At 67.1% G+C, this 56,297-nt stretch carries 51 protein-coding genes and 2 tRNA genes (2 of these 53 running past the window's edge); 23 read left to right on the top strand and 30 right to left on the bottom strand.

The genetic code is table 11. The features are described 5' to 3' along the window. On the bottom strand, positions 1–102 hold the beginning of the coding sequence (locus tag U1703_RS05300) for a winged helix-turn-helix transcriptional regulator (RefSeq protein WP_332784873.1). The gene continues 318 nt to the left of window position 1, outside the view; only the first 102 of its 420 coding nucleotides appear in the window; its start codon is at positions 100–102; its stop codon lies beyond the left edge, outside the window. A gap of 92 nt (positions 103–194) precedes the next feature. Between U1703_RS05300 and U1703_RS05295 the strand changes: the two genes are divergently transcribed. Continuing rightward, entirely contained in the window at positions 195–803 is a 609-nt protein-coding gene (locus tag U1703_RS05295) for an NAD(P)-dependent oxidoreductase (protein WP_332784872.1), read from the top strand. 141 nt (positions 804–944) lie between these two features. Continuing rightward, a tRNA-Lys gene (locus U1703_RS05290) sits at positions 945–1,020 on the top strand. Positions 1,021–1,023: 3 nt separating this feature from the next. Here U1703_RS05290 and U1703_RS05285 read toward each other — a convergent pair. The 3 genes from U1703_RS05285 to U1703_RS05275 form a co-directional block, all read right to left on the bottom strand. Continuing rightward, positions 1,024–1,479: a hypothetical protein gene (locus U1703_RS05285; protein WP_332784871.1), complete on the bottom strand. Its 456-nt coding sequence runs from the start codon at positions 1,477–1,479 to the stop codon at positions 1,024–1,026. Between the two features lie 38 nt (positions 1,480–1,517). Further along, positions 1,518–3,080, bottom strand: coding sequence for a S10 family peptidase (locus tag U1703_RS05280; protein WP_332784930.1), 1,563 nt, complete (start codon positions 3,078–3,080; stop codon positions 1,518–1,520). 362 nt (positions 3,081–3,442) lie between these two features. After that, positions 3,443–6,028, bottom strand: a complete 2,586-nt coding sequence (locus tag U1703_RS05275; protein WP_332784870.1) for a M1 family metallopeptidase — start codon at positions 6,026–6,028, stop codon at positions 3,443–3,445. 134 nt (positions 6,029–6,162) lie between these two features. Here U1703_RS05275 and U1703_RS05270 point away from each other — a divergent pair, with 134 nt between their 5' ends. Next, complete coding sequence (locus U1703_RS05270; protein ID WP_332784869.1) at positions 6,163–7,137, top strand: NAD(P)H-dependent flavin oxidoreductase; 975 nt, start codon at positions 6,163–6,165, stop codon at positions 7,135–7,137. A gap of 4 nt (positions 7,138–7,141) precedes the next feature. On the opposite strand, the gene U1703_RS05265 is transcribed toward U1703_RS05270, so the two are convergent. Both U1703_RS05265 and U1703_RS05260 read right to left on the bottom strand, forming a co-directional pair. Next, positions 7,142–7,603, bottom strand: coding sequence for a DUF1465 family protein (locus U1703_RS05265; RefSeq protein WP_320452279.1), 462 nt, complete (start codon positions 7,601–7,603; stop codon positions 7,142–7,144). Positions 7,604–7,700: 97 nt separating this feature from the next. After that, positions 7,701–7,898, bottom strand: coding sequence for a YdcH family protein (locus U1703_RS05260; RefSeq protein WP_320452278.1), 198 nt, complete (start codon positions 7,896–7,898; stop codon positions 7,701–7,703). A 203-nt stretch (positions 7,899–8,101) separates the two neighbouring features. Between U1703_RS05260 and U1703_RS05255 the strand changes: the two genes are divergently transcribed. Next, on the top strand, positions 8,102–8,257 hold the full coding sequence (locus U1703_RS05255) for a DUF465 domain-containing protein (protein ID WP_294272988.1): 156 nt from the start codon (positions 8,102–8,104) through the stop codon (positions 8,255–8,257). A gap of 148 nt (positions 8,258–8,405) precedes the next feature. Here U1703_RS05255 and U1703_RS05250 read toward each other — a convergent pair whose 3' ends face one another. Both U1703_RS05250 and dksA read right to left on the bottom strand, forming a co-directional pair. Next, a complete protein-coding gene (locus tag U1703_RS05250; RefSeq protein WP_320452277.1) occupies positions 8,406–8,807 on the bottom strand; it encodes a PilZ domain-containing protein in 402 nt (133 codons plus the stop codon). Between the two features lie 166 nt (positions 8,808–8,973). Beyond that, positions 8,974–9,435 carry an RNA polymerase-binding protein DksA gene (dksA, locus tag U1703_RS05245; protein ID WP_320452276.1) on the bottom strand — a complete coding sequence of 154 codons (462 nt, stop codon included), beginning with the start codon at positions 9,433–9,435 and terminating at the stop codon, positions 8,974–8,976. 455 nt (positions 9,436–9,890) lie between these two features. On the opposite strand from dksA, the gene U1703_RS05240 reads away from it, so the two are divergent. Then, the gene (locus U1703_RS05240; protein WP_332784868.1) at positions 9,891–10,841 is read left to right on the top strand and encodes a PEP-CTERM sorting domain-containing protein; all 951 of its coding nucleotides are present in this window, start codon (positions 9,891–9,893) and stop codon (positions 10,839–10,841) included. 26 nt (positions 10,842–10,867) lie between these two features. Here U1703_RS05240 and U1703_RS05235 read toward each other — a convergent pair whose 3' ends face one another. Beyond that, positions 10,868–11,299: a host attachment family protein gene (locus U1703_RS05235; protein WP_332784867.1), complete on the bottom strand. Its 432-nt coding sequence runs from the start codon at positions 11,297–11,299 to the stop codon at positions 10,868–10,870. An 89-nt stretch (positions 11,300–11,388) separates the two neighbouring features. Between U1703_RS05235 and serS the strand changes: the two genes are divergently transcribed. From serS to tyrS, 5 genes are all read left to right on the top strand, one after another. Then, positions 11,389–12,666, top strand: coding sequence for a serine--tRNA ligase (serS, locus tag U1703_RS05230; RefSeq protein ID WP_332784866.1), 1,278 nt, complete (start codon positions 11,389–11,391; stop codon positions 12,664–12,666). Next, positions 12,666–13,430 carry a 5'/3'-nucleotidase SurE gene (gene surE / locus U1703_RS05225; protein ID WP_332784865.1) on the top strand — a complete coding sequence of 255 codons (765 nt, stop codon included), beginning with the start codon at positions 12,666–12,668 and terminating at the stop codon, positions 13,428–13,430. Before serS ends, surE begins: the two co-directional genes overlap by 1 nt. Positions 13,431–13,452: 22 nt before the next feature. After that, positions 13,453–14,730: a peptidoglycan DD-metalloendopeptidase family protein gene (locus tag U1703_RS05220; RefSeq protein WP_332784864.1), complete on the top strand. Its 1,278-nt coding sequence runs from the start codon at positions 13,453–13,455 to the stop codon at positions 14,728–14,730. Between the two features lie 111 nt (positions 14,731–14,841). Continuing rightward, positions 14,842–15,258 (top strand): hypothetical protein, encoded by a 417-nt coding sequence (locus U1703_RS05215; protein ID WP_320452270.1) that lies wholly within the window; start codon positions 14,842–14,844, stop codon positions 15,256–15,258. A 109-nt stretch (positions 15,259–15,367) separates the two neighbouring features. Continuing rightward, complete coding sequence (gene tyrS, locus U1703_RS05210; protein ID WP_332784863.1) at positions 15,368–16,594, top strand: tyrosine--tRNA ligase; 1,227 nt, start codon at positions 15,368–15,370, stop codon at positions 16,592–16,594. Between the two features lie 229 nt (positions 16,595–16,823). Here tyrS and U1703_RS05205 read toward each other — a convergent pair whose 3' ends face one another. After that, on the bottom strand, positions 16,824–17,264 hold the full coding sequence (locus U1703_RS05205; RefSeq protein WP_332784862.1) for a DMT family transporter: 441 nt from the start codon (positions 17,262–17,264) through the stop codon (positions 16,824–16,826). 30 nt (positions 17,265–17,294) lie between these two features. After that, on the bottom strand, positions 17,295–19,349 hold the full coding sequence (recG, locus tag U1703_RS05200; RefSeq protein WP_332784861.1) for an ATP-dependent DNA helicase RecG: 2,055 nt from the start codon (positions 19,347–19,349) through the stop codon (positions 17,295–17,297). Positions 19,350–19,428: 79 nt separating this feature from the next. Here recG and U1703_RS05195 point away from each other — a divergent pair, with 79 nt between their 5' ends. Beyond that, on the top strand, positions 19,429–19,695 hold the full coding sequence (locus U1703_RS05195; protein WP_320452266.1) for an FAD assembly factor SdhE: 267 nt from the start codon (positions 19,429–19,431) through the stop codon (positions 19,693–19,695). 52 nt (positions 19,696–19,747) lie between these two features. Then, positions 19,748–23,215 (top strand): transcription-repair coupling factor, encoded by a 3,468-nt coding sequence (gene mfd, locus U1703_RS05190; RefSeq protein WP_332784860.1) that lies wholly within the window; start codon positions 19,748–19,750, stop codon positions 23,213–23,215. 43 nt (positions 23,216–23,258) lie between these two features. On the opposite strand, the gene U1703_RS05185 is transcribed toward mfd, so the two are convergent. Both U1703_RS05185 and U1703_RS05180 read right to left on the bottom strand, forming a co-directional pair. Continuing rightward, the gene (locus U1703_RS05185; RefSeq protein WP_332784859.1) at positions 23,259–23,687 is read right to left on the bottom strand and encodes a YybH family protein; all 429 of its coding nucleotides are present in this window, start codon (positions 23,685–23,687) and stop codon (positions 23,259–23,261) included. Continuing rightward, positions 23,675–25,303 carry an EAL domain-containing protein gene (locus U1703_RS05180; protein WP_332784858.1) on the bottom strand — a complete coding sequence of 543 codons (1,629 nt, stop codon included), beginning with the start codon at positions 25,301–25,303 and terminating at the stop codon, positions 23,675–23,677. Before U1703_RS05180 ends, U1703_RS05185 begins: the two co-directional genes overlap by 13 nt. A gap of 164 nt (positions 25,304–25,467) precedes the next feature. Here U1703_RS05180 and moaA point away from each other — a divergent pair, with 164 nt between their 5' ends. The 3 genes from moaA to U1703_RS05165 all read left to right on the top strand — a co-directional run bounded on the left by moaA (position 25,468) and on the right by U1703_RS05165 (position 27,526). Continuing rightward, entirely contained in the window at positions 25,468–26,481 is a 1,014-nt protein-coding gene (moaA, locus tag U1703_RS05175) for a GTP 3',8-cyclase MoaA (RefSeq protein WP_332784857.1), read from the top strand. Beyond that, the gene (locus U1703_RS05170; RefSeq protein ID WP_320452261.1) at positions 26,478–27,257 is read left to right on the top strand and encodes an NAD kinase; all 780 of its coding nucleotides are present in this window, start codon (positions 26,478–26,480) and stop codon (positions 27,255–27,257) included. The genes moaA and U1703_RS05170 overlap by 4 nt, the downstream gene beginning before the upstream one ends. Before the next feature lie 194 nt (positions 27,258–27,451). Beyond that, positions 27,452–27,526, top strand: a tRNA-Asn gene (locus U1703_RS05165). Positions 27,527–27,566: 40 nt separating this feature from the next. Here U1703_RS05165 and U1703_RS05160 read toward each other — a convergent pair. The 3 genes from U1703_RS05160 to U1703_RS05150 all read right to left on the bottom strand — a co-directional run bounded on the left by U1703_RS05160 (position 27,567) and on the right by U1703_RS05150 (position 29,572). Then, a complete protein-coding gene (locus U1703_RS05160) occupies positions 27,567–28,715 on the bottom strand; it encodes a glutathionylspermidine synthase family protein (RefSeq protein ID WP_332784856.1) in 1,149 nt (382 codons plus the stop codon). Further along, positions 28,712–29,086 carry a hypothetical protein gene (locus U1703_RS05155; protein ID WP_320452259.1) on the bottom strand — a complete coding sequence of 125 codons (375 nt, stop codon included), beginning with the start codon at positions 29,084–29,086 and terminating at the stop codon, positions 28,712–28,714. Before U1703_RS05155 ends, U1703_RS05160 begins: the two co-directional genes overlap by 4 nt. 117 nt (positions 29,087–29,203) lie before the next feature. Beyond that, positions 29,204–29,572 (bottom strand): glycine zipper 2TM domain-containing protein, encoded by a 369-nt coding sequence (locus U1703_RS05150; RefSeq protein ID WP_320452258.1) that lies wholly within the window; start codon positions 29,570–29,572, stop codon positions 29,204–29,206. 123 nt (positions 29,573–29,695) lie between these two features. Between U1703_RS05150 and U1703_RS05145 the strand changes: the two genes are divergently transcribed. Both U1703_RS05145 and U1703_RS05140 read left to right on the top strand, forming a co-directional pair. Beyond that, positions 29,696–30,115, top strand: coding sequence for a secondary thiamine-phosphate synthase enzyme YjbQ (locus tag U1703_RS05145; protein WP_320452257.1), 420 nt, complete (start codon positions 29,696–29,698; stop codon positions 30,113–30,115). Positions 30,116–30,224: 109 nt separating this feature from the next. Next, entirely contained in the window at positions 30,225–30,812 is a 588-nt protein-coding gene (locus U1703_RS05140; protein ID WP_320452256.1) for a CC0125/CC1285 family lipoprotein, read from the top strand. Positions 30,813–31,157: 345 nt separating this feature from the next. Here the strand turns inward: U1703_RS05140 and secA are convergent, their stop codons facing one another. The 3 genes from secA to U1703_RS05125 all read right to left on the bottom strand — a co-directional run bounded on the left by secA (position 31,158) and on the right by U1703_RS05125 (position 34,824). After that, positions 31,158–33,902 carry a preprotein translocase subunit SecA gene (gene secA, locus U1703_RS05135; RefSeq protein WP_332784855.1) on the bottom strand — a complete coding sequence of 915 codons (2,745 nt, stop codon included), beginning with the start codon at positions 33,900–33,902 and terminating at the stop codon, positions 31,158–31,160. 108 nt (positions 33,903–34,010) lie between these two features. Beyond that, the gene (locus tag U1703_RS05130; protein WP_332784854.1) at positions 34,011–34,271 is read right to left on the bottom strand and encodes a hypothetical protein; all 261 of its coding nucleotides are present in this window, start codon (positions 34,269–34,271) and stop codon (positions 34,011–34,013) included. A 115-nt stretch (positions 34,272–34,386) separates the two neighbouring features. Beyond that, positions 34,387–34,824: an energy transducer TonB gene (locus U1703_RS05125; protein ID WP_332784853.1), complete on the bottom strand. Its 438-nt coding sequence runs from the start codon at positions 34,822–34,824 to the stop codon at positions 34,387–34,389. A 143-nt stretch (positions 34,825–34,967) separates the two neighbouring features. Between U1703_RS05125 and argJ the strand changes: the two genes are divergently transcribed. Further along, positions 34,968–36,194 (top strand): bifunctional glutamate N-acetyltransferase/amino-acid acetyltransferase ArgJ, encoded by a 1,227-nt coding sequence (gene argJ / locus U1703_RS05120; RefSeq protein WP_332784852.1) that lies wholly within the window; start codon positions 34,968–34,970, stop codon positions 36,192–36,194. 5 nt (positions 36,195–36,199) lie between these two features. Further along, the gene (locus U1703_RS05115; protein ID WP_332784851.1) at positions 36,200–36,811 is read left to right on the top strand and encodes a glutathione S-transferase family protein; all 612 of its coding nucleotides are present in this window, start codon (positions 36,200–36,202) and stop codon (positions 36,809–36,811) included. A gap of 132 nt (positions 36,812–36,943) precedes the next feature. On the opposite strand, the gene trxA is transcribed toward U1703_RS05115, so the two are convergent. From trxA to U1703_RS05070, 9 genes are all read right to left on the bottom strand, one after another. Beyond that, on the bottom strand, positions 36,944–37,264 hold the full coding sequence (trxA, locus tag U1703_RS05110) for a thioredoxin (RefSeq protein ID WP_007404159.1): 321 nt from the start codon (positions 37,262–37,264) through the stop codon (positions 36,944–36,946). A 52-nt stretch (positions 37,265–37,316) separates the two neighbouring features. Then, complete coding sequence (gene addA, locus U1703_RS05105; RefSeq protein ID WP_332784850.1) at positions 37,317–40,772, bottom strand: double-strand break repair helicase AddA; 3,456 nt, start codon at positions 40,770–40,772, stop codon at positions 37,317–37,319. 138 nt (positions 40,773–40,910) lie between these two features. After that, positions 40,911–43,865, bottom strand: coding sequence for a PD-(D/E)XK nuclease family protein (locus U1703_RS05100; protein ID WP_332784849.1), 2,955 nt, complete (start codon positions 43,863–43,865; stop codon positions 40,911–40,913). Further along, on the bottom strand, positions 43,858–44,613 hold the full coding sequence (locus U1703_RS05095) for a nucleotidyltransferase family protein (protein WP_332784848.1): 756 nt from the start codon (positions 44,611–44,613) through the stop codon (positions 43,858–43,860). Before U1703_RS05095 ends, U1703_RS05100 begins: the two co-directional genes overlap by 8 nt. Further along, positions 44,610–45,593 (bottom strand): aminoglycoside phosphotransferase family protein, encoded by a 984-nt coding sequence (locus tag U1703_RS05090; RefSeq protein WP_332784929.1) that lies wholly within the window; start codon positions 45,591–45,593, stop codon positions 44,610–44,612. Before U1703_RS05090 ends, U1703_RS05095 begins: the two co-directional genes overlap by 4 nt. After that, positions 45,590–46,036 carry a tRNA (adenosine(37)-N6)-threonylcarbamoyltransferase complex ATPase subunit type 1 TsaE gene (tsaE, locus tag U1703_RS05085; RefSeq protein WP_332784847.1) on the bottom strand — a complete coding sequence of 149 codons (447 nt, stop codon included), beginning with the start codon at positions 46,034–46,036 and terminating at the stop codon, positions 45,590–45,592. Before tsaE ends, U1703_RS05090 begins: the two co-directional genes overlap by 4 nt. Further along, positions 46,033–48,417 (bottom strand): PAS domain-containing sensor histidine kinase, encoded by a 2,385-nt coding sequence (locus U1703_RS05080; protein WP_332784846.1) that lies wholly within the window; start codon positions 48,415–48,417, stop codon positions 46,033–46,035. The genes tsaE and U1703_RS05080 overlap by 4 nt, the downstream gene beginning before the upstream one ends. Positions 48,418–48,576: 159 nt before the next feature. Then, a complete protein-coding gene (gene ahcY, locus U1703_RS05075; RefSeq protein WP_320452244.1) occupies positions 48,577–49,995 on the bottom strand; it encodes an adenosylhomocysteinase in 1,419 nt (472 codons plus the stop codon). A gap of 161 nt (positions 49,996–50,156) precedes the next feature. Next, positions 50,157–50,720, bottom strand: a complete 564-nt coding sequence (locus tag U1703_RS05070) for a YqgE/AlgH family protein (RefSeq protein WP_332784845.1) — start codon at positions 50,718–50,720, stop codon at positions 50,157–50,159. Between the two features lie 119 nt (positions 50,721–50,839). Between U1703_RS05070 and U1703_RS05065 the strand changes: the two genes are divergently transcribed. The 4 genes from U1703_RS05065 (at position 50,840) to U1703_RS05050 (ending at position 53,804) form a co-directional block, all read left to right on the top strand. After that, positions 50,840–51,319: a peroxiredoxin gene (locus U1703_RS05065; protein ID WP_320452242.1), complete on the top strand. Its 480-nt coding sequence runs from the start codon at positions 50,840–50,842 to the stop codon at positions 51,317–51,319. Positions 51,320–51,419: 100 nt separating this feature from the next. Continuing rightward, positions 51,420–51,638 carry a hypothetical protein gene (locus U1703_RS05060; protein ID WP_320452241.1) on the top strand — a complete coding sequence of 73 codons (219 nt, stop codon included), beginning with the start codon at positions 51,420–51,422 and terminating at the stop codon, positions 51,636–51,638. Positions 51,639–51,823: 185 nt separating this feature from the next. Then, a complete protein-coding gene (locus U1703_RS05055; protein ID WP_320452240.1) occupies positions 51,824–53,260 on the top strand; it encodes an AMP nucleosidase in 1,437 nt (478 codons plus the stop codon). A 73-nt stretch (positions 53,261–53,333) separates the two neighbouring features. Continuing rightward, the gene (locus tag U1703_RS05050; protein WP_332784844.1) at positions 53,334–53,804 is read left to right on the top strand and encodes a hypothetical protein; all 471 of its coding nucleotides are present in this window, start codon (positions 53,334–53,336) and stop codon (positions 53,802–53,804) included. 386 nt (positions 53,805–54,190) lie between these two features. Here U1703_RS05050 and U1703_RS05045 read toward each other — a convergent pair whose 3' ends face one another. Both U1703_RS05045 and U1703_RS05040 read right to left on the bottom strand, forming a co-directional pair. After that, positions 54,191–56,029, bottom strand: coding sequence for a M2 family metallopeptidase (locus U1703_RS05045; RefSeq protein ID WP_332784843.1), 1,839 nt, complete (start codon positions 56,027–56,029; stop codon positions 54,191–54,193). Positions 56,030–56,105: 76 nt separating this feature from the next. Next, positions 56,106–56,297 carry the 3' portion of an alpha/beta fold hydrolase gene (locus U1703_RS05040; RefSeq protein WP_332784842.1) on the bottom strand. The gene runs 588 nt beyond the window's last position, so 192 of the gene's 780 nt are visible here — the last part of the coding sequence; the start codon falls outside the window, past its right edge; it ends in the stop codon at positions 56,106–56,108.

Genomic DNA, 56,297 nt, shown 5'->3' with positions numbered 1-56,297 from the left:
CAGCGCGGCGAGGACGAGCAAACTCCACTGGTCGCCGATCCGGTCCAGCACCTCGCGGATAGGGCACCCGCCCTCCCCGGTCAGCGTCATGGTCACGCCCATGTGACCTGGTCCCTCGAAGATGACGTCTTGTGGTGCGGCGGCGCTCTGCATAGCTCCACGGTCTACAAAGTGGACTGTGGAAAGGAAAGACCATGAAGATCGCGCTTATCGGTGCCTCCGGCAATGCGGGCTCGCGCATCCTGAAGGAACTCTCGGATCGCGGCCATGTAGTGACCGGGATCGCCCGCAACACGGACCGGATCGCGACCCTGCCCGGTGTGACCGCCGTGGCAGGCGACGTGGACCAGCCGGATGCGCTGGCCGACACGCTACGCGGACATGACGTGGTCGTCAGCTCGGTCCATTTCGCGCCGACCGATGCGGCCAAGCTGATCGACACCGTCCGCGCCTCGGACGTGAAGCGCTATCTGGTCGTGGGCGGCGCGGGCAGCCTGGAGATCGCCCCCGGCCAGCGCCTGATCGACCAGCCGGACTTCCCGGAAGCCTATAAGGTCGAGGCCGCGGCGGGGGCGACGTTCCTCGACCACCTGCGCGCCGTCGATGATCTGGATTGGACCTTCCTGTCGCCCTCCGCGATGTTCGTGCCGGGCCAGCGGACCGGCCGGTTCCGGCTGGGCACCGACCAGCTATTGTCGAACGACCAAGGCAGCAGCATCTCGTTCGAGGATTATGCCATCGCACTCGCCGACGAGATCGAACAGCCGCGCCACATCCGCCAGCGCTTCACCGTCGGCTATTGAGCCGCTTTGCGGTCGGGATCGTCCATCCGATCCCGGCCGCAAGAAAAATGTCAAAAACCCCCTTGGCAGGTCGGACATGCTCGGCTAACAGCGCCCCACCAGACGGGGACTTGGCTCCCCGCCATGCCGCAAACCGGCATCGGACGCATAGCTCAGTTGGTAGAGCAGCTGACTCTTAATCAGCGGGTCCTTGGTTCGAGCCCAAGTGCGTCCACCATCCTTATATATTCATATCTGATGAAGGCTTCGGCTCAGCAGAGCTGTTGCTTATCGGCATGTTTTCGATCCGACCATTATCCCGGATCATGAAATGGCCGAGGCCATATCCGATGGCCCCCGTCGTCGTCCGGACCTCATACGGAACGCCACGCCGCAAGGGTCGGGCCGGGATCACTGGCCAGTCGGGTTCGTGGCGACCTTTGAATCTTTCACCAAACGTAACGGGAAAGTCGTTCGCGCAATCGTCTTGGTAATCGACGCTGTCTCGCCAGACGATGACCTTGTCCCGGACGGAATACACCTCGATCAGGCGTACGCATGAAGGGGTCTCTGGACTGTTTGGGTCTACGACGAACATGATGCCACGGCGGCCTGCGACCGCTTCGACGCCATAGCCATATGAGCAGCCGCCTAGGGTGGTGGACAGCAGGGTAACGACGAACGTATATCGACGCATCCGGCCCTGCCCCCCCCTTTTTTATGACAAAGGGGCCCTCACCGCGCCCCCTGCCCCGAAGGCGGCACCGGCGGCGTCGCGGACTTTGCATCACTCACCGCCTCGTCATACCAGCGCGACAAATCCGCCTTCATGCTCCGCAGCGCATCGGGGTTCAGGTAGGTCATGTGACCCGCCGGGTAATAGGTGAAACGCAGATTGGCCTGCTGCGCGGGCTCCAGCATCATATGGCCCAAGTCGTTCTCGGTGCCGAAGAACGGCGTGGCCATGTCGTAATAGCCGTTCATCGACAGCACCTTCAGATACGGGTTCGCCCGCATCGCGGCGCCCAGGTCGATCGCGGTGTTGGGGTTGTTCTGCGACCCGTCGGGCGACTTGTGCTTCCAGTTCCAGGTCCAGCCCGCCGCATCGCGTGCCGACAGGCGATAGGGCAACTCGGTCTTATAGCCGAGCGTCGATTGCAGATAATCCTGGAAGGACGCGATATACGCCCCTGAAATCGCATCCGAAGAGGCATCCGTCTCAGGCCGTTCTCCGGCCGCGTCGGTGTCGATGCCCAGATAGCGCGAATCGAACCGCCCCACCGTCCGCGCCGATCCGCGCAGCAATTCCTTCTGGAATCGCGGCAGGTCGATGCGCAGATTGGCGCGCTTGATATAGTCGGGCGAGATGCCGATCAGGCGGCTCATCTGCTCGGCGATCTGGTCGCGTTCCTGGGGCGAGATGCTCTGCCCCTTGGCCAGCGCCGACATATAGGGTCCGACCGCGAAGGCCCGCGCCTGCGCCACGACGGTCGCGACATCAGCAGGGCGATCGACCAGGCGGTTGTGATACCAGGCGGTCGCCGCATAGCTGGGCAGGTAATTGAGATAGACCTGATCCAGCCCCGGCTGGCGATAGCCATAGTTCATGATCGAGCTGAGCAGCACCACGCCGTTCAACGCCATGCCCTTTTCCTGCAACTGATACGCCAGCGCGCCCGAGCGGAGCGTGCCATAGCTTTCGCCGAGCAGGAATTTGGGGCTCATCCAGCGGCCATATTTGGTGACGTAACGCTGGATCGCGCCGGCAAAGACGTCGACATCCTCGTCCACGCCGTAGAATTGCGCGGGCTTCATGTCGCCCAGCGGCCGGGAATAGCCGGTGCCGATCGCATCCAGGAAGACGAGGTCGGTCTTGTCAAGCAGCGAGTCCGGGTTCGGCCCCACGTCATAGGGTGCAGGCCGGACGAATTCCGGGCTCGTCGTGCGGATACGGATCGGCGCGAACGACCCCATGCGCAGCCAGAAGGACGGCGATCCCGGCCCGCCATTGTACAGGAACGTCACCGGCCGCTTGGTGCCCGGCTTCGTCCCGTCGAGCGTATAGGCGGTGTAGAACATCGAGGCGGTCGGCTTGCCCTCGATATCGCGCACGGTCAGCGTGCCGGCGGAGGCGATATAGGGATAGGACCGGCCGCCCAACGTCACGCTGTCGCGGTGGCGGACCTCGGTCTCGTCCAGCGGCGCACGCGCCCAAGCGGCCTCGGCCTCGGCCTTGGCGGCTTCGTGATGCGGGGCCTTTTTCTCCCCCTCCTCCTGCGCGGCGAGCGGCGTGGTCATGGCGGTGGCGGCGAGGAGAAGAGCGAGGCTGTTGCGGATCACGAAGGGCCCTCAATTCGATGACAAGAGCGCCATGGTTCCGCTTTTCGACCCTGGAGGCAAGGGGTTGCGGGATTGCGGGGTGATTATCGCCGTTCCCGGTTCCGCCTGGGCGAGATCGGAAATTATACGCATGACTTTATTCCGGTCCGTTCCCCGGCGAAGGCCGGGGCCCAGTTGCCATTTGGATGCGAGGGCGCAAAAACCATGTGTGGGAGGCCATCGCCATCGATCGCCTCCCACGCGCCGTCGCTATTCTTTCTCGACGTTGCCCGGACTTAGGCCGGAAGCGGCGGGAAAACATTCTCCCGCCGCTCCGTACCTCAGCGTGCCAGCCACGCCTGGACGGCGGGCTTCAGCCGGTCGGCAACCGCCTTGCGCACCGCGATCTGCGCGATGGAGCGCTTGGCCCCGCCGCGCGAGCTTTCGGGCAGGTTGGCGGCGGCCCAACGTTCGATCTTGCCGGGCATCGCCGGATCGTTCGACCCTGCGCCCAGGCCGACGATGAAGGTCGAGCGGTTGCTCTCCTCCAGGAAGCTGTCGACCAGCGCCTTGTTCGCGACCGCCCAGTCGAACGCCATGTCGGGATGCGCACCCGCGATCGAGCGGAGCAGCGATGCGCGCTGCGGCGGGGTGAAGGTGCTGTCCTTCAACACGCTTAGCGCCCGGCGCGCCGCAGCTTCGTCCTCGGCATAGCCGAGCAGCGAGACATAGCGGTTCTTCACCACCGGGTTACGCTCGGCCTTGGCAAGTTCGTACAGGCGATCCCACTCGTCCGCCGTCGCGCGGGTGGCATAGGTCGACAGGATCGGCTGGCGGATCGCCGCCGGGATGGCGTTGGGGTTCTTGTCCAGCGCCGAGACATAGCCGCGCGCACGCGCCGCGACCATCGCGTCGCCACTGGTGCCCAGCCGCCCGATCAACGTCTCGCGCAGGTTGGACACCGGCGCTTCCTCGCCCGGCTTGGCCTCGAACCCGACGCGCGCCAGGACCGGCGACAGGATCGCGGCGATCCGGGCGCGCAGCGGCTTTTCGAGCGGGGTGCCCTCATACAGGCCATCGAGCCGCGAGAGCTCGCCGGTCACCGTCTGCCATTCCAGCGGATCGGCCTCGGGCGATACCTTGGCCATCAGGTCGAACCAGCGGCTGAGATTCTGGTATCCGCCCGCCGCCAGCGCGTAATCGTCGCCCAGCGTGCCCAGGCGATCCTCCAGCGACAGCTTCGTATAGTCGCGCACGATCGCGGCATGGCCCGCATCGTCGTACATGACGCGGGTATAGGAGCCCTTGCCCTGGTTCAGGACCAGCGTGCCGCAGCCGCCGACCGTGACCGGTGCCGGGGTCGTGCCGGTGACGATCGCGCTCGTCTGTCCGCCGCCGATCGTGGCGACGCGGATCGGCACATGCCAGGTTTGAGGGGCCTTCGACGCCTCGTCCAGCCCGAAGCGCCCCTGCGACAGCATCGCCACCGTCTTGCCGCCCTCGCACCGCGTGCCCGACAGGGTGATCAGCGGCACGCCCGCCTGCAGGGTGAAGTCATGCGCGATGGTCGCGACATTGGTGCCCGACGCCTTGGACAATTCCTCCCAAAGCTGGTCGGTAACCGTGTTCTGGTACTTATACTTCGCCATATAGGCGCGGATGCCGTTGCGGAAGGGATCGGCACCCAGCGTCGATTCCAGCATCCCGATGACCGCCTGGCCCTTCAGATAGGTGATGCTGTCGAACGCCTCGCCGATCTGGTCGACCGTCTCGACTTTGCGGATGATCGGGTGGGTCGCGGCGGTGGCGTCGATGCCCATGGCCGACTCGCGCTCGCCCGCGACACTGGCGGCGGCGGCCTTCCAGCTGGGGTTCAGGTCGTTGGAGGCCTTGCCCTCCATCCATGACGCGAAACCCTCGTTCAGCCACAGGTCGTCCCACCAGCGCATGGTGACGAGGTCGCCGAACCACTGATGCGCCATTTCATGCGCGACGACGGTGTGGATGCGCTGGCGGTTGCTCTCGGTCATGACCTTGGGGTCGAAGAGCAGCTCGTTCTCGAAATAGAAGATCGCGCCCCAATTCTCCATCGCGCCGAAGAACTGGCTGGAGCCTGGCCCGGCGATCATGTCCATCTTGGGCAGCGGATAGGGCGTGCCGAAATAGTTATTGTAGTAGGACAGAAGCTTGGAAGCCGAGGCGAGCGCATAGTCGCCCTGGTCGACCACGCCCTTGCGGCTGACCACGCCGATCTCGACCCCGTTGGCGTTGACCGTCTTGCGGTCCAGATCGCCCGAACCGAAATACAACAGATAGCTCGACATGACCGGCGTTTCGCCGAAGCGATACAGCTGCGTGCCGTCGGCTTGGGGGGTGACCGAGGCGGCGGGCATGTTGCTGATCGCGCGCTGGCCCTTGGGCGCGGTGGCGGACAGGCGGAACCTGGCCTTGAAGGCGGGCTCGTCCCACATCGGCGCGAAGCGGCGGGCATCGGGCGCCTCGAACTGGGTCGCGAGCATCCGCGCCTGGCTGCCGTCCGCATTGCTATAGTCGATCGCGAACAGGCCGTTGGCCGAGCGGTTGATCGTGCCGGTCCAGGCGAACCCGACCTTGTGCCGTCCCACGCTGGCCGCCTGGGGCAGCGTCAGGGTCAGCGTCTGTGCCGTCTTGTCGAGCGCAAAGGGCACCGGCTTTCCGTCGAAGGTCGCACGCGTGACGGTCAGTTCGGCGGCGTTCAGCACGATCGTCGCGGTGGCCTGCTTTACATCGACATCGACGGTTTCCTCACCCGCGAAGGTCAGCGCCTTCGCATCGGGGCGCACGGTGATGTCGTACAGGACCGGTGCAACGGTCTGCGGCAGCTGGCCCGCCGCCAGCGCCGGGGTGGAAACGGTCAGGGCCAACAGGACCGATAGGGCGGACTTCATCGCAATCAGGGCCTTTCAATTGGGAATGAAAAATCTCTACGCCCTGTCCAGCCCAAAGCAAATGACGGTCATGTAATAATATTGCACGGGCGTTGCCCGCTGGACACGCTTTACCTTTACGTTATCGTCAAGCCATGAGCCTGCCCCCTGCCCTGAGTCGCCCACCCTTCGACCGTCTCACGCTGCCGGTCATCGGATCGCCGCTGTTCATCATCTCCAACCCGGATCTGGTCATCGCCCAGTGCAAGGCCGGGATCGTCGGCTCGTTCCCCGCCCTGAATGCCCGACCGGCCAGCCTGCTCGACGAGTGGCTGCACCGGATCACCGAGGAACTGGCGGCGCATGATCGCGCCCATCCCGATCGCCCGGCGGCGCCCTTTGCGGTGAACCAGATCGTCCACCGCTCCAACGACCGGCTGGAGGCGGACCTGGCGGTCTGCGCCAAGTGGAAGGTGCCGATTATCATCACCTCGCTGGGCGCGCGCGAGGATCTGAATGCGGGTGTCCATGCCTGGGGCGGGATCACCCTGCATGACGTGATCGACGACCGGTTCGCGCGAAAGGCGGTCGAAAAGGGCGCGGACGGGCTGATCGCGGTGGCGACCGGTGCGGGCGGCCATGCCGGACGTCTGTCCCCCTTCGCGCTGGTCCAGGAGATCCGCAGCTGGTTCGACGGTCCGCTGGCCCTGGCGGGCGCGATCGCGACCGGCGACGCGATCCTGGCGGCGCAGGCGATGGGCGCCGACTTCGCCTATATCGGCTCGCCCTTCATCGCCACGGCCGAGGCCCATGCGGCGGAAGCCTATAAGCAGGCGGTCGTCGACGGTCGGGCCAGCGACATCATCTATTCCAGCCTGTTCACCGGGGTGCATGGCAATTACCTGCGCGCTTCGATCGTCGCGGCGGGACTGGACCCGGACAATCTGCCCGACGGGGACGTCGCGACGATGAACTTCGGCGGCGGTCAAGCGGCCAAGGCGTGGCGCGACATCTGGGGTGCGGGCCAGGGTATCGGCGCGGTCGACCGGATCGTCCCCGCGGCCGAGCGTATCGCTGAACTGGCGCGGCAATATGCCGATGCCCGGGCCAGGCTGTCGCTGCCCCGCTAAAGGCTCAGAACGCCTGGCCCAGCCGGGCGTGCAGCATCTGCACCGGGCTGACGACCGGCACATGCTGATCGGCCAGCAGGTCCAGCCGCTCGGTCCGGCGATGCAGGTCCAGGCTGGCGCGGGTAAGCGTGCGGGCATGCGGCGGCAGTTCGGCCACCAGCCCCTCGTCGGATTCGGGCGAGGAGCCCAGCCGCCGGACCGGATCGCGTGCGTCGGTCCAGCGCATCTCGCCCGCTTCCACCGCGCGCTGGGTCAGGACCCAGGCGATGACATGCATCAGCCGGGTCGTCACCTTCAGCGATTCGCAGGAAAAGGCAACGCGCGCGACCGGGTCCAGCATTTCGCGCTCCTGCCGCCCGACCCCGTCGAAATAACCACGGGCCGCCTCCGCCAACGCCATCGCGTCAACATACAGGCCATCGATCAGCTTGGACTGGAACGGAGAGTCGGACAGGGCGCGGAGCATAGCGCTATGGCTCGCATGAGGGCGAAGGCCGCCACAAGAGGCTGCATCGCACCGCCCTGTCCCGATACGAACCGCCCGGCACGGATCGCTTCGGGAATCAGGCGATGATGTCCGGGATCAGCCGGTCTTCCCACTCCGCCAGTTCGTCGCGCAGGCGCAACTTGCGCTTTTTCAGGCGTGCGATCTGCAACTGGTCGGGGGTGTTGGATTGCAGCAGTGCGGCGATCGCATCGTCCAGATCGCGATGCTCGATGCGCAACAGGTCGATCCGCGCGCGCGCCAGCGTGATGTCCATCCTGCTCCCCCAACCGGGTCGGTGCCGGGAAATCCGACGCCGCGAGCCCCCTCTAGCAAGCTCGCACGCACGCGGCGATAGGCGGCATCGCGTCGTCGCGCCAAATCGCTCGACCGGTCGATTCTGACTAAGATCAGGGGGGACAGATACCCGATTTGGTGATTTACTCACTCTCCCAAAGCAACACAGGAGGTTGAAGCCCTATGCATACGGCGCATCAAACGGCCCTGGAGACCAAGCATGCCACGCTCGACCGGCGGATCAGCGCCGAATCACAGCGTCCCGTGCCCGACGCCCTGATCCTGGCGGATCTCAAGAAGCAGAAGCTCAAGCTCAAGGAAGAACTGCAAGGCCTGTAGCCTTGGTCGGCCGCGCGGGTCATCCGGCCCGCCGCGGCCCTTATCGCGGCCGCCCTGTCATCGAACAGGGCCGCCGCTTTCGCATGATCGTTGCCGATGCCGCTCAGGCGCCTGCCGTCACTGCGACACTGCCTCACAGCAATGCGTATCAGCCGAACGGGCGCGTCTTCGGGACCGTCGCGGCCTTGGCATATTCCGGGGTCGAGGTGCCGCCGCCGACCGGCTTGCGGACCAGCTTGGGGTCGATCTGGCGATCGAACGCCACGCCGACACGGCCCTGGGTGCACCAGGCGATCCGCCCGGTGATCGCGCCGACACCGCGCAGGTCGAGCGCAACCGACGATCCGATTTCGGCCGACACCGGCAGTTCGGCCATCAGGCCACCTTCCGAGATATTACGAACGCGGACTTCGCGCGGCGCGGCTTCGCCGTCCAGGGTCATTTGCGCCATCAGCAACAGGCTGTCGCGCTGGCCGGTCCGGTCGCCCTGGGCCTGCCCCTGTGCCGCCGTCGCGGACCCGGTGTCCGGGGTGCGGTTCGTCGCGTCCATATCGCTTGTTCCGTATTCGACCGTTATTGCGCCGCCGCGAACCTAGCCGTGGCGGCGTTTCAAACTGATTAAGACCGGCTTGGCAACAGCCCATTCCTGGCCTTCGGACAAGCCCTTTGCGCTTATCCGAAGCGGTCGGCCGGTGGACGCTTCGCCGGACGGCGCGTCAGTCGTCGCGTGAGACCTTTTCGTTGCGCTCGTGACGCTCCTGCGCCTCGACCGTCATCGTCGCGATCGGCCGCGCTTCCAGCCGCCCCAGGCTGATCGGCTCGCCGGTCACTTCGCAATAGCCATATTCGCCCTCGTCGATCCGACGCAGCGCGGCGTCGATCTTCGAGATCAGCTTACGCTGGCGATCACGTGTGCGCAGCTCGATCGACCAGTCGGTCTCGCTCGAGGCCCGGTCGGTCAGATCGGGTTCCCGCAGCGAATCGACCTGGAGCTGCGACAGGGTTCCCTGCGCCTCCCGCTGGATCGATTCCTTCCATTCGATCAGCTTGCGTCGAAAATAAGCCTGCTGCTTCAGGCTCATGAACGGCTCGTCAGCACTCGGACGATAATTTTCGTCGAGATCATTGGCCACATCCGGCCCAGTGGAATCCGTCACGCGATTAAACACCGTCGCCATACCACTCTCCCAAAGGGCCCGTCGGTGCGACGTTCGGCACCGTTGTGTACGGGACCGCCCCCTGATGGTTGAGAGGGCCTATAGTCCGTGCCACCTTCTGCCGCAAGCGACAGGCATTTCGTCGTTTCAGTCATTTCTATAATAATGTTGCGATGTGAACAGGATGTGGACGAATGGCGTACGATGACCGGTATCAACACACCCGATCATCGAATTAGGTGATTCGCCATGCTTGCCAACAGGTTCGCCGGATTGTTCCCGGCCCGCGCGATCCCGGCGAATCCCAAAGCCGGACGTCATTGTGAACTCAAGACTTGGAGCTTAAGCCTTTCTTGGTCACTATGATGACATAGGCGTTTCCCAAACCGCCGCGTGCGCCTCCCTGTGCGTAAGTTCGCACGCATACCGCGCCCCAGAAGCGGTCGATGGGAAGCGTACCGTTTGAGGATGTGAGAATGTCGGTTCGAATGGCCCTGGCGAAGCTGACGGCATGTGCCGCAGGCGGCGCCGTGATCGGCGGGGGCGCTGTCCACATGGTGGACAATGCCAAGCGCCCGGCCGTGGTCAAGCAGACGAAGGTGAAGAAGCGGATCGTCCGCCGCACGCCGCCGCGCCCCGTGCGCCGCTATGCCGTTCGCACCACGACGACCACGACCACGCCGCCGCCGACCATCGTGACGGTCACCACCAACGAACCGCCGGTTCCCATCCCCCTGCCCCCCAGCGGCCCGGCGGCGACGTCGAACGGCGGCTATATCCCGGCCGTGATCGGCGGCTGGGGCGGTGGCCTGAACGGGGGTTGGGGCGGCGGCTGGGGTGGAGGCTTTGGCGGCGGCTTCGGCTTCGGCGGCGGGTCGAACGGCAACATCGTCATTTCGTCGACCAGCACCGGCGGCTCGAGTTCGACCTCTTCCGCCTCGGGCGGCTCGGCCAGCGGGGGCAGCAGCGCCTCGACCAGCGGCGGCGGGTCGTCCACCTCCTCGAGCGGCAACGTCTCCAGCACCTCGTCCAGCGGCAATGTGTCGTCCACGTCCACATCGTCGGGCAATGTGTCCTCGACCTCGTCCGGCAACGTCTCCTCGACCTCGTCGGGGAACGTGTCCTCGACGTCCTCGGGCGGTGGCAGTTCTTCGAGCGCGTCGTCGGCATCGTCCGCTTCCAGCGCGTCGAGTGCCTCGTCGAGCGGCTATGCGTCGAGCAGCAACGGCTGGTCGTCCAACGGTTCGTCCGCCTCCAGCGCGTCGTCGGCGTCGAGTACGTCTTCGGCTTCCAGTGCGTCGTCGTCCGGCGGTGGCGATAAACCCCCGCCGACTCCGGTCCCGGCACCGCCGATGGTGCTGCTGTTCGGCAGTGCCGCGGCGGCACTGGTCATCCGGCGGCGACTGGCCAAGCCCAAAACGGCCTGAGCCAGCCCCCGCCGAAAGGGGTGCGTTTACGCCTTTTGCAGCGCGGCCTCGATCTCGGGCACCGGATGCCCGGTCAGGTCCTTGGCCAGTTCGCCGACCAGCCGGTCCTCGACCGACTTGTGATAATGCTTGCGCAGCTCGCCCAGCGTCTTGGGCGGGGCGACGACGATCAGCGCCTCGAACTCGTTGGCGAGTGCGCGACGCTTGAGCATGTCGGCGGTTTCGGCGGCGAAGCGATCTTCCTCCTGCTGGTGGAAATCGACCTCGCCCATCGTGCCGCCGGTGGTCGAGGAGGCCTGGCCCGCCCGATCGGTCTTTTGGTCGCGATCGGCGGGATTGGGATGCTCCACCGCCTGCTCGACGATCAGATTGGGATATTCGGCATCCCCATCGTTCCGAAAGAACAGGCTCTTGCGGCCATCGACGACCAGCACGAAGCTGTTATGCGGCACCTGCATCGCGTTTCTCCTTCTATATGCCCCGAGATAACGCGGACGCTTCGCCACGGGTTGCGTGTCGGCGGAGCGAACGCCATAGCCTCGCCCCCATGCACGACATTCGCCTGATCCGGGACGACCCCGCCGCCTTCGACGCCGCCCTCGCCAAGCGGGGCGCCGAACCCCAGGCCGAGACGCTGATCGCGATCGACGAACGCCGCCGCGCGATCATCGCCGAGGCGCAAGCGGCCCAGACCCGCCGCAACGACCTGTCCAAGCAGATTGGTCAGGCCAAGGCGTCGAAGGACGATGCGCGCGCACAAAGCCTGATGGACGAAGTCGCCGCACTGAAGGCGAAGCTCCCCGAACTGGAGGAGCAGGAGCGCGTGGTCGAGGCCGAGTTGAACACCGCGCTGGCCGCCATTCCCAACCTGCCCGCCGCCGACGTGCCGCAGGGCGCGGACGAGGACGACAATGCGCTGGTCCACCAGAAGGGCGAGCCCGCGACCTTCGCGTTCGAGGCGCGCGAGCATGACGCGATCGCGCCCGCGCTGGGCATGGATTTCGAGACGGGCGTCGCCCTGTCGGGTGCCCGCTTCACCCTGTTGCGCGGCCCCATGGCGCGGCTGTCGCGTGCGCTCGGCCAGTTCATGCTCGACCGGATGACCGAGGAAAACGGGTTCGAGCTGGTCCAGCCGCCGCTGCTGGTCCGCGACGAAGCCGCCTTCGGCACCGGACAGTTGCCCAAGTTCGCCGAGGATCTGTTCCGCACCACCGATGGTCGCTGGCTGATCCCCACGGCGGAAGTCTCGCTGACCAATATCGTGCGCGAGGCGATTTTGAGCGAGGCGGAGCTGCCGCTGCGCTTCACCGCGCTGACGCCCTGTTTCCGCTCGGAAGCGGGCGCGGCGGGACGCGACACGCGTGGGCTGATCCGCCAGCACCAGTTCGACAAGGTCGAGATGGTGTCGATCACCACCCCGGACCAGTCGGATGCCGAACATGAGCGGATGACGACCTGCGCCGAGGGCGTGCTGGACGCGCTGAACCTGCCCTATCGCCGGATGCTGCTGTGCACCGGCGACATGGGTTTCTCGGCCGCGCGCACCTATGACCTGGAGGTTTGGCTGCCCGGACAGGCGCGGTATCGCGAGATTTCGTCCTGCTCGACCTGCACCGATTTCCAGGCGCGGCGCATGATGGCGCGCTATCGCCCGACCGAGGGCAAGGGGACGCGCTTCGTCCATACCCTGAACGGCTCGGGGCTGGCGGTCGGTCGCACCCTGGTCGCGGTGATCGAGAATTACCAGCAGGCCGACGGCTCGGTAGTCGTGCCGGAGGTGCTGCGTCCCTATCTCGGCGGGCAGGCGGTGCTGGAGCCGCGCTGATGCGCATCCTGCTCACCAATGACGATGGCTATCACGCACCGGGGCTCGACGCCCTGGAGCGGATCGCCGCAACGCTGTCGGACGATGTCTGGATCGTCGCGCCTGCCGAGGACCAATCGGGGACCAGCCGCTCGCTGACCCTGACCCGGCCGATGCGGCTGCGCCAATTCGGGGAGCGGCGCTTTGCCGTCACCGGCACGCCGACCGATTCGGTGCTGATGGCGCTCGGCGAGGTGATGAAGGATGCCAAGCCCGATCTGATCCTGTCGGGCGTCAATCGCGGCGCGAATCTGGGCGAGGACGTGTTCTATTCCGGGACGGTGTCGGCCGCGATGGAGGGGGCATTGGCGGGCATTCGCTCGATCGCGCTGAGCCAGCGCTATCCGACGCAAGGGGTCGGCGACCGTGTCTCCTTCGCAACAGCCGAGGCCTGGGGCGAGCGTGTGTTGCGCCCGTTGCTGGCCCGCGACTTCGCACCCCGCACCCTCGTCAATATCAACTTCCCGCCGGTGGCGCCCGAGGGAGTGAAGGGTATCCGCGTCGCCCGTCAGGGTCTGCGCGACTATGGCCGTGCGAAGCTCGAGCGGAGAAGCGATCCGCGTGGCTATGACTATTACTGGCTGGCGCTCGGGCGGTTGCCGCATCAGCCGGGCGACGACACCGATCTGGATGCGGTGGCCGACGATCACATCGCGGTCACGCCGCTGCATCTCGACCTGACGCACGCGCCGTCGCTTGCTATGCTTAACGAAGCATATCGCTGAGGTAAGCCGGGGGAATAAGGGCGTGGGGCGGACTGTAACGACGATCGGTGGCATCATCGGGGCCGGGCTGCTGCTGTCCGCGTGCATCCCGAACATGGAGCCGCCGACGCGTGCGGCCGAACCCGCCGCGCCGCCGCCCGCTCCCCAGCCCGTGCCCGTGGCGGATCGTCCTACGACGCGGGCAATCCCGCCGGTAACGCCCCCGCGTGCCGGCGCTCCTCGCTCCAACGCCGCTCGTCCGCCTGTTCGCCGATCGGTGCCGGTCGCCACTGGCCAGAGCATCAGGCGCCCGACACCGCCACGCGCCGTCATGCGCCAACCGGTGGCTGAGGCCGTCGCGCAGGCACCAGCGCTGCGCCAGCCCGTCTCGACCCTGCCCGCGCCGCGCCCCTCCTGGGAGTTGCGCCCGGTCACGCCCGACGCGCGGGCGATTCCCGACACTACCTATATCGTCCGCCCCGGCGACACGCTGCGCGCCGTGGCGGACCGGACCGGCTCGGGGTCGGAAGCGATCGCGCGTGCCAATGGCCTGTCCGCGCCGTTCGTCATCCGCACCGGGCAGAGGCTGACCATTCCCGGCGGCCGCTATCATCTGGTCCGGTCGGGCGAGAGCGGCATCGCCATCGCGCGCGCCTATGGCATCGAATGGTCGCGCATCGTCGAGGCCAATGGCCTGACCGAGCCGTTCGTGCTGCGTGCGGGCCAGCGTATCATCATCCCCGACACCGCCGTCGCCAGCGCGTCCGGCGCACCAATGACCAGCGCGGCCGAGCGCGCGGCCGCCTTCAAGCTGGACGTCGACGACATCCTGACCGGTGGCGAGCCCGCGCTCGCCTCGAACCAGGCCCCGGCCAGGCCCAGCGCGACCCCGCGTCGCGTCCTGCCGCCGACCGCCGTGGTGGCGGCCCCGACCCGGCTCAGCTCGGGCTTTGCCTGGCCTGTCGACGGGCGTGTGGTCAAACGCTTCGGTGCCGGGTCGAGCGGCGAGCGCAATGACGGCATCAAGATCGCGGTGCCGATCGGCACGCCGATCAAGGCGACCGCGGACGGCGTCGTCGCCTATGTCGGCGACGGCATCGCCGCGCTCGGCGGCCTGGTCATCGTCAAGCATGGCGATGGCTGGACCAGCGTCTATGGCCATGCCTCCAAGCTGATGGTCCAGCGCGGGCAAAGCGTGAAGCGCGGCCAGATGCTGGCGCTGTCGGGACAGACCGGCTTTGCCGACCGGCCCGAACTCCACTTCGAACTGCGCCGCGGCCGCGCGCCGGTCGACCCGCTCAGCCGCCTGCCTTCGCGCTGATCGCCCCGCCCGAACCTGAACATTGCCTAACGGCGGGTTCAGGATTCGGAACGCCACGACCTGTCATAGGTTGAAAACAGACTTGGGGCCTTCGCCCCTGGGAGTTGGCGTATGAAGAAGATGTTTCGCGCTCTGGCCATGATCGGCCTTTCGGTGGCCGGTGTGGTCACCACGACCGCCCTGCCCGTATCCTCCGCCCAGGCCCAGTCCTGGCGCGACGACGGCCCTCGGGGCGACCGTGATCGCCGCGACTGGCGAGGTGACCGCAGGGACGACCGCCGCGACTGGCGCGACGACCGCCGTGGTCGTGGCGATCGGCGCGACTGGCGTGACGATCGGGGCCGGCGCGGCAATGACTGGCGTGAGCGTCGCGAGGCACGGGTCGGTCGCGAACTCGACCGCGCCCGCCGCACGCCGGGCTATGTCGATCCCCGGTCGCAGGGCGACTATACCAACTATAACGGCCGGGGTTCGGGCTATCGCCCCTGCACCTATGTCGAGCGGGGCGGGCGTACCGTCTGCCGGTAAGCCGCTACGTTTCTGACCGATGCGAAGGGGCGCGGACCGAAGGGTTCGCGCCCCTTTGCCGTCGGCGGAGGGTGACGAACGCGGATCGGCGGTGTAACGAGCCGCCATCATGGCATATACCTCCGATCTGCTTCGCACCCTGGATGAACGGGGTTACGTCCACCAGATGACCGACGGCGCCGCGCTGGACCGGCTGGCGCTGGCGGGTGTGGTGCCCGGCTATATCGGCTTCGACCCGACCGCGCCGTCGCTGCACGTGGGCAGCCTGGTGCAGATCATGCTCCTGCGCCGGATGCAGCAGACCGGGCACAAGCCGATCGTCCTGATGGGCGGCGGCACCGGCAAGATCGGCGATCCCAGCTTCAAGGACGAGGCGCGCAAGCTGCTCGGCGAGGACGGGATCAAGACCAATGTCGCCTCGATCAAGCGCATCTTCGAGCGATTCCTGACCTTCGGCGACGGGCCCAGCGACGCGGTGATGGTCGACAATGCCGACTGGCTCGACAAGCTGGAATACATCCCCTTCCTGCGCGAGGTGGGGCAGCATTTTTCGGTCAACCGGATGCTGTCGTTCGACTCGGTGAAGTTGCGCCTCGACCGCGAACAGTCGCTGAGCTTCCTCGAATTCAATTATATGATCCTCCAGGCGTACGACTTCCGCGAACTGGCGCAGCGTCATGGCTGCCGCCTGCAGATGGGCGGGTCGGACCAGTGGGGCAATATCGTCAACGGCATCGAACTCGCCCGCCGCATGGACGGGACCGACGTGTTCGGCGTGACCACCCCGCTGATCACCACGGCGGACGGCGGCAAGATGGGCAAGACCATGTCCGGCGCGGTCTGGCTGCATGAAGACCAGTTGCCGCATTTCGATTACTGGCAATTCTGGCGCAACACCGACGACCGCGATGTCGGTCGCTTCCTGCGTCTGTTCACCGACCTGCCGCTGGACGAGATCGCGCGTCTGGAGGTGCTGGAGGGCGCGGAGATCAACGAGGCCAAGAAGATTCTCGCCAACGAAGCCACCGCCATGTGCCGTGGCCGCGCGGCGGCGGACGAAGCGGCGGAAACGGCGCGACGGACCTTCGAGGAAGGGGCTGCGGGCGCGGCACTGCCCAGCTTTGCGGTTCACGGCGGGTCAGTGACGATCGTCGATGCGCTGATCGGGCTGGGCTTCGCCAAGTCCAAGGGCGAAGCACGGCGGCTGATCGCGGGCGGCGGCGCGCGTGTGGACGGAGAGAAGGTGGCGGACGAGACTGCCGTCATCGCCGTCGGGGCCGAGCCGGTGAAACTGTCGTCGGGCAAGAAGAATCACGGGTTGCTAACGGCGGGGTGATTCCTGTGGCCTTCGACTCCGCTCAGGCAGAACCGAGTTTGGGGTCATGGTCCTCTTCCTAGGGCCCGTTCCTCGGCGAAGGCCGGGGTCCAGTTTCTACCAAGTCGAAGAAGCGCGGTAACGCTGCGTGGGAGGCGACTTACTTCCACCAACTTATGGCGCGCCACAAACCGCCAGTAACTGGACCCCGGCCTTCGCTGGGGAGCAGGCTGGTCGACAGGCCAAGCCCCTACCCCCGCCGCACCACCACCGCGCCCGCGATGACCAACGCAACGCCGATGACCTTGCCCATCGTCACGGGCTCGACGCGCACCCCGAACAGTCCGAAATGATCGACGAGCAGCGCCGCCACCAACTGGCTGGCGATCGCCGCCGTCAACGCCACCGACACCCCCAGGCGCGGCGCGGCATAGGCGAGCACCGCCACGAACCCAGCGCCGTAGAACCCGCCCAGCCAGGCCCAGCCCGGCGCACTCTTCAAAGCCGCCGGGCTGGTGCGGTCGAACGCGGCCCAGGCGATCGCCAGTGCAAGCGTCCCGATCATGAAGGACGTCAGCGCGGCCGACACCACCGACCCCGACGCCTTGGCAAGCGCTGCATTGGTCGGCGGCTGGATCGCCAGGCCGATACCGGCGATCAGGACGAGAATGAGGGGAAACACGGCAGCCATCTACACCCAACGCTATCCAAACCGCTTCGTTCAGCCCGAGCGCAGCAGCGCCACACCCGCATCCCGCTCGAACAGATACAGCGCCGTCCGCGCCGCCTGTCCGCGCGGTGCCTCCAACCCGCCATCGCGGTCGATCAGCAGCCGGGCATCGTCCTGCGCGCATTGCATCAGGTCGGCCATGTTTTCGGGCGTCGCCAGCCGGAACGCCATCTCGCCCGACTGTCGCGTGCCGAGCAACTCGCCCGCCCCGCGCAGCCGCAGATCCTCCTCGGCGATACGGAAGCCGTCATTGGTCTCGCGCATCAACGCCAACCGTGCCCGCGACGTCTCCGACAGGTGCGACCCGCGCAACAGCAGACAGCGCGACAGCCCCCCGCCCCGCCCGACGCGCCCACGTAACTGATGGAGCTGCGCCAGCCCGAAGCGGTCGGCATGTTCGATCATGATCAGCGTGGCATTGGGCACGTCCACCCCCACCTCGATCACCGTCGTCGCGACCAGCACGCCCAGCCGCCCGCCCGAAAACGCCTCCATCACGGCGTCCTTCTCGGCAGGCTTCATCTTGCCATGGACGAGCCCCACCCGATCCCCGAACCGCGCGCGCAGGGTCTCGGCGCGCATCTCGGCCGCGGCGAGGTCGGACTTCTCGCTCTCCTCGACCAGCGGGCACACCCAATAAGCCTGCCCGCCGTCGGACAAATGGCGGCCCAGCGCGTTGACCACTTCGTCCAGCCGGTCCTCGGACACCACGCGCGTCTCGATCGGCTGGCGGCCCGGCGGCATCTCGTCCAACCGGCTGACGTCCATCTCGCCGTAATTGGCCAGCGTCAGCGTGCGCGGGATCGGCGTCGCGGTCATCGCCAGCAGGTGCGGCGGGGCCTTGCCCTTGGCCGACAGCATCATCCGCTGCGCCACACCAAAGCGATGCTGCTCGTCCACCACCACCAGAGCGAGGTCGCGGTACGTCACCGTGTCCTGGAAGATGGCGTGGGTGCCGACCAGAATATCGATCTCCCCCGCCGCCAGCGCCATCAACGTGGCCTCGCGCGCCTTGCCCTTGTCGCGGCCGGTCAACACCGCGATCTCGACCGGCAATCCGGCAAGGACCTTGCGCAACGTCTCGTAATGCTGGCGCGCGAGGATTTCGGTCGGCGCCAGCATCGCCGCCTGCGCCCCCGCCTCGACTGCGATCAGCATCGCCATCGCCGCGACCAGCGTTTTCCCTGCGCCGACATCGCCCTGGAGCAGTCGCAGCATCGGCGCATCCTGCGCCAGGTCGCCCTCAATCTCGCGCACCGTCCGGCTCTGCGCGCCGGTCAGCGTATAGGGCAGCTTGAGCATATCGCGCAGCCGCCCGTCGCCGTTCAGCGCCCGCCCGCGCCGCTTGCGGGTATCCGCGCGAACCAGCGTCATCGCAAGCTGGTTGGCGAACACCTCGTCATAGCCCAGTCGCTCGCGCGCCTTCGTATCCGCCGGATCGGCATGGATACGGGCGAGCGCTTCGCGCCAGTCGGGCCAGCCACGCTGCGCCTTCAGCCCCGGCTCGATCCATTCGGGCAGCTCGGGCGCGCGCTCGACCGCCTGCGCCGCCAGCGCCCCCAGCCGCCGCGAGGTGATCCCTTCCGACAGCGGATAAATGGCCTCGCGCTCACGAAATCCCTCTGTGCTGTCGCCCAGATCGGGGTGGACGATCTGCAAATCCTGGCCGTACAGGTCCAGGCGGCCGGACACGACCTTCGTCTCGCCGATGGGCAGCAGCTTCTTCACCCAGCCCGAATTGCCGCCGAAATAGACCAGCGCCACGCTGTTGCCCGCCGCATCCTCGGCCCGCACCCGTGTCGGCCCGCGCGGGGAGGACGAGGCGCGATGCTCCTTCACCGTCAGCGGGATAGCGATCACCCTTCCCGCATCCGACGCCATCAATTCGTCGCGGGGCACGCGATCGATATGGCCGGTCGGCAGATGGAAGGCGACATCGACCACCCGCGCGATACGCAGGCGTTCGAGCGGCTTGGCGAGGCCGGGCCCGACGCCTTTCAGCGACGTGACCTCGGCGAACAGCGGATTGAGGATATCGGGACGCATGACTAGATGGGTCTGTATAGCCTCTGCCTCGCGCGCCGCCAGAGCGTGTCGGGTCTTAATCTCGTTGGATCGGAACCCCATGGACCACGAAACCCGTATCAAGCGCCTCCGCTTTCGCGCATGGCATCGCGGCACCAAGGAAGCCGACCTGATGATCGGCGGCTTTTTCGACGCGCATCACGAGACGCTGAGCCCCGAGGAACTCGACTGGTTCGAGGCGCTGCTGGAGGAACAGGATGTCGACATCATGGCCTGGGCGATCGGTTCCCAGCCTTGCCCGCCACAATGGGACGGCCCGGTGATGCAGCGGATGCGCGCGCTGAATTTTGTACCCATCGCCCGGTAACTTACGCCTGGACGCACGTTCAGACGCCTAGCTCCCCCAGTTTCGGAACCCCATGCCCGATATCAAGACGATCCTGACCGCCCAGAGCCCGCTGACCCTGTCGGGCGTTCCGGCGGGGTTCCTGCCCGTGCTGCTCGCCGATCTGGCGCGCGCGGCGACGATGCGGGCGGTGTTCATCTGCGCCGACGAAGCACAGATGCGCGAACTGGCCTCGACCGCGACCTATTTCGCGCCCGAGCTGGAGGTCTTGCAGATCCCCGCTTGGGACTGCCTGCCCTATGACCGCGCCTCGCCCACCCTGCGCGTCATGGCGGAGCGGATCGCGGGGCTGCACCGGCTACAGGCCAGGCCCAAGGCGGCGCAGCTCGTCCTGACCACCGCCAATGCCGTGACCCAGCGGGTGCTGACGCCGTTCCGCATCCGGCAACTGGTCGCGCGGCTGGCGCCCGGCGAGCGGATCGGGCTTGAGAAGCTGTCGGTCCTGCTCCAGGCGAACGGCTATGTCCGTACCGAGACGGTCCACGATCAGGGCGAATTCGCGGTGCGCGGCGGCCTGGTCGATTTGTTCCCCAGCGGCGAGGAACAGGCGCTGCGTCTCGACTTCTTCGGCGACGAGATCGAAAGCGTCCGCACCTTCGACCCCGCCGACCAGCGGACGACGGGACGGATCGACGGGTTCACCCTGCTCCCCGCCTCCGAGGCGTTGCTCGACGAGGAGTCGATCAAGCGCTTCCGCACCCGCTACCGCGAGACCTTTGGCGCGACCGCGACCGGCGACCCGCTCTATCAGGCGGTGTCGGAGGGGCGGCGCATGGCGGGCATGGAGCATTGGCTGCCGCTGTTCGAAGAGAAGCTGTCGACCGTGTTCGACCATCTCGGCGACGGCGCGGTGGTGGTGCGGGACAGTGGCGTCGCCGCGGCGGTGACCAGCCGGTTCGAGGCAGTCGCCGACTATTATGAAAACCGCAAACGCGCCGAGGCGGCCCAGCCAGGCAGCTTCCGTCCGCTACCCGCCAAGGCTCTCTACCTGACGGACAAGGAGTGGAACGCGGGACTGGAGGCGGCGACCGCGCACCTCGTCTCGCCCTTCCACGAACCGACAAGCGCGACGGTCCTCGATTTCGAGGTGGACGGCGCGCGCGACTTCGCGCCCGAACGCGCCGCCCATGCCAATATCTACGAGGCGGTGGTCGATCATATCGAGGCGTTGCGCAAGCAAGGCCGCAAGCCCGTCCTCGCCAGCTATTCGGTCGGCGCACGCGAGCGGTTGGGCAGCCTGCTGAAGGACCATGGCCTGAAGGGCGCGAAGGCGGCCGAGGGCTGGCAGGAAGCGCTGGGCATCGCCGACACGTCGAAGAGCTTCGGCGTCGCGCTGGTCGTCCTGCCGCTCGACCATGGCTTCACCGCGCCGGGCATCGCGCTGCTGACCGAGCAGGACATGCTGGGCGACCGGCTGATCCGGCGGCAGAAAAGGCGCAAGTCGGCCGACGCCTTCCTCGCCGAGCTGGCGACGCTCTCGCCCGGCGATCTGGTCGTTCACTCCGACCACGGCATCGGCCGGTACGAGGGGTTGACCTCGATCCCCGTCGGCAAGAGCCCGCATGACTGCGTCGCCTTGTCCTATGCGGGCGGCGACAAGCTGTACGTGCCGGTCGAAAATCTGGAGGTCCTGACCCGCTACGGCTCGGGCGAGGACGGCGCGACTCTCGACCGGCTGGGCGGCGAGGCGTGGCAGCGGCGCAAGGCGAAGATGAAGGAGCGCATCCGCGAGATCGCGGGTGAGCTGATCGCCGTCGCCGCCGAACGCGCGCTGCGCCCCGGCGAGGTGGCCGAACCGGACAGTGCGGGCTATCCGGCCTTTGTCGACCGCTTCCCCTATGAGGAAACCGACGACCAGGACCGGGCGATCGACGATGTGCTGGGCGACCTGACGGCAGGCAAGCCGATGGACCGGTTGATCGTCGGCGATGTCGGCTTCGGCAAGACCGAGGTGGCGTTGCGCGCCGCGTTCGTCGCGGCGATGGCGGGGATGCAGGTGGCGGTGGTCTGCCCGACCACCTTGCTGGCACGCCAGCATTACAACAACTTCGTCCAGCGGTTCGAGGGTTTCCCGATCAAGATCGGCCGCCTCTCGCGCCTCGTCACCGCGAGCGAGGCCAAGCGGACAAAGGACGGCGCGGCGTCGGGTGATATCGACATCGTCGTCGGCACCCATGCGCTGCTGGCCAAGACCGTCGAGTTCAAGCGGCTGGGCCTGGTCATCGTCGACGAGGAACAGCGGTTCGGCGTGACCCATAAGGAACGGCTGAAGGCGTTGAAGGCCGACGTCCATATGCTGACGCTGACCGCGACACCTATCCCGCGCACGCTGCAAATGGCGATGTCGGGCCTGCGCGAGCTTTCGGTGATCCAGACGCCGCCGGTCGACCGGCTCGCGGTGCGCACCTATGTCATGCCGTGGGACCCGGTGGTGCTGCGCGAGGCGTTGCTGCGCGAACATTATCGCGGCGGGCAGAGCTTCCTGGTCACGCCGCGCGTCGCCGACCTGCCCGATATCGAGGAATTCCTGCGCAAGGAGGTTCCCGAAATCCGCTACGTCATCGCGCATGGCCAGATGTCGGCGACCGAGGTCGAGGAGCGCATGTCCGCCTTCTACGACCGCAAGTTCGAGGTGCTGGTGTCGACCACCATCATCGAAAGCGGCATCGACATTCCATCGGCCAACACGATGATCGTCAACCGCGCCGACCGCTTCGGCCTCGCCCAGCTCTACCAGTTGCGCGGGCGGGTCGGCCGGTCGAAGACGCGGGCCTATGCGTACATGGTCACCCCGCCCGAACGGATGATGACCGAGGCGGCGGAGAAGCGGTTGAAGGTGTTGTCCGACCTCGACACGCTGGGTGCCGGATTCCAGCTGGCCAGCCATGACCTCGACATTCGTGGTGCCGGCAATCTGCTGGGTGACGAACAGTCGGGCCATATCAAGGAGGTCGGCTACGAACTCTACCAGTCGATGCTGGAAGAGGCGATCCTGGAGGCCAAGGCGGGCGGTGCGTTCGAGAAGAAGCGCGACTTCTCGCCCCAGATCACCGTCGATGCGCCGATCCTGATCCCCGACGATTACGTCCCCGATCTCGACCTGCGCATGGGGTTGTATCGTCGCCTCAACGACCTGGAGAAGCATCAGGAAGTCGAGGAATTCGCTGCCGAGATGATCGACCGTTTCGGCCCGCTGCCCGAGGCGACCGACAATCTGATCCAGGTCATCAAGATCAAGCTGAACGCGAAGAAGGCGTGCATCGCCAAGATGGATGTCGGCCAGCGCGGGGTCCTGATCGCCTTCCACGACAATCGGCCGCCCAATGTCGATGGCCTGTTCGCCTATGTCGAGCGGCTGGGCGAACTGGCCAAGCTGCGTCCCGACGGCAAGCTGGTGCTTAACCGCGCCTGGCCCGATGCCAAGGCCAGACTGCACGGCGCGCTGCAACTGTCGAAGGGGCTGGCGAAGGCGGCGGGGTAAGCCACTTCCTCCCCAAGCCCGGCTTGGGGGGGGATTTGGCGCTTCAGCTGCTATGGTCGGCGATGATCCGCCAGCCGGCCGCGCGGCGCTCGAAGACCAGCGTCGTCATCCCACTCTCGCCGCCCGACAGGTTCCACCGCGCAAACAGGATGCGGCGCTCGCCGATCGGTTTGAAGGCCAGGAAGTCGAAGCGCAGCTGCCCACGGGCGTTCCCGTTGCCGGTGAAGCTGCGCCGATAATTCTCGGCAATCGCCGCCTTGCCCCGGATCAGGCCGTCCTTGCCGACGAAGACCGCATCGGCGGCATAGATGGCGACGAAGCGGTTCAAATCGCCCTCGTCCCATCCCTTCGCGCTGTCGGCCATGGCCGCCCGGATGCCCGCCTCGGCCGGGTCGGTCGCGGGCGCCGCGGCATGGACGGCCACCGGCATCAGCGTGGCCGCCGCAATGGTCATGACGGTCAGGCCGCGCATTCCAGTTCCTCCTCGATCATCGCCCGCAACGCCGCATCGTCGAGTGGGGCGGCACGCAGGAATCCCTGATAGATTTCACAACCCAGCCGTCCGAGCAACACCGCCTGGTCATGCGTCTCGACCCCCTCGGCGACGATCGACATGCCCAGATGCGCGGCGATGCGGATGATCCCGCGCACCACCACCCGGTCGCGCCGCGACGCATCCACCTCGGACACCAGCGCGCGGTCGAGCTTCAGATAGTCGATCGGCAGGCTGGTCAGATAGGCCAGGCTGGAATAGCCGGTGCCGAAATCGTCGATCGCGATCCGCACTCCGGCCTGGCGCAGGCTGTCGAGGACGACGGCGGCACGGTCCAGTTCGCGGATCAGCCCGGTTTCGGTGATCTCTGCGGTCAGGCGGTCGATCGGAAATCCGCTGCTCGCCACCCGTTCGAGGAACAGCCGCGCGAACCCCGCCCGCGCGACATCGGCCGCGGTGATGTTGATCGACAGCCGCAGATGCGACATGGCCAGCGGCCAGCGCGCGGCCCGTTGCAGCGCGATCTGCTGGATATGGTCCGACAGCGCGAGGCCCAGATCGGCACGCTCCGCCGCCGCAAACAGCGGGTCGGCACCCAGCGGTCCCAGCGTCGGATGCCGCCAGCGGGCCAGCGCCTCGACGCCGGTGATCCGTCCGCTTCGAATCTCGACCTGCGGCTGGAACACGATGTCGATCTCGCTCCGCTCGATCGCGTGATGCAGATCGGCGGCCAGCACGTCGAGGGGGGTCACGTCGCCCGGATGCGCGAAGCGCAGCATCGTGCCGTCGCCGGCCTGCGCCTGGCTCAGCGCTTCGCCCGCGCGCGCAAGAACGCTGGCGGGGTCTTCCGAGGGTCGCGACGCGGCAAGGCCAAGCCGCACGCCCAGGCGGATCGGCACCGACCCGGCCTGGAACGGCAGGGCGAGCAACGTCTCCAGCGTGTCGGCGATCGCGCGGGCCCGATCGGGCTCGGCGACCCCGGCCATCACGAACTCGGCCCCGCCCGAACGCGCGACGACCGCGCCGTCACCGAACACTTCGGCCGCCGCGGCCTGCATCCGCGTCTCGACCGAGCGCAACAGCATGTTGCCCGCCGGACGCCCATGCGCCGCATTGATCAGGTCGAGCCGCGACAGCGCCACGATGATCGCCAGGCAGGGCTGCCCATGATCCATCGCATCCGCGATCCAGCGATGTACCTCGCCCACTTCGCCATCGGCATGGGTGCGGCGGCGGCGCACGTCGAGCGTCCGCCGGGCGTGGCGCTCCGCCAGTTTCAGCGACGCGTGCAGCATCGCATCGTCCGCGTCGGGTGTCAGGACATGGGTCGTCCCCGCCGCGACAAAAGCGTCGAGCGTGTCGGGCAGCGTATCGGGCACCGCGACCAGCATCGCCGCGCCGGTCGCCGCGATCACCGCGCCCAGCGCCTGCGCCGCGCGCAGGCCCAGGTCGCCGGGCGCGCGCGCGTCGATCAGGGCGACACGCGCCTCACTCGCCAGGAAAGCGCCGACCAGTGCGTCACCCGCCGGAGGCTCGCCGTCGCGCGGCGCGACCGACCAGATGGCCCAACCGGCACGGATGATGGCTTCGTCCATGATGGCAGGGTGATGGAACGAAAGGGCGAAGACCGCCGTTCCTCTGCGGTGCGCGTTAAATCCGAATTCATCCTGCGTCATGCACGCTTCCTATCCACCGCCCGAGGCTTCACCAACGGCATTCCGTCTTGTTCGCGTCCCGCCTTGGGGCTACCCCTTTGACGATGGGCTGCGCCAAAGCCTCGACCGCCGGATCGCTTGTCGATCAACATGGCCGCACGATCCGATATCTGCGAATTTCGGTAACCGATCGCTGCGATCTGCGCTGTCGTTATTGCATGTCCGAGCAGATGACGTTCCTGCCCCGTGCCAAGCTGCTGAGCCTGGACGAGATCGCGATCATCGCCGAACGCTTCATCGCGCGCGGCGTGACTCGCATCCGCCTGTCGGGCGGGGAGCCGCTGGTCCGGCGCGATGTGGTCGACCTGGTCCGCCGACTGGGGGGGCATGTCGGAAACGGCCTGGACGAGTTGACCATGACGACCAACGGCACGCGCCTGGCCGACCATGCCGGGGCGCTGGTCGCGGCAGGCATCCGGCGCATCAATGTCAGCATCGACAGCCGCGATCCCGACTGCTTCCGCTACATCACGCGCCATGGTGACGTGGAGCAGGTTATCCATGGTATCTTGTCCGCACGTGACGCCGGCCTTTCCGTCAAGCTCAACATGGTTGCGCTCAAGGGTCTCAACGAACACGAAATCGCTTCGATGCTTTCGTGGTGCGTTTCGGAGCGATTAGATTTGTCCCTGATCGAAACGATGCCGCTGGGCGTTATCGACGAGGATCGGGTCGACCGCTTCCTGCCGCTGACCACCGTTTTCGACCGACTCGCAGCGGAATTCCCGCTGGTCCGCGCCGGGCACCGTACCGGTGGCCCCGCCCGCTATTGGCAGGTGGAGGGTACGGAAACCCGCCTGGGCCTGATCTCGCCGCTGACCGCGAATTTTTGCGATGGTTGCAACAGGGTGAGGCTGACGACCGAGGGCAAGCTGTATATGTGTCTCGGTCATGAGGATCAGGTGGATTTGAAGGCCGCGCTGCGCGACGGCGGGATCGCGGGGCTGGACGCTGCGATCGATATCGGGCTGGCCACCAAGCCTGCCCGGCACGATTTCCGTATCGAGACGGGATCGGCCCCGGCGGTGTCACGCCATATGAGCGTGACCGGCGGATGACCCATCCCGTCCGGCGGGCCCTGGTCGCCTCGCCCACCGCGCCCGCGCAGGCGGCGGTCACCGATCTGCACAATAGTGCCGATTGGGTCGATTTCGACGATGCGGACTATGTCATCGCCCTGGGCGGCGATGGCTTCATGCTCCAGACGCTTCACCGCATGTTGGAGCGGCGGCGCGGCCCCGTGCCGGTGTTCGGCATGAATCTGGGCACGGTCGGCTTCCTGATGAACGAATGGCGCAGCTATGGGCTGGAGGATCGCCTCGCCCGCGCCAAGCCGTTCCGTGTCACCCCGCTTCAGATGACGGCGACGGGCATCGACGGGCGCGTCCATCAACTGCCCGCGATCAACGAAGTTTCGCTGCTGCGCGAAACCCGCCAGACCGCCAAGCTGGAGGTGACGGTCAACGGCCGCGTCGTCCTGCCCGAACTGGTGTGCGACGGCATCCTGGCCGCAACCCCGGCGGGATCGACCGCCTATAATTTCTCCGCCCAGGGGCCGATCCTGCCGCTCGGTTCGGCGCTGATCGCGCTGACCCCGATCAGCCCCTTCCGTCCCCGGCGCTGGCGCGGTGCAATCCTGCCCGACAAGTCACGCGTGTCGATCAAGGTCCTGGACGCGGGCAAGCGCCCCGTCTCGGCGGTCGCCGACCAGCGTGAGGTTCGGGACGTGGCACAGGTCGACATCTGCATGGACCGCTCGCGCGAGCTGACCCTGATGTTCGACCCCGAACATGCGCTGGACGACCGCATCACGATGGAGCAGTTCGTCGCTTAAGCGACGGGGGAACAGTTCGTCGCCTAAGCGACAGGGGGGAACAGTTCGTCGCCTAAGCGACAGGGGGGAACAATTCGTCGCCTGATCGGATTTTTATCCACAGCTTTGGCGGGCCAGCTTACGCAAATCCGTCAAAAAAGGGGTTGCGGCTTTTTTCGAGCCCTTTATAGGACCCCTCCACAGCGCCGGTACATTCCCTGATAGCTCAGCGGTAGAGCTCTCGACTGTTAATCGAGCGGCCGTAGGTTCGAATCCTACTCAGGGAGCCACCGGCGCTGTAGAACCCCAGACAGCGCCAGCCATGACGGATCAGCCGTCGATCACATGCGGTACGAACCGCGCGGTGTTCGAGGTGATCAGGCCGTCCTCGCGGATACCCATCCCCACCGCCGCGCCGTCGACGACCCAGCTTCCCAGTACCGGAAAACATCCCGGCGCCGCCTCCGGCAATCGGTAGAGCGACTGGTAGATATATCCCTCTTCGCCATAATGGCCGGGCGTTTCGGCCAGGATGCTCCCCGCCTTGCGGATCGAGACATTCGCTCCCTCGCGCGACAGCAGCGGCTTGGCGACGGCATCGCCGTCCGGGATCGTGAAGCTGGCGGGCAACAGGTTCGGATGCCCCGGAAACAGATCCCACAGGATCGGCAGGATCGCCTTGTTCGACCAGATCATCTTCCAGATCGGCTCGATCCATATCAGGTCGCCGCGCTCCAGATTGTGAAGCAACGGCACCGCGAATTCCTCCTGGACCAGCCATTCCCATGGATAGAGCTTGAACATCGCCTCGATCCGCATGTCCGCGTCGTCGACGAAGCAATGCGCCTCGTGATGCCAGCCGATGCGCTCCATCAGGATCGGGACGGTGGTGATCCCGGCGGCCTCGGCGGTGTCGCGGATATAGGCGGCGGTGACGGCATCCTCGCCCGCCACATCCTCGACATGGGCGATATGCAGGGTCGAGGGCAGATGCGGCGCGATCTCGACCCAGCGGGCGACCAGCGCCTCGTGCAGGCTGTTGAACTGGTCGAGCGCCGGGAAACACGCGTCCTTCCACGCCCATTGCACGACCGCAGCCTCGAGCAGCGAGGTGGGCGTATCGCAGTTGAACTCGAACAATTTGGGCGCGCCCGATCCGTCATAGCCCAGATCGAACCGTCCGAAGTTCAGCGACGGCGGCTCGGCCTCCCATGCCTCGCGAATGGGGTCGTGAAAGGCGGGCGGGATCGCAAAGCGGGCGAGCAGCGCGGGATCGCTGACCACCGCCTCCCCCGCCGCCAGGAACAATCGATAGAGTTCGGTCGTGGCGCTCTCGATCGTATCGATCTGCGCACGGGTAAAGCGATAACAGGCGCTTTCGTCCCAATAGGGCCGCTCGTCCCCGGCGTGCCAGATCAGGCCAAGCGCCTCGACCTTAGCCTGCCAGTCCGGACGGGGCGTCAGAGTCTGGCGGATCATGCGTGGACGCTGCCGAAGCGTGAGGCGGACGCACCAAAGCCGCCACGACTGATCGCCGCCGACCGGGTCATCGCACTGCCGCTGGGCGCGGTAAAATAGCGGGTACCGCCAGCAGGGCGGAAGCTGCCGCCCGTGGCCCGTTCGCCGTAAAAGGGAATGGCGCGGCCGCGTCCCAGGAAATACCAGAAGGCTCCACCACCGCCGACGCGGGTCTGGCGACAACGATCGTCGGGCAGGCGCTTGCCCTGCGCATCGGTGCAGATCGCCGTATCCTGGTCGGCGGTCCAGTTGTCGTCCGCCTTGGCGCGGTTGCAGCCACTCGCCAGCAAGGCGGCGGCCATGGCGGTCGTCCATTTCAAGTTGATGCGCATTACGTCCCTCCCGCCGTGCATCATGCGGCGGGCGTCCGTCTTTGGCTAGGGGCCAAGCCACCGGTCTGTCGGAACGACGCCGACGGATGTCCGTCGGCGCCTTCCGTCATTCCGGTATTAGCGGCAGCGGACCTTGCCGCGATCGATCGAGCGGCCGAGCAACGCGCCACCGCCCGCGCCGAGCAGGGTGCCCAGCGTGCCGCCACCGATCACATTGCCCAGCACGCCGCCGCCGAGCGCGCCGACCACCAGGCCGGTGGTGCCGTCGTTGCGCTTGCAATAGGTACGACCGTCGCGGCCACGGAAGACTTGGTCATCACGGCCCAGGCGGCGCTCGCGGTGGTTACCACGGCGATAGTCGCGCGAGGCGTCCCAGTCATCGCGATCGCCATGCCAGCGATAGTCGCGATCCTGGGCGACAGCCGGCGTCGCGGCGATCGGGGCGGCAACGGTAACGATGGCCAACGCGGCGAGCATAGCTTTCATGGCAGGTCTCCTTATCTTCAGTCCTGCCCAACGCGCCGCAGACCAACCCGTTCAATCGGCCCGCCCGATCGCCCTCTTCGACGGCGGCTGGTATCGAATGGGCGCGTCGGGCATTGAAGACCCATGCGCCAAGCCACCACGATTCTCAGCATCGACACCCACGGCCAGGGCCTGACCGAATGTACCCGGCCGGTCGCGGCATGGGTGCGCGAACAGGGCATGGACGAAGGGTTGCTGACCCTGTTCTGCCGCCACACCTCGGCCTCGCTGATCATCCAGGAAAATGCCGCGCCGGAGGTGAAGACCGACATCCTCGCCTATTTCGCCCGAATCGCGCCCGAGGACGCTCGCGCCTATGCCCACGACGACGAAGGCCCCGACGACATGCCCGCGCATCTGCGCAGCATCCTGACCGGCATCCACCTGTCGATCCCGCTGATCGGGGGGCGCCTGATGCTGGGGACGTGGCAGGGCATCTATCTGTTCGAGCATCGCCGGGCACCCCATCGACGGCAGGTCGCGCTGCACTTGACGGGGGCGTGACACACAATTCATCGCGGGAGCCAAACCGTTCATCGACCGTTTTGGTGACATGATCTACAGGACGTGGGCCTCCCGGCGCGCCCGAGGGGCAGGAAAGGAAGAAAAGTCCATGCAATTCGGTCGGAAGGTCGCGCTTGCCCTGCTGGGCGCCAGCACCCTGATGGTCGCGGGATGCGCGACCGAAACCACCTATCGCCCGGCCACGGGTTCGGGTTTCTATCGCACCGGTTATTCCGATCAGCAGCTGGAGCCGGGTCGCTTCATCGTCAGCTTCGCTGGCAATACGGTGACGTCGCGCGATACGGTCGAGCGTTACCTGCTGTTCCGCGCGGCCGAGCTGACGCTGGCCAACGGCTATGACTATTTCGTGATGGCCGACCGCGACACGCAGCTTCGCTCGCGCACCTATTCGACGCCGGGACCGGGTGCCTTCGGGCCAGGCTTCGGTGGCTGGGGTGGCGGCTGGTGGGGCCCGTCCTGGCGCTATTATGGCCGCGGTTTTGGCTGGCGTAGCTGGGACCCGTTCTGGGGTGATCCCTTCTTCGGCAACAACATGGATATCAATACCATCGACCGGTACGAAGCCACCGCCGAGGTCGTGATGCGCAAGGGCCCGATCCCGCGCGACAACCTCCGCGCCTTCGACGCGCGCGCGATCGTCTCCACGATCGGGCCGACGGTGGTGATGCCGAAGTAATTCGGTCAGTTCTGTCCAGGCATAGGGGCGGTCACTCCACCGGGAGTGGCCGCCCTTTTGTTTGGTATGTGCCTCCAAGGCCTCCCGCCACGCACGCGGCGTGCGTTGACGAGGTCGCGCTAAGCCTCCGTCCAGCTCTGCAACCCCGCCGGTTCGGATAGCGAAAGTCCGCCCTAACCAAGGCGCTCTCCCAGGTTTCCGATCGCGGCCCCTTGTTGCGCCTCCCCCTTTTCTCCCTTCTCAGAGAGTGAAGAAGAGCTGCGGCCTGTTATTTGCCCTCGCCACAAAGAAAAGGGCGGCGGACCGAAGCCCACCGCCCTTTCCAAAGCATCAGGAAGCAGCCGATCAGGCCGTCACCGCTCCGTGGCAGTGCTTGTACTTCAGGCCCGAGCCGCAGGGGCACGGCGCGTTGCGATTGACGCGGCCTTCCCACTGCGAAGGATTGGTGCCCAGGTCGGCGCCGTCCGGCTGCGGGATCTGCATCGGCGGCATCTGCGGCTGGAGCAGCCCGCGCGCGGCCGCATCCCAGTCGTTGGTGTTGTCCTCGCCGGTGAACGGGTCGAAGTGCGAGGTGATGAAGTCCGGCAGTTCGGGCAGCTCCGGCGGCGCCTGAAGCTGGAACTGGGCATAGGCGATGGTGCGCGTCACATCCTCACGGATATTGTCGAGCATGCGCTGGAACAGCGAAAACGCCTCATGCTTATACTCGTTGATCGGCGTCTTCTGCGCATAGGCGCGCAGGTGGACGACCTGGCGCAGCGCGTCGAGCGTGGCCAGATGCTCCTTCCAGTGATGGTCCAGATTCTGGAGCAGGATCGACTTCTCGACGCTGGTCCAGGTATCGGGCTCCAGTTCCTTGGCCTTGGCGTCGACCGCCTCGTCGGCCATGGCGGTCACCCGCTCCAGCACGACTTCGGGATCGATCGCTTCCTCGGTCATCCAGTCGTCGATCGGCGGCTCGAGGTTCAGCAGGTCCTTCAACTGCTGCTTCATGCCGGCCACATCCCATTGTTCGGGATAGCTGTTCGGCGGGCAGGCGGTGCCGACGATCGCGTTGACCGTCTCGGCACGCATGTCGGTGACGACTTCGCCCACCGTCTCGGCATCCATGATGTCGGCGCGCTGTTCGTAGATGACCTTGCGCTGGTCGTTCATCACGTCATCATATTCGACGACCTGCTTGCGAATGTCGTAGTTGCGCGCCTCGACCTTCTTCTGCGCGGTTTCGATCGCCTTGGACAGCCACTTGCTGCCGATCGCCTCGCCATCCTCGATATTGTTGCGCATCATCTTGGCGAACAGCGTATCCGGCCCGAAGATGCGCAGCAGGTCGTCGTCGAGGCTGAGGTAGAAGCGCGACAGGCCCGGATCGCCCTGACGACCCGAACGGCCGCGCAGCTGGTTGTCGATGCGGCGGCTTTCGTGGCGCTCGGTACCCAGCACGAACAGGCCGCCCGCTTCCAGCACCTTCTGCTTTTCGGCGATGATCTCGCCGCGGATGCGGGTCGCCGCTTCCTCATATTCGGGCGTGCCCTCGACCATCTCGGGATGCTCGTCGAGCATACGGAATTCCAGGTTGCCGCCCAGCTGGATGTCGGTGCCGCGACCGGCCATGTTGGTCGCGATCGTCACCGCGCTCAGGCGACCGGCCTGCGCCACGATATGCGCTTCCATCTCGTGATAGCGCGCGTTCAGGACCTTGTGGGGCACGCCTTCCTGGGTCAGGAATTCGCTCAGCAACTCGGACTTCTCGATCGACACCGTGCCGACCAGCACCGGCTGGCCCTTGGCGGCGTGGTCGCGGATCTTCTTGGCGATCGCCAGGAACTTGTCCTGGGTGTTCTTGTAGAACTCGTCCTCCTCGTCGACGCGCGCGATCGGCACGTTGGTCGGGATGGTGACGACGTTGATCTTGTAGATGTCGTAGAATTCGCCCGCCTCGGTCGCGGCGGTGCCGGTCATGCCCGAGATCTTCGGGTACATGCGGAAATAATTCTGGAAGGTGATCGAGGCCATGGTCTGGTTCTCGGGCTCGATATTGACGCCCTCCTTCGCCTCGACCGCCTGGTGCAGGCCCTCCGACCAGCGACGCCCGTCCATCATGCGGCCGGTGAATTCGTCGATGATGATGACCTTGCCGTCCTTCACGATGTAGTCGGTGTCGCGCTTGAACATCATGTTCGCGCGCAGCGCCTGGTTCAGGTGATGGACAACCTGGGTGTTCTCGAAGTCGTAGAGATTCTCGCCCTGGAGCAGCCCGGCGGCCTCCAGCAGGCGCTCGGCGCGCTCGGTGCCGTCCTCGGTCAGGATGATCGACTTCTGCTTCTCGTCCTTCTCGTAATCGTCGGCGGTCAGCTGCTTCACGATCGCATCGACGCCGATATACAGTTCCGACTTGTCGTCGGTCGGGCCGGAGATGATCAGCGGCGTGCGCGCCTCGTCGATCAGGATCGAGTCGACCTCGTCAACGATCGCGTAGTTGAAGGGGCGCTGCACCATCGACGAGCGCTCATATTTCATATTGTCGCGCAGATAGTCGAAGCCGAACTCGTTGTTCGTGCCGTAGGTGATGTCGGCATCGTACGCAGCCTTGCGCTGCGCATCGTCCAGGTTCGGGATGATGGTGCCGGTCGTCATGCCCAGGAAGCCGTAGATGCGGCCCATGGTCGCGGCATCGCGGCTGGCAAGATAGTCGTTGACGGTGACGACATGCACGCCCTTGCCGGGCAGCGCATTCAGATAGGTGGCCAGCGTGGCGACCAGCGTCTTGCCCTCGCCCGTGCGCATCTCGGCGATTTCGCCGCGGTGGAGCACGATGCCGCCGATCATCTGCACGTCATAGTGACGCTGGCCCAGCACGCGCTTGGCGGCTTCGCGCACCGTCGCGAACGCCTCGGGGATCAGGCTGTCGAGCGTTGCGCCCTGGTCCAGCTGCTCGCGGAACTTGACGGTCTGCGCGGCAAGCTGCGCGTCGGTCATCGCCTCCATCTGCGGCTCGAAATCGGCGATCTTGGCGATCATGGGCTTGAGCGACTTGACGTAACGGTCGTTGGACGAACCGAACAGGGACTTGGCGAGGCCGCCGAACATAAGCGATTTCCTGACTGAAATATCGTGAGAATGGCGCAGCGCTACCGAACGGACGGCGCGCGCGACTGCAATGGCAAGGAGGGGGTCGGCCAGGAGCCGACGCAGGGGCTATTCGCGCCGGCGGCCCATGAAGATCGCGGCGATCGGCCGGGGCGTGATCGCCCGGAACACGTCGAGCGGCCGTGCGCTGACGAACAGCGAGGCCAGCACCTGCACCGGCCGGGTCGCGGCGCGCGCGACGGCGGCCTGCTTGGCGGCGGCCACGATGCAACGCTCGGCCACGACACCCCGCGCCTCCTGCCCGCGCGCGCTCGCGCCCACGCCGGTCAGCGCGGACAAAAGGGCAGAAAGGAGCAGAAGCAGGTTCATGCGAGGCTTGTCTTAGGCAGATACGCGCGTCGCGTCCATCCGTTGCATGGGTCATCGCAACGATCGAACGGCCATCCTGCGACGGTATCTCGGGATCGGGTCTGGGACATTGATCCTATTGCGCATCCGGCTGTAGCGGCAACTGCCATCGAACGTCGAAGTCCCGATAAATGCTCCTGACCGGCCGACCCTGACGATCAAGGGCGGGCCGGAACCGGACATGCTCCATAGCCATGCGACAGGTCGTCCGGTCGAGGATCGCATGACCGCTGCTTTTCATGACTTCGCAGGCGGTCGGCACGCCCTCCGGATCGACCATGACCGCGACGCTCGAACGGCCTTCCCAGCCCCGTCGCGCCGCCTCCGCTGGATAGGCGTCCGGCCCGAAATAGGCGGCAGGGTTGCCGGATATCCGCGGCGGAACCGCCGGAACCGAAAGGTCGCGCGGCAGCGGGCGCGGTTCGTATCGGCGGTGCCATTCATAAGCCCGGCCGATCAGCAGTGACACCAGGACCAGCAGCATCGCAAGCAGCAGCCCCAGAAGGGCCAGCACGCCATTTCGAAGGCCCCGTCCAACACCCCACATACAGCCCCGCCCCTCTGCCCACGTGACGCATCAGAACCGCCCCTCCGCCATCGGTCAAGTGGGCGGAAGCGCTTGCTCCGGTTACACGCTCGGCTATGTAGCTTGCCCCTATGAGCACCGCCACCTCGCCCCTCGCCCAGCCCTTTCCCGCTTTGCCCGCCATCGACGGTGTGACGCTGCGCGTCGCCCGTGCGCGGTACAAGAAGTGGGATCGCACCGACCTGACCTTCGTGACGCTGCCCGAGGGGACCAGCGTGGCGGGCGTGCTGACCACCAGCAAATGCCCCAGCCCGGAGGTCGAATGGTGCCGCCAGGCGCTGGTGCTGGGGCAGGCACGCGCGCTGGTCGTCAATGCGGGCAATTCCAACGCCTTTACCGGCCACCGCGGTCGCGCCGCCGTAGAGGCGATCGCCGCCCGCACCGCCGCCGCGATGGATTGCCAGCCGTCGGACGTGTTCGTCGCCTCGACCGGGGTGATCGGCGTGCCGCTGCCCATCGACAAGGCGGAGGCGGGGCTGGACGCCGCCTTTACCGCCGAGCCCTGCGGCTGGGAAAATGCCGCCGCGACGATCATGACCACCGATACGTTCGCCAAGGGGGCGGCGACCACCGCCATGGTCGATGGCCGCACAGTGACGCTGGCCGGGATCATCAAGGGGTCGGGCATGATCGCGCCCGACATGGCGACGATGCTCGGCTTCATCTTCACCGACGCGGCCGTGGCCCCCGAGTTCCTGCAACGTGCGCTCGGCGCCGCCAATGGCCGCAGCTTTTCGTGCATCACGGTCGATGGCGACACCTCGACCAGCGACACGGTGCTGGCCTTTGCGACGGGCAAGGCGGGCAATGCGCCGCTGACCGACGACGACAGCGACGGGGCCGACGCTTTCCGTGCGGCACTCGCCGATCTGTGTCACCAACTGGCGTTGCTGGTCGTGCGCGACGGCGAGGGGGCGACCAAGCTGATCGAAATTCGGGTCGAGGGTGCCGAAAGCGACCGTTCAGCGCATCGTATCGCCATGTCGATCGCCAACTCGCCACTGGTGAAGACAGCGATCGCGGGCGAGGACGCCAACTGGGGCCGCGTCGTCATGGCGGTCGGCAAGGCAGGCGAACCGGCCGAGCGCGACAAGCTGTCGATCCGCTTCGGCGAAACGCTGGTGGCGCGCGAAGGGCTGGCGGTCGAAGGTTATGACGAAGCGCCCGTCGCCGCGCATCTGAAGGGACAGGAGATCGCGGTCGGCGTCGACCTGGGGCTGGGTGAAGGCGTCGCGACGGTTTGGACCTGCGACCTGACGCACGGCTATATCTCCATCAACGCCGATTATCGGAGCTAAGACCGATGCTGACCATCTGGGGCCGCCTCAATTCGCACAACGTCAAGAAGGTCGTCTGGCTGGCCGAGGAAATGGGCCTGGCCTATGACCGCCGCGATGTCGGCGGGCCGTTCGGCATGGACGAGGCGTATCGCGCGCTCAATCCCAACGCGCTGATCCCGACGATCGAAGATGACGGCTTCGTCCTGTGGGAGTCGAATGCGATCCTGCGTTATCTCGCGGCGAACCATGGGGGCGAGGATGTCTATCCCACCGATCCGAAGGCACGGGCTTCGGCCGAGCGCTGGATGGACTGGGGCTTCACCTGGGCCGACGCGATCCGGCCGATCTTCTTCCAGATGGTGCGGACCGCGCCGGAGCAGCGCGACACGGCGCTGATCGAGCGGAGCGTGGCGCGAGCGGCGGGGCTGTCGGCGATCATGGACGATGTGCTCGGGCAGCAGGAATGGCTGTCGGGCGAGGCGTTCGGGATCGGGGATATTCCAGTCGCGGCCTATGCAAACACCTGGTTCCAACTGCCGGTCGAGCGGCCATCGCGGCCGAACCTGGAGCGCTGGTATGCGGCGCTACAGGCGCGGGCACCGTTTCGCGACGTGGTGATGATTCCGCTGAGTTGAGCCCAAACAGAAGCCCCTCCTGCAGGCGGGAGGGGTTTGGGGAGGGAAGTGCCGCAAGCATCGGTCTCTGTGAGGCTTCCTGCCCTCCCCCATCCCCTCCCATTTACGGGAGGGGCGTGCTCGAATCGAACCTTACAGCGCGCCTTCGAGCCAGGCCTTGATCCGGCCCTTCGGTTCCGCGCCGACCTTGGTCGCGGCGGCCGCACCGCCCTTGAACAGGATCATCGTCGGAATGCCGCGCACGCCGTAGCGGCCGGGCGCGTCGGGATTGTCGTCGATGTTCAGCTTGGCGATCGTCACCTGCTCGCCCAGTTCCTCTGACAGCTCTTCCAGCGACGGGCCGATCATCTTGCACGGTCCGCACCACTCGGCCCAGAAATCGACCAGCACCGGCTTGTCGGAGTTCAGGACGTCCGCTTCGAAGCTGGCGTCGGTGATCTGCTTGGTTGCCATAGTCTCAATACTCCTTGGATTGTCATCCATCTAGGATGCCGGCGTTCATCGCTCAACCACCGAGCGGCAAGCTTTGCTCCCGGTCCCGATAGCCGGGCTTGTGGGCGGCGAGGACAGCATCGGGCACGGTGATGAGGCGCGGTCCCGCCGTGTAGAGCAATGAAACCGACACCGACCGCCCCGGAAAGATCACTTCCAGCGCGGCGGCATAGCCCGCCATCTGCGCCAGATGGAACACCGGCACATCGTCGATCCCGCCCGGCGCGCGGCGTCCGGTCTTGTAGTCGATCAGCCGCACCTCGTCCGCGCCGATCAGCAGCCGATCGACCCGCCCCGACACGACCAGACCGTTTGCCAGCGTCGCCGCGATCGGTCCCTCCGCCAGCGAGCCCGGCCCGAACAACGGCGCGAAGGCCGGATCGTCCAGGATCGCGAAGACCGCCGCCGTCACATCGGCGCGCAGGCCGGCGTCCTCGACGCCCGCCGCCTGGGTCAGCCAGCGCTCGGCCGCCCCCCGCCGCAACTCGGGCGCGACCGGGGGAAGACGTTCGAGCAGACAGTGGATCAACCGCCCACGCTCGGCCGCCGCGCGCATCGCGGGCGTCGGGGGCGGGTCGGCGACCATATCCTCGCCCAGCGACGACGGTGCGAGCGGGCGCGGCGGGCGCGATTCTTGCGGTGCGAGCGAATGAACCCAGTCGGGCAGGACCACCTCCTCGCGCCGGGTCGCCACGACCGCGCCGGGGCGCGCGGCAACCGGATCCTGCGGCATGGTGCCCAGGAAAAGGCGCGACTGGCCGTCGCCTGGCTCGACCTCGGCCACGCCCAGCGCGGTCATCGCGCGCGCGCAGGTGGCGTACCAGCTGTGCATCGGCGGCACCCCCGCCGCCCGCTTACCCAGCGCGCCGGTGACCACCAACTGCTCTTCCGCGCGGGTCGCCGCCACGTAGAAGAGCCGCCAATGCTCGGCCAGTTCGCGCGCGGCGATCTCGGCGGCCACCGCATCGAGTGGCCCGCCGCGTTCCTCGGCGCGCGGGGGAAACACCGGAATGGGCTGCGCCCCCGGCTCGGGCGTCCAGCGCAGGATCGAACGCGGTGCGGCGGTCGGATCGGCAGTCGCGTCGGCCAGGATGACGAGCGGCGCCTGCAATCCCTTGGACCCATGCGCGGTCATCACCCGCACCGCATCGAGCGGCGCGGACGGGTCGCGAACGATCTCGACATCGCCGCGATCGAACCAGTCGAGGAAGCGTTGCAGCGAAGGCGTCGTCGTGCTCTCAAAGGTCAGTGCGGCGTTGAGCAGTTCCTCGATCGGATCGCGCGCCTCGGTCCCCAGCCGCCGGATCAGCTTGCGCCGACCGTCGAGCGGCCCCGACAGCAATTCCTCCAGAAACTGATACGGCGTCGACACATCGGCCCGCGCCAGCATCTGGCGCAGCGGCGCGAGATCGTCGGCGGGCAGCGTCCGCGTCAGATGCCCCCAGAGCGATCCCCGCTCCCGGTGCCCCGCCGCCATCAACCGCTCCTGCGACCAGCCGATCAGCGGCGACATCAGCAGCGACGCCAGCGACAAATCATCCTCGGGCTGCAACGCGAAGCGTACCGTCGCCAGCAGGTCCTGCACCGCCAGTGGCGCGTTCAGCCGCAGCCGGTCGACACCGGCCACCGGCACCCCCTCGGCATAGAGCCGCGCGACGATCAGCGAGGCGAGGTCGCCGCGCCGCTTGACCAGGATCATGATGTCCTGCGGTTCCAGACGACGGCCCTTGCTCTCCAGCATCACGCCGTCATCGAGCCAGCGGCGGACGGCGCGCGCGATGTCGGTGGCGACCTTGCGCACCGCATCGTCGATCCAGCCCTCTTCGTCCTCGTCACTGCCGCCCGCCACGACCGGCGGCCACAGGGTGACGCGGCCGGGCCCCTTCACCTCGCTGGCATGGCGTTCCACATCCCCCGCCATGCCCATGCCGGGCTCGCCCAGCGCCTCGATCGCGGCGTCGACGAACTCCAGGATCGGCGTGGTCGAGCGGAAGCTGTGGGTCAGCGAAAGCTGGTTGAACGGCAGGCCGCGCTCGTCCTCCGGCCAGTCGTCATCCCCCGCCACCTCGTCCGCACGGCGTGAGAAATGCAGTTCGGCCGCCTGGAAATTGATCGGGTCGGTGCCCTGAAAACCGAAAATCGCCTGTTTGTGATCGCCGACCGTGAACAGCGTCCGCGTCGAGGGCGCATAGAGCCCGCGCCCGACGAAGAACTCGTCTGCCAAGGCGCGGACGATCCGCCACTGATGCGCGTTGGTGTCCTGCGCCTCGTCGATCAGGACATGCTCGGTCACCTGGTCGAGCTTGTAGCGGACCCACTCGCCGATGCCGGGCCGTTCCAGCAGTTCGACGGTGGTGCGGATCAGGTCGTCGAAATCGACCGCGCCGATCGCGCGCTTGGACAGGGTATAGGCCCGCGCATAGTCGCGTCCCACGGTCAGCGCATCGGCCAGCAGATCGGCATGACGCGCCCGCGCGGCCAGGCCCAGCAGATGACGACACGCCTCGCCCAGTTCGCGCGCCATGTCCTCGTAATCGGGATCGGCGTCGGTGAGTTTCTTGGACGCCTTGCGCGGCTCGCCCTTGGCGGTGAAGACGGTGCCCATCAGCTCTTCGAGCAACGCGACGCGGCCAGCCCGGTCGCTGCCGATCCAGCGTTCCAGCGTCGCCGCGGCCTTGTCGCCGGTCGCCGTTCCCCAGGCACGGTTGGCGCCCGCCAGCCGGACGACGGCGTCCTCGTCGATATCCTCGACACCCTCGGCAATCGCCTCGTCGATATCGCCCGAGGGCAGGTCGAGCGCGCGGCGGAGCCATGGCTGGATACCGGTGGGCAACGCCTCCAGCGCGCCGGGCGCGCGGGCGCAGGCAGCAAGGAAGCCTTCCGCCCCGCCCTCGCCCAGCCGCAGCGACAATGCGCCCACCGTCTCGACCGGGCCGACCCGGCCCTCACGCTCGGCGGTTTCCAGCATCCGGGCCAAGGCCTCGCGCGCCAGCACCGCCTCCTCGCGCGCCTCCAGCGGACGGAAGCCGGGGGCCAGCCCCGCCTCGACTGGAAAGGCGGCGAGCAGTCCCTGGCAAAAGCCGTGGATGGTCTGAATGCGCAAGCCTCCGCCCGGTGCGTCGAGCACACGGGCGAACAGCGTCCGCGCCCGCTCGCGCAGGTCGGGCGTCGCGGTTTCGCCCAGCGCGCGGAGATCGGCGAACAGTTCCGTCTCGGGCATCCGCACCCAGGCGGCGAGGCGGCCGTTGATCCGCTGCGCCATCTCGGCCGCGCCCGCCTTGGTGAAGGTCAGGCACAGGATCGCCTCGGGCGCGACACCGCGCAGCAACAGGCGGAACACGCGGGCGGCCAGCACCTGCGTCTTGCCGGTCCCAGCCGAGGCGGAAAGCCAGACATGCGCGGCGGGGTCGCTCGCGGCGGCCTGATCGCCCTTGAGCGGCGGAAGGTTCGCCATGGGCCGCGCGCTCATGCGGCTTCCTCCGGGCGGCTGGAGTCCCGTGCGCTTCGACTTCGCTCAGCGTGAACGAAGGTAGGACCCAAGCCCCCGCTCCGTTCAGCCTGAGCGAAGTCGAAGGCCACGCCATCACGTGCGAACACAGCCCAGGTTTTACCGGTCACGGCCATACCATTCATCCCGCCGCATCAACTGGTCATATTCGGCATAGGGCGCATATTCCGGCACCAGCTTGGCGGTAAACGGCGCGTCGCCGGTCAGCCACTGCCCCGCCGCCTCGGTGAAGTTCGCCGCCGCGATCGACACGAATTCATCGGTGCGGATCCGCTCGCGCTTGCCGTCGGGATCGACCGGGGTGGCGATATAGCCCAGCCCCTCGCGCCCGCGCCCCAGCGACCAATATTCGAAACCGCCCGCCTTGCCGGACACGCCCTCGAACCCACCCCGCTCGGCGATCAGGCCGAGCAGGCCGAGTTGCAGGCTGAACCCCTCGCGCACCGCTGTGGTCGAGGGCGGCTTGCCGGTCTTATAGTCGATGACGAACAGCGATCCGTCCGCCGCCTTGTCGATCCGGTCGAAGCGGCCGGTCAGCGTCACGCCCGCCAGCTTGGCCTCGCCCTTGCCCTCCGCGCTCAGGACATTGCGGCCCTCACCGGCCTTTGCGGCGACCTCGGCGGCGATCCAGTCGATCGCCTCGATCAGCCGGGGCTGCCACAAAGCCCGCATCATCGGATGGGTATTCTGGTCGCGCAGCATCGCCAGCGCGCGGGGGCGCAAGGACTCGACGTCGCACCGGTCCTCCTTCCACCACATTTCCAATATGTCGTGGACGGCGGTGCCGCGCCACGCCGCGCTGGGATCGGCATCGACCGGATCGAGCGGCGACAGGCGCAGGACCCGGCGCGCGTAGAAGGCGTAGGGATCGGCCTTCAGCCGGTCGACCTCGGTCACCGAGATCGTGGTGGGCCGAAGCGCAGCAGGCGGCTTGGGCGCGGGCCGATCGGCGGGAGTGTAATCCTGCGGCCGGTCGAGCTCGACCGCCCAGCGCGCCAGCGACGGATGCGCCTCGAACCGATCCCCCGCCATCGCCTGGAGCCGCAGCCAGAAGCGCGAGGCCAAGGTAGGCCCGCTCGCATCGCGGCGCGCACGGGTCAGGATCGCGCGCGGCGCGCCCATCGTCTGCGCCAGGTCATGCGCGGCGATGCCGGTCCGCTGCTCCAGCCCGACCAGTCCCAGCAGCGAACGGATACGCGGTGCCAGCCACGGATCGGGCGCGGGTCGGCCGGGCCAGACGCCTTCGTTCAGGCCGCCTGCGATCATCAGGTCGGCAGTCTGAAGACGCGCTTCGATCGGACCATAGATGGCGAGGCGCGGATGCTGCCCCTCGCGCGGGATGGCGCGGACGGCGATCTCGTCGAACAGGCTGCGCAGCAGGCCGGGCAGTTCCGTCGGATCGACGCGGGCGGGGCCGTGATCGGCCTCTTCCTCGTACCCCGCCAGAAACTCCGCCGCCGCGCGCCCCGCAGGGCCAGTCCATAGCGCGTCACCGCACAGCGTCTGCCCACATTCGCGCAGACAGGCGAGCAGGCTGCGCAGTCCTTGCGGTCCGTCACCAAAGGTCCGCCCGACCGCCGCCAGCATCGGCGCGGCCTTGGCCCAGAAGGCCGACGCGTTCGGCGTGTCCGCGACATGGGCCGCGATGCCGTCCAGCCCCGGCGCGGGCCGCGGGCCGCGCAGCGCGCGGTCGAGCGCACGGACGCCGTCGAGCCACTCGACCCGCTCCATCGCGCCGCGGATCAGCGGATGCTTGAGCAGCGCGAGCAGCGGCAGAGGTGCGAAATGCTGCGCCGCCGCCTCGGCCAGTTGCAGCAGGAACGTGCCGGGCAGCAGGATCGACAAGGGCCGCCCGGCCGTATCGTCGATCAGGATGTTCCAGCGCCGACAATGCGCGGCCACCCGCCGCGCCAGCGCCCGGTCGGGGGTAACGAGCGCGGCGGTGCGGCCCGGCTCCTCGATCGCCTCGCGCAGCGCCAGCGCGATCGCCTGCGCCTCCTCGGCCGGGGTGGCGAGTTCGATGGTCGAGACACCCGACAGCCGCCGGTCCTCGGCGGGCAGGTCGGTCCATTTGCCGGTGAAGTCGGCTGGGGCCATGGCATTGGCGATCGCCCGCCCGCGCACCGGGCCCGCATCATAATCACCGCCGCCGCGCCAGACCGTGACCTCGCCGCGCGCCACGCTCATGCGGTGGAGCAGGAGTTTCAGCGCATATTGCGGATGGGTCTCGACCGAACGGCGGGTGCGCCCGGTGTCCGGGTCGGGCTTGTGCGGGCCCAGCGAGTCCCATTCCTCGTCGGGCATGGTCAGGTCGAGCCCGGCGAAGACCACCGACCCGCCCGGCATTTCGGATACGCAGCGGAGCAACCGTGCGACGGCAGGCGCGGTATCGGTGATGCCCGCCGCACAGATAAACCCGGCAGGCTGCGCCTCGGCCCAGCGTCTGGCGGTCCGGTCGAGCAGCAGGGTCCGCCGCCTGGCCGCGTCGATCCGCCCCATCCGCTCCAGCACAGCGGGCCAGCGGTCCAGGACGACCGAAAAGGTCGCCAGTGCCGATTGCCAGTGTTCGGTCAGTTCGGGCCCGAGATCGATGCTGGCCAGCGCCGCCGGATCGACCTCCTCGACCAGCATCTGGTCGAGCGTGCGGGCGAGATCGCCCGCCAGCCGCACCGCCTCCGCCGCGGTCACCGGTTGCCCGGCGCGCTGCCGCTCCTGCTCGACCAGCCGGGCCAGGATCATCCGGCGCGCAGACGGCGATATCGCGGGCGGCGGCGGCGCTTCGGCATCGGCGGGGTCGAGCGCGGAGCCCGCAGCCTCGCCCAGTTCGGGATCGCCCAGCGCCACCATACGCGGCAGGATCAGGCCGCCGCCGCTGGCGCGCACGAACGCTTCGGTGACGGCGCGGACGCCGCGATTGGTCGGCAGCAGGATCATGCCCTGCGCCAGCGTCAGCGGATCACCACCGGCGCGCCGCATAAGCCCGGCGACCAGCGCATCGGCAAAGCCGCGATGCGCCGGGATGGTGTGCAACCGTGGGCGGCGTGGTTCAGCCATCCGCGAGGATCAGCTCCGTCTGCGGAATGGCGCGCGGGCTGCCGACATCGAACCACAAGCCCTGATGGACCTGGCCATAGGCCCGACCCGCCTCGATCGCGCGGTTCCAGAACAGGTTGGTCGAGAACGGCCCCTCGGGTGCGTCGGCGATCAGGCGCGGGTGCAGGATCTGGAGCCCGGTATAGGAAAAGGGCGCGACCCGGCCGGGCTGGCGTCGCGCGGTGATCCGGCCATCGGCACCCAGATGGAAATCGCCCTGTCCGTTATGGTTGTGCGCACGCGCCAGCGGCACCATCAGCAGCAGCGCGTCCATCGTCGCCGCGTCCCAGCGCGACGACAGCAGGCGGATCGCGTCGACCGGCCCGTCGATCCACAGATTATCGCTGTTGACGACCAGGATCGGATCGTCGCCCAAAAGCGGCTTGGCCTTGACCAGCCCGCCACCGGTTTCGAGCAACTGCTCGCGCTCGTCCGAGATGACGATATCGATCCCCGGAAAGCGATCCTTCAGATGCGCCTCCAGCTGGTCGGCCAGATAATGGACATTGACGACCGCCCGCTCGACACCGGCCGCCACCAGCCTGTCGAAGACATGGTCGATCAGCGGCTTGCCTGCGACCGAGACCAAAGGCTTGGGCCGCGTGGCGGTCAGCGGGCGCATCCGCTTGCCCAGGCCCGCCGCCATCACCATCGCGGTGCGCGGCACCTGCCCGCCGGGGGTCGGACGGAGCGAGAGCTGCCGGGTCATTCGCCCTGTCCTTCCGTCGCCAGACGCTGCGGATCGCCGCGCATTTCGGGTGGCACATTGTCGTCGAACCAGGCTGCCACCGGGGCCAGCACGGGCTGCGACAGATCGCGTTCCAGATAGGCCCAGACGCGCGGGCAAAGCGCGGCATAACGCGGCTTGCCGTCCCGCTTCCACAAGCGGGTGAAGATGCCCAGGATCTTGGCGTTCCGCTGCGCGCCCAGCACATGATAGGCGTTCAGGAACGCCTCGCCTTCGCCGGTCGCGGCCAGGTAGCGCCGCAGCATCGCGTCCTCGATCGACGGCTCGACATCGCGGCGCGCATCCTGGAGCAGCGAGACGAGGTCATAAGCCGGGTGCCCCGCCAGTGCGTCCTGAAAATCCAAGAGGCCAAGGGTCCGTTCGGGGCCGACCAGCATCAGGTTTTCGACATGATAGTCGCGCAGCACCGTCACCGGCTTGTCGGCCAGCGCATGGGCGAACACCTGGTCCCAGGCGGCGCGATAGCCCTCGACATCCACGTCTAGGCCGACCGCTGGCGTATACCAGTCCGGAAACAGGCCGACTTCACGGTGGAGAACGGCGGCATCATAGGGGGCCAACCCCTCCGGCGCGTGCCCGCGCAGCGCCGCCAGCAGATCGACCGCATCGCCGTACAGTTTCACCGTCACGTCGGGATCGGCCTCGATCGCCTCGCGCATCCGGTCGTCGCCGAAATCCTCGATCAGGACGAGGCCGCGTTCCTCGTCCGCGCCCAGGATCGCGGGGGCGGCAAAGCCCCGGCCGACCAGCCAGCGCGCGATCGCGATGAAGGGGCGCGGGTCCTCATGCGGCGGCGGCGCATCCATCAGGACGGCCCGGCGCGTCGCATGCGTCACCCGGAAATAACGACGGAAAGACGCATCGCCCGCGAGCGGAGCGATCACCGCCCCCTCCCATCCCAGCGTCGTCAGAAAGGCGGCGGCATCCGCCGGAGGGGTCATATCGGCCATCGGTTTTCCCAGCCCGAGGGTATCTTCGCTGTCAAGATGCGTCCGCCGTCCGGGTCCATCGCGATGGTGAGCGCCAGCGCCTGAGGCCAAGCCCCCTCGCCCACCCGGTCGGGCCACTCGACGATCAACGCCGAATCCCACAGCGCCTCGTCCAGCCCCAGTTCCTCCATCTGCTCCGGCCCGTCGAGCCGGTAAAGATCGACATGCAGGACGGGGATCGTGGTTTCGGGCGGCGCATAGGGCTGGACGATCGCAAAGCTTGGCGACGGTGCTTCACCCGGCAGGCCGAGCGCGGCGAGCAGGCCGCGCGCGAGGCTGGTCTTGCCCGCCCCCAGCGTCCCGGTCAGCGTGACCACGTCGCCGGGGCGAAGATGCACCGCCAGCCGCCGCCCGAAATCCTCGGTGGCGGCGGCATCGGCCAGCCGGATCGTCATGATTTGTCCTTTTCGGGGCGGCGCGGCAGTTCGACGGTCACCAGCGTCCCCGCCCCCGGCTCGGACAGCAGGGTGACGGTGCCGCCATGTGCCTCGACGAAGGTCTTGGCGAGCGGCAGGCCCAGGCCCAGCGCGCGCTCACCCGGCGCGGTGATGCCGGATTCGGCGAAGCGGTCGAAGGCGCGCGCGACCGCCTGCTCGTCCATGCCCCGACCATCGTCGGACACGATGATCCGGGCCCGCGCCGAATCGCCATCGGCATGAAGCAGGATGCGGCCGCCTTCGGGCGTCTGTTCGACGGCATGGCGCAGTAGATGCTCGATCGTTTCCTGCAGGCGACGCCGGTCACCGGTGATCCGGCCCAGCGAGCGATGAACCTCGACCGCGAAGTCCAGCTTGCGCCGGGTCGCGACCGGCCGGATCGTGTCGGCGGCGGCGCGGGCGACGCGCGACAGCTCGACATCCTCGCGCGCCATCTCGCCATCCGCCTGGCTGCGCGTCAGGTCGAGCACGTCGTCGACCAACAGGGTCAGCCGCTCGGTCGACTCCAGGATCGCCTCGACATAGCTGGTCGCGGTGTCCGGCAAGGGGCCCGCGAAACCGCCGTGCAGCATCTCGGCAAAGCCGCTGATCGACGTCAGCGGCGTGCGCAACTCGTAACTCATATTGGCGACGAAGGCGGTCTTGACCCGGTCGCTCGCCTCCAGCGCGTCGGCGCGATCCCGCAACGCCTGCTCCGCGCGGCGACTGTCGGTGATGTCGAGCAGGGTGAACAGCGCGTTGCCATCGGGCAGCGGTACGCCCGCAAATTCGAAATGCCGTCCATCGGCAAAGGCGACACGGCCGCCGCGCTGCTGCCGCTCGAGCGTCGCGGAGCGGACCAGATCGACGATCAGGCCCGACCGCCCCGGCGTCGACAACCGCTCGGCGATCCGCTCGGCAAAGGCGTCGACGCGCGGATGGCTGGTCAGGAAATCCTCCTCCAGGCCCCACAGCGCGCGGAAGCGGTTGTTCCACAACTGCAACCGGCCATCGGCCGAGAAGACGCCCAGCGCCTCGAACAGATTGTCAAAGGTCGCGGTCCGTACGCGCAGCAGCGTGTCGCGCGCGGAGGCCAGCTGCACCTCCTCGGTCCGGTCCTCGAAGATCAGCAACAGGCCGCCATCGGGCAAGGGCTGCGCCACAACGCGAAGATGCGTGCCACCCGGCAGGTGCCATGCCTCCTCGATACCGCCGCTGGCCTGGCGGAACCAGCCGACCCGCTCGGCCTTCCAGCCCGGAAAATCGCGCACCTCGGGGCTGCGATTGGCCTCGCGCATCCGTTCCAGGACGCGGTCGAACTCGGGATGGTCGGCCAGCCACTCGGCGCGCATCGCGAACATGCGCCGAAACGGCTGGTTGCAGAAGACGAGGCCGCGGTCCGGCCCGAAATGCGCCACCGCCGCCGACAGCCGGTCGAGCATCGCCCGCTGCGCCTCGGCGAAACGCTTGGCCCCGGCGCGCGACTGTTCCAGATCGTCGATATCGACCGCGAAGCCAGCGATGCCGCCGGTGGGCAGCGGCACGTCGAAGATGCGCAGCGCGCGCCGGGCGCCATCGATCGTCGCGGGCAGCACCTGCTCGTGCGGCCGCCCCTGGTCGCGCGCCGCCGCCGCCCCGGCCAATGGGCCGCCCCGTCCCGATCCCTCGACCAGCTCCAGCCCGCGCCCGACGACATCGGACGCATCGCGTCCCTCGACCGCCTCGACATAGGCGCTGTTCACCATCGCCAGCCGCAGATCGGCGCCGCGATACCACATGGGCAGCGGCGCCGCCTCGATCAGGCCGGTCAGCGCGTGGAACGCGTCGCCCAGCCGCCGCGCCTCGGCATCCAGTCGCGTAATCTCGTCCTGCGCCTCGGTCATGTCGAAGACCCAGGTCACGACCGCGCCGGCCGCACCCTGATCGCCGGGTGCTCGCGCGCCTTCGAACAGCAGCGTGCGGGGCGATCCCTGCGGCCGGACGATCCGGCGAAAGCGTCGCCCGGTCTTCTGCGCGGCGTTCAGGTCGGCGGCGAGCAGCGCCTGATCCTCGGGCGTCAGACCGCCATCATCGGCGGTCAGTTCTTCCAGGAAGCGCGCCGCGTCGATCAGGCCCAGCCAGTCGGCCAAGCGCGGCGGCATCTCGATCCGGCCATCGGTACGAATGATCATCGCCTGCGCCGGTCCCGCACGCAGCAGTGCGTCGAGCCGGTCGTGCTCCACCCGCACGGCGGACGCCTCGGCCCGCGCGCGGATACCCAGGAACAGCAGGACCATGCCCAGGATGATCAGCCCGCACGCGCCCGCCCCCAATAGGACCGCCTCGACGCTGCCGATGGTGATCGTGCCCGACGGGATCATCCGAGAAGGTCTGGTCGAGGACGTTGCATCGGCCCATCTCTAACCCGATCGGCGGGCGATATGCCATATGCAAGACGGGCTCGTCCCGCCCCCGACATGAAAAAGGGGCCGCCCTTTCGGACGGCCCCTGATTTTCCCGGCGAAAGACCGGACGCTGGATCAGTAGCGATAGTGATCCGGCTTGAACGGGCCTTCGACCGGCACGCCGATATAGGCGGCCTGCTTCTCCGACAGCTTCGAAAGCTGGACGCCCAGCTTTTCGAGGTGGAGTGCTGCGACCTTTTCGTCGAGGTGCTTGGGCAGGACGTAGACTTCGTTCTTATAGTTCTCGCCCTTGGTCCACAGCTCGATCTGGGCGAGCGTCTGGTTGGTGAACGAGGCCGACATCACGAAGGACGGGTGGCCGGTCGCGCAGCCCAGGTTCACCAGGCGGCCCTTGGCCAGCACGATGATCTGCTTGCCGTCGGAGAATTCGACCAGGTCGGTGCCGGGCTTCACCTCGGTCCACTTGTAGTTCGACAGCGCCGCGATCTGGATCTCGCTGTCGAAGTGGCCGATGTTGCAGACGATCGACATCGGCTTCATCGCCTTCATGTGATCGGCGGTGATGACGTCGGCATTGCCGGTGGCGGTCACAAAGATGTCGGCGCGCTTCACGGCCTCATCCATGGTCACGACCTCGAAGCCCTCCATCGCCGCCTGCAATGCGCAGATCGGGTCGATTTCGGTCACGAGCACGCGCGCGCCGCCGTTGCGGAGCGACTGGGCCGAGCCCTTGCCCACGTCGCCGAAACCGGCGACCGCGGCGACCTTGCCCGCCAGCATGACGTCGGTGGCGCGACGGATCGCGTCGACCAGCGACTCCTTGCAGCCGTACAGATTGTCGAACTTCGACTTGGTGACCGAGTCGTTGACGTTGATGGCGGGGAAAGGCAGCTCGCCTTTCTTCGCAATCTCGTACAGGCGGTGAACGCCGGTCGTGGTCTCTTCCGACACGCCCTTCAGGTTCTTGACGGTCTGGGTCAGGTAGCCCGGCTTCTTGGCGATGAACGCCTTGACCGAACGCTGGAACTCGACCTCTTCCTCATTCTCCGGCTCGCCGAAGCTCTGGCCGGCTTCCAGCTTGGCGCCCCACAGCGCGAACATGGTCGCGTCGCCGCCATCGTCCAAGATGATGTTGGCGGTCTGACCCTCGACGTCGCCGTCCCAGGTGAAGATGTCGCCGACATAGTCCCAATATTCGGCCAGCGTCTCGCCCTTCACGGCGAAGACCGGCACGCCCGAAGCCGCGATCGCGGCGGCGGCATGGTCCTGGGTCGAATAGATGTTGCAGGTCGCCCAGCGCACATCGGCGCCCAGCGCGGTCAGCGTCTCGATCAGCACGGCGGTCTGGATCGTCATGTGCAGCGAGCCGGTGATGCGCGCGCCCTTGAGCGGCTGAGCAGCGCCGAATTCGTCGCGCAGGGCCATCAGGCCGGGCATCTCGGTCTCGGCGATCTTGATCTCGGCGCGACCGAAATCAGCGAGGCTGATGTCCTTGATGACATAATCGTTCTTGGTGGCGGCAGTCGTGGACACGACGAAACTCCGTGCAAAATGGGGCCGACCAAGACGTGGCTCACGCCGATCGGCACGCGCCACGCCTTAGCGGCCTTCGTCTTACGGATCAAATATAAAGATATCTTTATATGCTTCAGTGCGTGGCATTCTTCCCCTGTACGGAGAAGAAATCGGGTGGATCAGGCCGTGCCGCCCCCGGTCACCAGCAATCGGGGATCGATCCCGGCGGTCCCGAACGCGGCCTGCCACCGATCCTCCGGCGCGACATCGTAGAGCACGCGCCGCTCACCGCCGACCGTGAACCAGCAGCCGGGCGCGCTAAGCTCCTCTTCCAGCTGGCCCGCGTCCCATCCGGCATAGCCCAGCGCGACGATCCAGCGCTCGGGCCCCCGCCCGTCGGCGATCGCGCGCAGCACGTCGACGGTGCTCGACAGGACCCAGCGGCCACTGACATCCACGCTGTCCTGCCCCTGCCAGTCATGGCTGTGGAGGACGAAACCCCGGCGCGGCTCGACCGGGCCGCCGAAATGGACCGGCGCGTTGGGCGCGTCGCCATGCGGAATCTCGAACTGGTCGAGCAGCGTGTGAAAGCCGATCCCGTCGATCGTCGCACCCAGTCCGATGCCGAGCGCGCCGCCCTCGTCATGCGCGCACATCGCGATGACGGCGTGATCGAAACGGGGATCGCCCATGCCGGGCATGGCCAGCAGGAATTGGCCGGAAAGATAGGTCAGTTGATGCACGCAACCGACTATAGGGATCGACACCGCGCCTCGCCATGCTTGAAATCGGCCATGGTTCGGCCCCATGAACGGCCCCGTTCGCCCGGCATCCCGCCGAGGCCCCCAGCAGGATGAGCAAGATGACGATCAAGGTCGGAGACCGCCTCCCCACCACCACGCTGGTCAAGGTCACGCCCGAAGGCCCCGAACAGGTGACGACCACCGACTTCTTCGCGGGGCGTCGCGTGGCGCTGTTCGCGGTGCCCGGCGCCTTCACGCCGACCTGTTCGGCACAGCATCTGCCGGGCTTCGTCAACCAGGCAGCCGCACTGAAGGCCAAGGGCGTGGACGAGATCGCCTGCACCTCGGTCAACGACGTATTCGTCATGAAGGCCTGGGGCCAGGTGAACGGGACCGATGCGATCACCATGCTGGCGGACGGCAATGCCGACTTCGCCAAGGCGACGGGCCTGACGATGGACGGCTCGAAGTTCGGCATGGGAACGCGCAGCCAGCGCTACACGATGCTGGTGAACGACGGCGTGGTCGAACAGCTGTTCGTGGAGGCGCCCGGCGAGTTCAAGGTCAGCTCGGCCGAGCATCTGCTCGAGACGCTCTGATCCGGCGAACCGGATGACCGATCGGATCGGGGGCGGAACAGCACCGGGCCCTGCCGCGTTTTTCGCAGGCAGGTACGTTCATACGAGAGGAGCACCGGCCATGACCACCTATGTCCCCCCCGAAAAGCAGGCCGCGCCCAAGAGCCTTGGCGAAAAGGCACAGGATGCCGCCAAGGCCGCCGGCGACAAGGTCAAGGAACATCCCTATGCCGCCGCCGGGATCGCGGCGGGCGTCGCGGCCGCCGTTGCGGGGGCTGCCTTCGGCGCTTCCAAGCTGCGGTCGCCATCGGATGACGACAACTCGATCCAGGGCGCCTGAGCCCCATCAGGCTTCCTCCCCAAGCAATGCTTGGGGAGGGCTTGGGGTGGTGGCCCACTCTATTCTTACCCAACTCCGTTCAGGCTGAACGGAGGTTGGAATTTCAGGCTCAGGCCTGACCAGCATCACTTTCCCCGACCCCGCTCCGGCTTGCCAGAACCGGCGGCACGCCTTAGCTCTGGACGATGACTCAAGCCGTTCAGATCGTCGAGGACCTCGACCGCCTTTATACCGCCTCCGTCACGCGTCTGAAGGAGGCGTTGACGCTTTATCTGCGGGACGGAACCGCCCCGACGCTCGAGGATCGGGCGCATGGCTGCTTCGCCTATCCCGAGATCCGCCTGGTCTATCGCGGCGAGGGCGGCCGTCCGGCCCCGATGCGCTCCTTCGGTCGGCTGGTGTCGCCGGGCGACTATCGGATCAGCGTCACCAAGCCCGCGCTGTTCAAGGATTATCTGGTCGAGCAGCTGACGCTGTTGATCGAGGATTACGACGTCTCGGTCGAGGCGGTGGCCGGGCGGCAGGAAATACCCTTCCCCTATGTCCTCGATCCCGGCCATGCGCTGAGCCTGGACACGGTTTCCGCCGCCGAGCTGGCGCGGTTCTTCCCCGCGACCGAACTGGCGCATATCGGGGACGAGATCGCCGACGGGCTGTGGATGACCGCCGACGGCAACCGGCCGCTGGCGCTGTTCGATGGCCTGCGCACCGACTTCTCGCTTGCGCGGCTTCGCCACTATACCGGCACGCCGCCCGAGCATTGCCAGCGCTTCGTGCTGTTCACCAACTATCACCGCTATGTAGACGAGTTCGTCCGCTGGGGCGCGTCGCAGCTCGGCGAAGGCTCGCGCTTCACCGCGCTGTCGGGTGCTGGCGGGGTGGTGATCGAGCGGCCGCAGGATGTCGACAAGATCGTCACCGACAGCGCGTGGCGGCGACACCAGATGCCCGCCTATCACCTGGTCGCCAAGGACGGCACCGGCATCACGCTGGTCAATATCGGCGTCGGCCCATCCAACGCGAAGACGATCTGCGACCATCTGGCCGTGATGCGGCCCGAGGCGTGGCTGATGATCGGCCATTGCGGCGGCCTGCGGCCCAGCCAGCGGATCGGCGACTATGTGCTGGCGCACGCCTATCTTCGCGACGACCATGTGCTCGACGACGTGCTGCCCCCGGAAATTCCGGTGCCCGCCATCGCCGAGGTGCAGGTTGCGCTCGCCAAGGCGGCCGAGATCGTGTCGGGCCAGTCGGGCGACGATCTGAAGCGCCGCCTGCGCACCGGCACCATCGTCACCACCGACGACCGCAACTGGGAGCTGCGCTATTCCAAGTCGGCGCTGCGCTTCTCGCTCAGCCGCGCGGTCGGCATCGATATGGAGTCCGCGACGATCGCGGCGCAGGGTTATCGTTTCCGCGTGCCGTACGGGACGCTGCTCTGCGTGTCGGACAAGCCGCTGCACGGCGAGTTGAAGCTGCCGGGTCAGGCCAACCGCTTCTACGAGCGGGCGATCAGCGAGCATATGCGGATCGGTATCGAGACGTGCGAGCAGTTGCGCCGGGAAGGCAACAAGCTGCATAGCCGCAAGCTGCGCGCCTTCAACGAACCGCCCTTCCGCTGATCGGCAACCGGGGGCGGGCAAAGGCGTTACGGTGACGAACCGAAACTGTTTTGATCAAATGGGGGATTTCGTCATGGTCGACACCACGGACCCGAAAAAACCACGCCCGCCCCGCCGCCGAGCCTCACCCAAGGCGGCAGGTGCCCCCGCGCCCCGCAAGCGCCCCACCGTCAAGCCCGAGCCGGTGACGGACGATACCGCGCCCGTGGCCGAACCGATTGAGGGTGGCGAAACCCAGGCTCCCCAGCCACCTGTCCAGCCCCCCGCCAAGGCCAAGGCTCCGCCCAAGCCCCGCTCGACCAAGCGCGTCACGCCGCGCAAAGCCCCCCCGCGCAAACCCGCCGCGATCAAGCCCGCTCCTGCACCCGCGCTCGGCAAGCACGGACTGGATCGGGTCGGCGGCAAATGGGGCGTGGCCTCGATCCTGGGCAGCCTGGCGGCAGCGGCCGGGCTGACGGCGGCGCTCTTGTCGCTGAAGGGCAGCACTCCCACGCGGGATGGCGGGAAGGGTAAAGGCAAGGACGGTGGGACCAAGAAGGACTGACGCCTTAACCCTCCGTTCGGCTTGAGCGAAGTCGAAGGCCGAGGGGCCCCCTCCTTCGGGGATGCGCCAGGCATGGCCTTCGACCTCGCTTAGGCTGAACGGGGGTACTCGCTTAGGCTGAACGGGAATAGAGGTAGGATCGAGCTGAACGGCAGGCGAAACCTGCTTCCCTGCAAGACAAGGTGGCAGCCAAAGGGCTGACCGAGGCCGACGAGCCCCTCCACCACCGCTTCGCGGCGGTCCCCCTCCCCAAGCAAGCTTGGGGAGGAATGCGGCGGGTCTTCTTAAATCCTCCCCAAGCTGCGCTTGGGGAGGGGGACCGCTCGCGTCAGCGAGGGGTGGAGGGGCCAAGCCTGCGAGCCCCCCGCCCCGCCCCACTTGGAACATCACCAGCCCTGCGGCTTGCCCTTGTTCTGCTGGTCCAGCCACGTCTTGAGCGGCGCGAAATACTCGACCAGCGCCTTGCCCGACATTTCGCGGCTGCCCGTGAACACCTGCAACGCATCCGGCCAGGGCTTAGACTGGCCCATCGCCAGCATCGCGTTCAGCTTCTGGCCCACCGCCTTGTTGCCATAGAAGGAACAGCGGTGCAGCGGCCCCTTCCACCCGGCCTGGTCACAGGCCGCCTTGTAGAACTGGAACTGCAGCACGCGCGCCAGGAAGTAGCGCGCATAGGGGACGCCCGCCGGGATGTGATACTTGGCACCCGGATCGAACTTCGTCTCGTCGCGCGCGACCGGCGGCACCACGCCCTGATATTTCAGGCGCAGCGCGTCCCAGCCCGCCTGATACTGGCCCGCCGGGATCTGGCCCGAGAACACGCCCCAACGCCACTTGTCGATCAGCAGGCCGAAGGGCAGGAATGCGACCTTGTCCATCGCCTGGCGCAGCAGCAGGCCGATATCCTTGTCAGCGCTGGGGACCTTGGCCGGGTCGAGCAAGCCGATCTTCACCAGATAATCTGGCGTGATCGACAGCGCGACGGTGTCACCGATCGCTTCATGAAAGCCGTCATTCGCACCGTTCTTATAGAGGAACGGCTGGTCCTTGTACGCGCGCTGATAGTAATTGTGGCCCAGTTCGTGATGGATGGTCACGAAATCGTCGGCATTCACCTTCGTGCACATCTTGATGCGGATATCGTCCTTGTTGTCGATATCCCAGGCCGAGGCATGGCAGATCACCTCGCGGTCGGCGGGCTTCACGATCTGCGAGCGCTGCCAGAAAGTCTGCGGCAATGGCGCGAAGCCCAGCGAGGAGTAGAAGCCCTCGCCCGTCTTCACCATCCTGATCGGGTCGTAGCCCTTGGCCTTCAACAGCTCACCGGTGTCGTATCCGACGTCGCCCGCCCCCTTGGGCGCGACGATGTCGTAGATATTGCCCCATTCCTGCGCCCACATATTGCCCAGCAGGTCGGAACGGATCGGGCCCGACTTCGCCTGGACCGCGTCGCCATACTTCTCGTTCAGCTTCCAGCGGACATAGGTATGCAGCGCCTTGTAGAGCGGCTCCAGCTCGCCCCAGATCTTGTCGGTCAGCTGCGCGAATTGCTCGGGGCTCATGTCATAGCCCGACCGCCACAAGGCACCCGCATCGGCATAGCCGAGTTCCCTCGCGCCCTGGTTCGCCAGGCCGGTCATCTGGGCATAATCGGCCCGCATCGGCGCGCCGACATTGTCGTGCCAGCTGATCCACATCTCCTTCAAGCGAGCCGGATCGCGCTCGTCGCCCATCGCGGCCTCGATGTCCGATCCGTTGATCGGCTGGCCGTTCCGCACCCCCTTGCCCTTGCCGTAGGAGGAGGACATGCGCGTCGTGAGCATCGACAGCTGCGCCGCCGCACCGGGTGTGGTGGGCGCTGGCAGGGTGATGCCGCCGCGCAGCAGGTCGAGCTTGCGCTTGGTGTCATAGGACAGGCCCGGCAGTGCCTGATAGCGCGCCGCGCCCAGGCCGTAGCGGACGGCCAGATCGGTCATCTCCGCGCCCGAGGCAGCGGCCAGCGCATCGGTGTCATCGGTGATATAGGTCGCGTTGACCCACGCGACCTGCTGCGCACCGACCGACTTTTCGGCCAGCGTCTTCTCGGCCTCGGCGACGAAGGCGTCCGCTCCGGCGACGGTCGCAGGCGGCTGGGTCGCCGGAGCGGCGGGCGCGGCCGTCTGGGCATGGGCAGCCCCGGCGAGCGCAAAGGCCAATACGGTGCCGGATACGGCGGAACGGATCATGCTATCCCCCTGAACATCGGAAACGCCCTCAAACCGGGGCGGATGGCGTGCAGTTGCGCGGCTTTGGTCGCCGCCGTCAAGCGGCCAGGAACTGCGCGATCGCCGCGCCCAGTTCGGCTTTGGTCACCGATCCCATATGGTTACCCGGAATCTCGACATAGCGCCCGCGCGGCAGCGCGTCGGCCAGCTCGACCGCCGCGCCATTGTCGAAATCGTCGACGCCCGCCACGACCAACGCCGGCAGGTCGAAGCCCTCGATCGCCGAAAG

It is taken from the genome of Sphingomonas flavida, assembly GCF_036663655.1.
Taxonomy (GTDB): Bacteria; Pseudomonadota; Alphaproteobacteria; order Sphingomonadales; family Sphingomonadaceae; genus Sphingomonas.
This window is presented reverse-complemented; position numbering and strand designations above follow the sequence as displayed.

Coding starts and splice junctions, on each gene's coding strand:
- U1703_RS05295 (WP_332784872.1), top strand. CDS start 195: ATGAAGATCGCGCTTATCGGTGCCTCCGGCAATGCGGGCTCGCGCATC.
- U1703_RS05285 (WP_332784871.1), bottom strand. CDS start 1,479: ATGCGTCGATATACGTTCGTCGTTACCCTGCTGTCCACCACCCTAGGC.
- U1703_RS05280 (WP_332784930.1), bottom strand. CDS start 3,080: ATGACCACGCCGCTCGCCGCGCAGGAGGAGGGGGAGAAAAAGGCCCCG.
- U1703_RS05275 (WP_332784870.1), bottom strand. CDS start 6,028: ATGAAGTCCGCCCTATCGGTCCTGTTGGCCCTGACCGTTTCCACCCCG.
- U1703_RS05270 (WP_332784869.1), top strand. CDS start 6,163: ATGAGCCTGCCCCCTGCCCTGAGTCGCCCACCCTTCGACCGTCTCACG.
- U1703_RS05265 (WP_320452279.1), bottom strand. CDS start 7,603: ATGCTCCGCGCCCTGTCCGACTCTCCGTTCCAGTCCAAGCTGATCGAT.
- U1703_RS05260 (WP_320452278.1), bottom strand. CDS start 7,898: ATGGACATCACGCTGGCGCGCGCGCGGATCGACCTGTTGCGCATCGAG.
- U1703_RS05255 (WP_294272988.1), top strand. CDS start 8,102: ATGCATACGGCGCATCAAACGGCCCTGGAGACCAAGCATGCCACGCTC.
- U1703_RS05250 (WP_320452277.1), bottom strand. CDS start 8,807: ATGGACGCGACGAACCGCACCCCGGACACCGGGTCCGCGACGGCGGCA.
- dksA (WP_320452276.1), bottom strand. CDS start 9,435: ATGGCGACGGTGTTTAATCGCGTGACGGATTCCACTGGGCCGGATGTG.
- U1703_RS05240 (WP_332784868.1), top strand. CDS start 9,891: ATGTCGGTTCGAATGGCCCTGGCGAAGCTGACGGCATGTGCCGCAGGC.
- U1703_RS05235 (WP_332784867.1), bottom strand. CDS start 11,299: ATGCAGGTGCCGCATAACAGCTTCGTGCTGGTCGTCGATGGCCGCAAG.
- serS (WP_332784866.1), top strand. CDS start 11,389: ATGCACGACATTCGCCTGATCCGGGACGACCCCGCCGCCTTCGACGCC.
- surE (WP_332784865.1), top strand. CDS start 12,666: ATGCGCATCCTGCTCACCAATGACGATGGCTATCACGCACCGGGGCTC.
- U1703_RS05215 (WP_320452270.1), top strand. CDS start 14,842: ATGAAGAAGATGTTTCGCGCTCTGGCCATGATCGGCCTTTCGGTGGCC.
- tyrS (WP_332784863.1), top strand. CDS start 15,368: ATGGCATATACCTCCGATCTGCTTCGCACCCTGGATGAACGGGGTTAC.
- U1703_RS05205 (WP_332784862.1), bottom strand. CDS start 17,264: ATGGCTGCCGTGTTTCCCCTCATTCTCGTCCTGATCGCCGGTATCGGC.
- recG (WP_332784861.1), bottom strand. CDS start 19,349: ATGCGTCCCGATATCCTCAATCCGCTGTTCGCCGAGGTCACGTCGCTG.
- U1703_RS05195 (WP_320452266.1), top strand. CDS start 19,429: ATGGACCACGAAACCCGTATCAAGCGCCTCCGCTTTCGCGCATGGCAT.
- mfd (WP_332784860.1), top strand. CDS start 19,748: ATGCCCGATATCAAGACGATCCTGACCGCCCAGAGCCCGCTGACCCTG.
- U1703_RS05185 (WP_332784859.1), bottom strand. CDS start 23,687: ATGCGCGGCCTGACCGTCATGACCATTGCGGCGGCCACGCTGATGCCG.
- U1703_RS05180 (WP_332784858.1), bottom strand. CDS start 25,303: ATGGACGAAGCCATCATCCGTGCCGGTTGGGCCATCTGGTCGGTCGCG.
- moaA (WP_332784857.1), top strand. CDS start 25,468: ATGGGCTGCGCCAAAGCCTCGACCGCCGGATCGCTTGTCGATCAACAT.
- U1703_RS05170 (WP_320452261.1), top strand. CDS start 26,478: ATGACCCATCCCGTCCGGCGGGCCCTGGTCGCCTCGCCCACCGCGCCC.
- U1703_RS05160 (WP_332784856.1), bottom strand. CDS start 28,715: ATGATCCGCCAGACTCTGACGCCCCGTCCGGACTGGCAGGCTAAGGTC.
- U1703_RS05155 (WP_320452259.1), bottom strand. CDS start 29,086: ATGCGCATCAACTTGAAATGGACGACCGCCATGGCCGCCGCCTTGCTG.
- U1703_RS05150 (WP_320452258.1), bottom strand. CDS start 29,572: ATGAAAGCTATGCTCGCCGCGTTGGCCATCGTTACCGTTGCCGCCCCG.
- U1703_RS05145 (WP_320452257.1), top strand. CDS start 29,696: ATGCGCCAAGCCACCACGATTCTCAGCATCGACACCCACGGCCAGGGC.
- U1703_RS05140 (WP_320452256.1), top strand. CDS start 30,225: ATGCAATTCGGTCGGAAGGTCGCGCTTGCCCTGCTGGGCGCCAGCACC.
- secA (WP_332784855.1), bottom strand. CDS start 33,902: ATGTTCGGCGGCCTCGCCAAGTCCCTGTTCGGTTCGTCCAACGACCGT.
- U1703_RS05130 (WP_332784854.1), bottom strand. CDS start 34,271: ATGAACCTGCTTCTGCTCCTTTCTGCCCTTTTGTCCGCGCTGACCGGC.
- argJ (WP_332784852.1), top strand. CDS start 34,968: ATGAGCACCGCCACCTCGCCCCTCGCCCAGCCCTTTCCCGCTTTGCCC.
- U1703_RS05115 (WP_332784851.1), top strand. CDS start 36,200: ATGCTGACCATCTGGGGCCGCCTCAATTCGCACAACGTCAAGAAGGTC.
- trxA (WP_007404159.1), bottom strand. CDS start 37,264: ATGGCAACCAAGCAGATCACCGACGCCAGCTTCGAAGCGGACGTCCTG.
- addA (WP_332784850.1), bottom strand. CDS start 40,772: ATGAGCGCGCGGCCCATGGCGAACCTTCCGCCGCTCAAGGGCGATCAG.
- U1703_RS05100 (WP_332784849.1), bottom strand. CDS start 43,865: ATGGCTGAACCACGCCGCCCACGGTTGCACACCATCCCGGCGCATCGC.
- U1703_RS05095 (WP_332784848.1), bottom strand. CDS start 44,613: ATGACCCGGCAGCTCTCGCTCCGTCCGACCCCCGGCGGGCAGGTGCCG.
- U1703_RS05090 (WP_332784929.1), bottom strand. CDS start 45,593: ATGACCCCTCCGGCGGATGCCGCCGCCTTTCTGACGACGCTGGGATGG.
- tsaE (WP_332784847.1), bottom strand. CDS start 46,036: ATGACGATCCGGCTGGCCGATGCCGCCGCCACCGAGGATTTCGGGCGG.
- U1703_RS05080 (WP_332784846.1), bottom strand. CDS start 48,417: ATGATCCCGTCGGGCACGATCACCATCGGCAGCGTCGAGGCGGTCCTA.
- U1703_RS05065 (WP_320452242.1), top strand. CDS start 50,840: ATGACGATCAAGGTCGGAGACCGCCTCCCCACCACCACGCTGGTCAAG.
- U1703_RS05060 (WP_320452241.1), top strand. CDS start 51,420: ATGACCACCTATGTCCCCCCCGAAAAGCAGGCCGCGCCCAAGAGCCTT.
- U1703_RS05055 (WP_320452240.1), top strand. CDS start 51,824: ATGACTCAAGCCGTTCAGATCGTCGAGGACCTCGACCGCCTTTATACC.
- U1703_RS05050 (WP_332784844.1), top strand. CDS start 53,334: ATGGTCGACACCACGGACCCGAAAAAACCACGCCCGCCCCGCCGCCGA.
- U1703_RS05045 (WP_332784843.1), bottom strand. CDS start 56,029: ATGATCCGTTCCGCCGTATCCGGCACCGTATTGGCCTTTGCGCTCGCC.